The sequence below is a fragment of the Gallintestinimicrobium propionicum genome (genome assembly GCF_025567525.1).
GTDB lineage: Bacteria > Bacillota > Clostridia > Lachnospirales > Lachnospiraceae > Gallintestinimicrobium > Gallintestinimicrobium propionicum.
In genome coordinates, this window is the sequence record NZ_JAOQJY010000006.1 from 126862 (window position 1) to 184532 (window position 57671).

At 48.8% G+C, this 57671-nt stretch carries 54 protein-coding genes (2 of these 54 only partly in view); 5 read left to right on the plus strand and 49 right to left on the minus strand.

Annotated features, from left to right (window positions below):
• The 8 genes from rlmD to OCV62_RS06540 all read right to left on the minus strand — a co-directional run.
• Positions 1 to 1176, minus strand: the 5' portion of a protein-coding gene (rlmD, locus tag OCV62_RS06505; RefSeq protein WP_262585657.1) for a 23S rRNA (uracil(1939)-C(5))-methyltransferase RlmD. Its footprint begins 249 nt before the window's first position; the window shows 1176 of its 1425 coding nt (coding positions 1-1176); it begins with the start codon at positions 1174 to 1176; the stop codon falls past the left edge of the window.
• 256 nt (positions 1177 to 1432) lie between these two features.
• Positions 1433 to 1789: a 50S ribosomal protein L20 gene (rplT, locus tag OCV62_RS06510; RefSeq protein ID WP_021914722.1), complete on the minus strand. Its 357-nt coding sequence runs from the start codon at positions 1787 to 1789 to the stop codon at positions 1433 to 1435.
• 22 nt (positions 1790 to 1811) lie between these two features.
• Positions 1812 to 2009, minus strand: coding sequence for a 50S ribosomal protein L35 (gene rpmI / locus OCV62_RS06515; protein WP_021914723.1), 198 nt, complete (start codon positions 2007 to 2009; stop codon positions 1812 to 1814).
• A gap of 60 nt (positions 2010 to 2069) precedes the next feature.
• A complete protein-coding gene (gene infC, locus OCV62_RS06520; protein ID WP_412270054.1) occupies positions 2070 to 2576 on the minus strand; it encodes a translation initiation factor IF-3 in 507 nt (168 codons plus the stop codon).
• Positions 2577 to 2974: 398 nt separating this feature from the next.
• Positions 2975 to 3289, minus strand: coding sequence for a DUF1540 domain-containing protein (locus tag OCV62_RS06525; RefSeq protein WP_117959662.1), 315 nt, complete (start codon positions 3287 to 3289; stop codon positions 2975 to 2977).
• A gap of 183 nt (positions 3290 to 3472) precedes the next feature.
• Positions 3473 to 5395, minus strand: coding sequence for a threonine--tRNA ligase (gene thrS, locus OCV62_RS06530; protein WP_118496262.1), 1923 nt, complete (start codon positions 5393 to 5395; stop codon positions 3473 to 3475).
• Positions 5396 to 5940: 545 nt separating this feature from the next.
• Positions 5941 to 6447: an SEC-C metal-binding domain-containing protein gene (locus OCV62_RS06535; RefSeq protein WP_117959500.1), complete on the minus strand. Its 507-nt coding sequence runs from the start codon at positions 6445 to 6447 to the stop codon at positions 5941 to 5943.
• Positions 6448 to 6591: 144 nt separating this feature from the next.
• On the minus strand, positions 6592 to 7275 hold the full coding sequence (locus OCV62_RS06540) for an SGNH/GDSL hydrolase family protein (protein ID WP_262585658.1): 684 nt from the start codon (positions 7273 to 7275) through the stop codon (positions 6592 to 6594).
• Between the two features lie 138 nt (positions 7276 to 7413).
• Here OCV62_RS06540 and OCV62_RS06545 point away from each other — a divergent pair, with 138 nt between their 5' ends.
• The gene (locus OCV62_RS06545; protein ID WP_262585659.1) at positions 7414 to 7701 is read left to right on the plus strand and encodes a hypothetical protein; all 288 of its coding nucleotides are present in this window, start codon (positions 7414 to 7416) and stop codon (positions 7699 to 7701) included.
• Positions 7702 to 7783: 82 nt separating this feature from the next.
• Here OCV62_RS06545 and OCV62_RS06550 read toward each other — a convergent pair whose 3' ends face one another.
• From OCV62_RS06550 to purB, 5 genes are all read right to left on the minus strand, one after another.
• A complete protein-coding gene (locus tag OCV62_RS06550) occupies positions 7784 to 8725 on the minus strand; it encodes a magnesium transporter CorA family protein (RefSeq protein ID WP_021914729.1) in 942 nt (313 codons plus the stop codon).
• A 1-nt stretch (position 8726) separates the two neighbouring features.
• Positions 8727 to 9329 carry an HAD family hydrolase gene (locus OCV62_RS06555; RefSeq protein ID WP_262585660.1) on the minus strand — a complete coding sequence of 201 codons (603 nt, stop codon included), beginning with the start codon at positions 9327 to 9329 and terminating at the stop codon, positions 8727 to 8729.
• Entirely contained in the window at positions 9326 to 10243 is a 918-nt protein-coding gene (locus OCV62_RS06560; RefSeq protein WP_262585661.1) for a LysR family transcriptional regulator, read from the minus strand. Before OCV62_RS06560 ends, OCV62_RS06555 begins: the two co-directional genes overlap by 4 nt.
• A 175-nt stretch (positions 10244 to 10418) precedes the next feature.
• Positions 10419 to 11708: an adenylosuccinate synthase gene (locus OCV62_RS06565; protein WP_262585662.1), complete on the minus strand. Its 1290-nt coding sequence runs from the start codon at positions 11706 to 11708 to the stop codon at positions 10419 to 10421.
• 141 nt (positions 11709 to 11849) lie between these two features.
• Positions 11850 to 13283, minus strand: a complete 1434-nt coding sequence (gene purB / locus OCV62_RS06570; RefSeq protein WP_117959495.1) for an adenylosuccinate lyase — start codon at positions 13281 to 13283, stop codon at positions 11850 to 11852.
• A gap of 232 nt (positions 13284 to 13515) precedes the next feature.
• On the opposite strand from purB, the gene OCV62_RS06575 reads away from it, so the two are divergent.
• Together OCV62_RS06575 and OCV62_RS06580 are read left to right on the plus strand one after the other, a co-directional pair.
• A complete protein-coding gene (locus tag OCV62_RS06575; RefSeq protein ID WP_262585663.1) occupies positions 13516 to 14841 on the plus strand; it encodes an oligosaccharide flippase family protein in 1326 nt (441 codons plus the stop codon).
• A 271-nt stretch (positions 14842 to 15112) separates the two neighbouring features.
• Entirely contained in the window at positions 15113 to 16144 is a 1032-nt protein-coding gene (locus OCV62_RS06580) for a 3-deoxy-7-phosphoheptulonate synthase (protein WP_021914735.1), read from the plus strand.
• Positions 16145 to 16235: 91 nt separating this feature from the next.
• Here the strand turns inward: OCV62_RS06580 and OCV62_RS06585 are convergent, their stop codons facing one another.
• The 9 genes from OCV62_RS06585 to OCV62_RS06625 all read right to left on the minus strand — a co-directional run bounded on the left by OCV62_RS06585 (position 16236) and on the right by OCV62_RS06625 (position 24509).
• Positions 16236 to 17114 carry a site-specific tyrosine recombinase gene (locus OCV62_RS06585; RefSeq protein ID WP_262585664.1) on the minus strand — a complete coding sequence of 293 codons (879 nt, stop codon included), beginning with the start codon at positions 17112 to 17114 and terminating at the stop codon, positions 16236 to 16238.
• A gap of 186 nt (positions 17115 to 17300) precedes the next feature.
• The gene (locus OCV62_RS06590) at positions 17301 to 17849 is read right to left on the minus strand and encodes a stage II sporulation protein M (RefSeq protein ID WP_262585665.1); all 549 of its coding nucleotides are present in this window, start codon (positions 17847 to 17849) and stop codon (positions 17301 to 17303) included.
• Between the two features lie 213 nt (positions 17850 to 18062).
• Positions 18063 to 18602, minus strand: coding sequence for an NUDIX hydrolase (locus OCV62_RS06595; protein WP_021914738.1), 540 nt, complete (start codon positions 18600 to 18602; stop codon positions 18063 to 18065).
• Between the two features lie 152 nt (positions 18603 to 18754).
• Positions 18755 to 19411 (minus strand): hypothetical protein, encoded by a 657-nt coding sequence (locus OCV62_RS06600; RefSeq protein ID WP_262585666.1) that lies wholly within the window; start codon positions 19409 to 19411, stop codon positions 18755 to 18757.
• Between the two features lie 38 nt (positions 19412 to 19449).
• Entirely contained in the window at positions 19450 to 21066 is a 1617-nt protein-coding gene (locus OCV62_RS06605; protein ID WP_262585667.1) for a clostripain-related cysteine peptidase, read from the minus strand.
• 241 nt (positions 21067 to 21307) lie between these two features.
• Positions 21308 to 21763: an IS200/IS605 family transposase gene (gene tnpA, locus OCV62_RS06610; protein WP_262585668.1), complete on the minus strand. Its 456-nt coding sequence runs from the start codon at positions 21761 to 21763 to the stop codon at positions 21308 to 21310.
• 18 nt (positions 21764 to 21781) lie between these two features.
• Positions 21782 to 22033: a hypothetical protein gene (locus tag OCV62_RS06615; protein WP_262585669.1), complete on the minus strand. Its 252-nt coding sequence runs from the start codon at positions 22031 to 22033 to the stop codon at positions 21782 to 21784.
• Positions 22034 to 22057: 24 nt separating this feature from the next.
• A complete protein-coding gene (locus tag OCV62_RS06620) occupies positions 22058 to 23242 on the minus strand; it encodes a MalY/PatB family protein (RefSeq protein WP_262585670.1) in 1185 nt (394 codons plus the stop codon).
• Between the two features lie 118 nt (positions 23243 to 23360).
• Positions 23361 to 24509, minus strand: coding sequence for a trans-sulfuration enzyme family protein (locus OCV62_RS06625; protein ID WP_262585671.1), 1149 nt, complete (start codon positions 24507 to 24509; stop codon positions 23361 to 23363).
• Between the two features lie 554 nt (positions 24510 to 25063).
• Here OCV62_RS06625 and OCV62_RS06630 point away from each other — a divergent pair.
• Together OCV62_RS06630 and carB are read left to right on the plus strand one after the other, a co-directional pair.
• Positions 25064 to 26146, plus strand: coding sequence for a carbamoyl phosphate synthase small subunit (locus OCV62_RS06630; RefSeq protein WP_021916238.1), 1083 nt, complete (start codon positions 25064 to 25066; stop codon positions 26144 to 26146).
• A 3-nt stretch (positions 26147 to 26149) separates the two neighbouring features.
• Entirely contained in the window at positions 26150 to 29347 is a 3198-nt protein-coding gene (carB, locus tag OCV62_RS06635; protein WP_262585672.1) for a carbamoyl-phosphate synthase large subunit, read from the plus strand.
• 133 nt (positions 29348 to 29480) lie between these two features.
• Here the strand turns inward: carB and OCV62_RS06640 are convergent, their stop codons facing one another.
• The 27 genes from OCV62_RS06640 to OCV62_RS06770 all read right to left on the minus strand — a co-directional run.
• Entirely contained in the window at positions 29481 to 31364 is a 1884-nt protein-coding gene (locus OCV62_RS06640; RefSeq protein ID WP_262585673.1) for an ABC transporter ATP-binding protein, read from the minus strand.
• A complete protein-coding gene (locus tag OCV62_RS06645; protein ID WP_262585674.1) occupies positions 31357 to 33231 on the minus strand; it encodes an ABC transporter ATP-binding protein in 1875 nt (624 codons plus the stop codon). Before OCV62_RS06645 ends, OCV62_RS06640 begins: the two co-directional genes overlap by 8 nt.
• 171 nt (positions 33232 to 33402) lie before the next feature.
• Positions 33403 to 34149: a metallophosphoesterase family protein gene (locus tag OCV62_RS06650; RefSeq protein WP_262585675.1), complete on the minus strand. Its 747-nt coding sequence runs from the start codon at positions 34147 to 34149 to the stop codon at positions 33403 to 33405.
• Between the two features lie 290 nt (positions 34150 to 34439).
• Entirely contained in the window at positions 34440 to 35774 is a 1335-nt protein-coding gene (locus OCV62_RS06655) for a D-serine ammonia-lyase (RefSeq protein ID WP_021916233.1), read from the minus strand.
• 286 nt (positions 35775 to 36060) lie between these two features.
• Positions 36061 to 37608 carry an autotransporter outer membrane beta-barrel domain-containing protein gene (locus OCV62_RS06660; RefSeq protein ID WP_262585676.1) on the minus strand — a complete coding sequence of 516 codons (1548 nt, stop codon included), beginning with the start codon at positions 37606 to 37608 and terminating at the stop codon, positions 36061 to 36063.
• A gap of 31 nt (positions 37609 to 37639) precedes the next feature.
• Positions 37640 to 38329, minus strand: a complete 690-nt coding sequence (locus tag OCV62_RS06665; RefSeq protein ID WP_262585677.1) for a TetR/AcrR family transcriptional regulator — start codon at positions 38327 to 38329, stop codon at positions 37640 to 37642.
• A gap of 385 nt (positions 38330 to 38714) precedes the next feature.
• Positions 38715 to 39365 (minus strand): DNA alkylation repair protein, encoded by a 651-nt coding sequence (locus OCV62_RS06670; protein WP_262585678.1) that lies wholly within the window; start codon positions 39363 to 39365, stop codon positions 38715 to 38717.
• Between the two features lie 15 nt (positions 39366 to 39380).
• Complete coding sequence (locus OCV62_RS06675) at positions 39381 to 39896, minus strand: GNAT family N-acetyltransferase (RefSeq protein WP_262585679.1); 516 nt, start codon at positions 39894 to 39896, stop codon at positions 39381 to 39383.
• Positions 39897 to 39918: 22 nt separating this feature from the next.
• Entirely contained in the window at positions 39919 to 40353 is a 435-nt protein-coding gene (locus tag OCV62_RS06680) for a pyridoxamine 5'-phosphate oxidase family protein (RefSeq protein WP_262585680.1), read from the minus strand.
• 17 nt (positions 40354 to 40370) lie between these two features.
• Entirely contained in the window at positions 40371 to 40778 is a 408-nt protein-coding gene (locus OCV62_RS06685) for an SdpI family protein (RefSeq protein WP_330667278.1), read from the minus strand.
• 9 nt (positions 40779 to 40787) lie between these two features.
• The gene (locus tag OCV62_RS06690; protein WP_262585681.1) at positions 40788 to 41570 is read right to left on the minus strand and encodes a retropepsin-like aspartic protease; all 783 of its coding nucleotides are present in this window, start codon (positions 41568 to 41570) and stop codon (positions 40788 to 40790) included.
• Positions 41571 to 41715: 145 nt separating this feature from the next.
• A complete protein-coding gene (locus OCV62_RS06695) occupies positions 41716 to 43305 on the minus strand; it encodes a hypothetical protein (RefSeq protein ID WP_262585682.1) in 1590 nt (529 codons plus the stop codon).
• Positions 43302 to 44012, minus strand: coding sequence for an ABC transporter ATP-binding protein (locus tag OCV62_RS06700; RefSeq protein ID WP_262585683.1), 711 nt, complete (start codon positions 44010 to 44012; stop codon positions 43302 to 43304). Before OCV62_RS06700 ends, OCV62_RS06695 begins: the two co-directional genes overlap by 4 nt.
• The gene (locus OCV62_RS06705) at positions 44006 to 44182 is read right to left on the minus strand and encodes a cysteine-rich KTR domain-containing protein (RefSeq protein WP_262585684.1); all 177 of its coding nucleotides are present in this window, start codon (positions 44180 to 44182) and stop codon (positions 44006 to 44008) included. Before OCV62_RS06705 ends, OCV62_RS06700 begins: the two co-directional genes overlap by 7 nt.
• 13 nt (positions 44183 to 44195) lie before the next feature.
• Positions 44196 to 44633 carry a hypothetical protein gene (locus OCV62_RS06710; protein ID WP_262585685.1) on the minus strand — a complete coding sequence of 146 codons (438 nt, stop codon included), beginning with the start codon at positions 44631 to 44633 and terminating at the stop codon, positions 44196 to 44198.
• 9 nt (positions 44634 to 44642) lie between these two features.
• Positions 44643 to 45080 (minus strand): LytTR family DNA-binding domain-containing protein, encoded by a 438-nt coding sequence (locus OCV62_RS06715; RefSeq protein ID WP_262585686.1) that lies wholly within the window; start codon positions 45078 to 45080, stop codon positions 44643 to 44645.
• 266 nt (positions 45081 to 45346) lie between these two features.
• Entirely contained in the window at positions 45347 to 45772 is a 426-nt protein-coding gene (locus OCV62_RS06720; RefSeq protein WP_262585687.1) for a GNAT family N-acetyltransferase, read from the minus strand.
• A gap of 120 nt (positions 45773 to 45892) precedes the next feature.
• Positions 45893 to 46240 carry a DUF3592 domain-containing protein gene (locus OCV62_RS06725; protein WP_262585688.1) on the minus strand — a complete coding sequence of 116 codons (348 nt, stop codon included), beginning with the start codon at positions 46238 to 46240 and terminating at the stop codon, positions 45893 to 45895.
• A 257-nt stretch (positions 46241 to 46497) separates the two neighbouring features.
• The gene (locus OCV62_RS06730; protein WP_262585689.1) at positions 46498 to 47868 is read right to left on the minus strand and encodes an MATE family efflux transporter; all 1371 of its coding nucleotides are present in this window, start codon (positions 47866 to 47868) and stop codon (positions 46498 to 46500) included.
• A 168-nt stretch (positions 47869 to 48036) separates the two neighbouring features.
• Complete coding sequence (locus OCV62_RS06735; protein WP_262585690.1) at positions 48037 to 49077, minus strand: C40 family peptidase; 1041 nt, start codon at positions 49075 to 49077, stop codon at positions 48037 to 48039.
• A gap of 228 nt (positions 49078 to 49305) precedes the next feature.
• Positions 49306 to 52026, minus strand: coding sequence for an alpha-mannosidase (locus tag OCV62_RS06740; protein WP_262585691.1), 2721 nt, complete (start codon positions 52024 to 52026; stop codon positions 49306 to 49308).
• Between the two features lie 341 nt (positions 52027 to 52367).
• Entirely contained in the window at positions 52368 to 53393 is a 1026-nt protein-coding gene (locus tag OCV62_RS06745) for a branched-chain amino acid aminotransferase (RefSeq protein WP_262585692.1), read from the minus strand.
• A 181-nt stretch (positions 53394 to 53574) separates the two neighbouring features.
• Positions 53575 to 54354: a tryptophan synthase subunit alpha gene (gene trpA, locus OCV62_RS06750; RefSeq protein ID WP_262585693.1), complete on the minus strand. Its 780-nt coding sequence runs from the start codon at positions 54352 to 54354 to the stop codon at positions 53575 to 53577.
• Between the two features lie 84 nt (positions 54355 to 54438).
• On the minus strand, positions 54439 to 55623 hold the full coding sequence (gene trpB, locus OCV62_RS06755) for a tryptophan synthase subunit beta (RefSeq protein WP_262585694.1): 1185 nt from the start codon (positions 55621 to 55623) through the stop codon (positions 54439 to 54441).
• The gene (locus OCV62_RS06760; protein ID WP_262585695.1) at positions 55623 to 56294 is read right to left on the minus strand and encodes a phosphoribosylanthranilate isomerase; all 672 of its coding nucleotides are present in this window, start codon (positions 56292 to 56294) and stop codon (positions 55623 to 55625) included. The genes trpB and OCV62_RS06760 overlap by 1 nt, the downstream gene beginning before the upstream one ends.
• Positions 56287 to 57087, minus strand: a complete 801-nt coding sequence (gene trpC, locus OCV62_RS06765; RefSeq protein ID WP_262585696.1) for an indole-3-glycerol phosphate synthase TrpC — start codon at positions 57085 to 57087, stop codon at positions 56287 to 56289. The genes OCV62_RS06760 and trpC overlap by 8 nt, the downstream gene beginning before the upstream one ends.
• Positions 57088 to 57186: 99 nt before the next feature.
• Positions 57187 to 57671, minus strand: the 3' portion of a protein-coding gene (locus OCV62_RS06770; protein WP_262585697.1) for a bifunctional anthranilate synthase component II/anthranilate phosphoribosyltransferase. The gene runs 1114 nt beyond the window's last position; the window shows 485 of its 1599 coding nt (coding positions 1115-1599); its start codon lies beyond the right edge, outside the window; the stop codon is at positions 57187 to 57189.

The window sequence follows — 57671 nt, forward strand, 5'->3', positions numbered from 1 at the left end:
ATCGACCGGCATGTTGTCAGCTGCACAGCTCTGCAAAAAATGCCCTGCATCCTCTCTGTAAAACCGGATGTTTTTCACATCGTTTGCTTTCGCATTGCCGACCGCGTCCCGCACTGCATCCGGGTTGGATTCCACACCGAATACCTTTCCCGCTTTTTTTGCTGCGATCATGCCGATCGTTCCGGTTCCGCAGTATGCGTCCACAACCGTCTCCTTTCCGGTCAGATCCGCCAGCTCGATCGCTTTTTCATAAAGCTTCTGAGCCTGAATGGGATTGACCTGATAAAAGGAGCCGGGCGAAATCTTAAAGCTGCAGCCGCAGAGCCTGTCCACAATGTAGCCTTTGCCCCAGAGCACCTGATACTTGCTGCCCAGCACAAGGCTGTCCGTCCGGTCGTTGACATTCTGGACAACCGTTGTGATTTCCGGATGCTCTCTACGCAGGGCTTCCACAAAGTTTCTCTTGGACGGAAAAACAGGGGATGCTGTTACCAGAACAACCATGATTTCATCCGTAAATTCTGCCTTTCGGATCAGGACGTACCGCAGCAGACCATAACCGGTATCTTCATCATAAACCTTGATTTTAAACGATTTGAGCAGGCTGCGCACTGTCGCAATAATTGCATCTGCTTTCTGATCTTCAATCAGGCAGGTCTCCACCGGCAGGATCCGATGGGTTTTTTCTTCATAAACCCCGGAAATCTGCTGCTTCTTTCGATCCAGCCCGAACACCGCCTGTACCTTATGGCGATAATGCCACGGATTTTCGTCCATTCCAATAATCGGACGCACCTTGCAGTGCTTTTCCATCAGTTCCTTTACCTGATGCTTCTTTGCAGCGAGCTGTTCCTCGTAGGACAGGTGCAGATACTGACAGCCGCCGCACTTGCCAAAGTGGGGACATTTTGCAGCTGAAGCCTGGCGGCTCGGTTTTTGCTTCGCAGCAGCATTTCCGACAGGCGCTTTCGACTTTGCGGCACGCCAGTCAGTTGCAGCACTTTTCGCGGGTGCAGCACTTTTACCTGCTGCAGGCGCTTTCGACTTTGCGGCATTCCTGCCCGGTGCAGAATTTCTGTTTCCCGAAAAAGCTCCCGCCTCTCTCGCTTTCTTCGATCCCGGATTTTCTTTCTTCGATCCCGGATTTTCTTTCTTCCATCCTGTTGTTTCTTTCATATTTTTCGCTCATTTCTGCGCACGCTTTTTGCGCATGTCGAGTTTGTGTCAAGTGCGCGCAGACACAAATCTCGCGATTGAAAAATTTTATTTTTCAATCTTCCCTCACATCCGATCTGAAACGGGCTTATCCCTGGTCACCTTTTCTACAGGATATCCCGATATATTCTCTCTCATTTTTTCAGTCTTTCTAACAAAAAACCTTCTGAAAGGAATGCTTTCAGAAGGTCTTCGTTTCTTTTATCAAGCCTGTAATTTACGCGATTTTGGACTTAGCCAGCTCAGCCAGGGTAGCAAAGCCTGCCGCATCGTTTACTGCCATCTCTGCCAGCATCTTTCTGTTCATATCTACGCCAGCCTGCTTTAAGCCGAACATAAATTTGGAATAGGATAAGCCGTTCAGTCTTGCAGCTGCATTGATACGAGCGATCCACAGCTGTCTCATCTGACGCTTTCTCTCCTTACGTCCAGCATAGGAAGAGGTCAGAGCTCTCATAACGGACTGTTTTGCAACTCTGTACTGTTTGCTTCTTGCGCCTCTGTATCCTTTTGCAAGCTTCAATACTTTATTATGTTTTCTTCTGGCACTCATGCCGCCTTTTACTCTTGCCATCTTACTGATTCCTCCTTACGATTTATAAATACGGTAAAATCTTCTTCATATTCTTAACATTGGTAGCATCGGTCATTGCTGCCTGACGAAGATTTCTCTTTCTCTTGGTGGACTTCTTTGTTAAGATATGGCTCTTGTAAGCTTTTGCTCTTTTCAGCTTACCGGTTCCTGTTAATTTAAAACGTTTTGCAGCAGCTCTGCTGGTTTTCATTTTAGGCATATCTGATTTCCTCCTGTTACTTCATTTTCCTAAACGTATATTTTAACTGTAGCCGTGCAATCAGCGTTTTACAGTTAAAAACATGATCATGCTTCTGCCTTCCACCTTCGGCATCTTCTCTACAACAGCGATGTCAGAAAGCATCTGTGCAAAGTCATCCAGAATATGTTTGCTGGTAGACATGTGCGCCATTTCACGGCCGCGGAATCTCAATGTTACCTTTACGCGGTTCCCTTTTTCAAGGAACTTTCTTGCCGCGCCGACCTTGGTATTTAAGTCATTGGTATCGATGTTGGGAGACATTCTGATCTCTTTTACTTCGATGACCTTCTGTTTTCTTTTGGCATCCTTTTCCTTACGGGCAAGCTCATATCTGTACTTACCGTAATCCACGATCTTGCACACCGGCGGCTTTGCCGTAGGGGCGATCTTTACCAGATCCAAACCTGCCTCTTCAGCCAGCTTCAGTGCTTCTCTGGAAGACATGATGCCGAGCTGTTCTCCGCTCTCCCCAATCAGACGGATCTCTTTGTCTCTGATCTGTTCGTTGATAAATAATTCGCTAATGGCTGGTTCCCTCCATAAGAAATAAAATAAAAAAAGTGGATAGCTTCTATCCACTCACAACCTCTGCTCTTCCTCTGAGAAGCAAAGGAAACTGTAAACGCCTATGAGCCCGATCGCTATAGGGTGAGAGTGGATACTCTGCTTGTTTGTTCCTTACGCACCTGCGTACTAATAGAGATTAGCACGACGAACATCATTTGTCAATGCCCGTCGTGCATTTTTTTTTAATTTTTTTAATCACAGTTCCCTCGTACTTTTCGTGAGCGGCTTTTGTGCTTGCACAAAAATCTGCTTGCGAAAATGTACGAAGGGAGCGCCGCTCTATGAGCAAAAATGGACTGCGAAGCAGCGGAGAGCGTCGAAGACGCGGTATTGCGAATGGCGCGGGTGAACTTCCATCACCGTTCCACAAATGTCGCGCAGGCGGTTTCCCTGCGGTCCCCGGCACGGCTTCCGCGCATGTCCACATGCTCTGCCTGACATTTATAATTGGTATTGTAGCGGCATTTTACCGCTTCGCAGTCGATCTGCGTCATCCGGTCAGGATATCCGTCTGCGTTTCTTGCGCTGCCTTCCTTCTGCTGTTCAAAATTCTCACAGCAGGTTTCATCACAGCTGCAGGCCTTTGCGCCGCCTACCATAATGTCGTTTCTGCAGCAGCAGTCTCCGTCATGAAAGCAGCAGGTTTCCACACTACACTTTAAATCTGTCATCGTCCATACCTCCTTTTCTGGAAGAGCTGCGCGATGCGTCCGCATTTTCTCTGCGCACAGGACAGGCTGATCTGTGATGCGCCACCTTACAGCCACATAGCGTAGTGCGTTGCGCATTCTGCGCAGCTCCTGGCAGTCAGTATGCCCGATGACAGGTTATTTTATGCAGTTTTTTTTGCCGGATCAGTCTTTCTTTACGCGATTTTCCTTGGTTTCGATCTCTTTTAAGATATCTGCGATGAACGTATCCAGGCTTCTTGCACCTTCATCACCGGCTGCACGGCTTCTGACAGAAACGGTGTTTTCTTCCTCTTCCTTCTGACCAACAACCAGCATGTAAGGGATCTTGGCAGTCTGTGCCTCTCTGATCTTGTAGCCGATCTTTTCTGCTCTGGTATCCACTTCTGCGCGGATGCCTGCTTCTGTCAGCTTGTTCAGGACGTTCTGTGCATAATCCATGTATTTATCGGAAATCGGAAGCACCTTAACCTGTACCGGAGCCAGCCAGGTCGGGAATGCGCCTGCAAAATGCTCGATCAGGATACCGATGAAACGCTCGATAGAGCCAAATACTACGCGGTGGATCATGATCGGGCGATGCTTCTCGCCGTCAGCTCCAACGTACTCCAGTTCAAAACGCTGAGGCAGCTGGAAGTCGAGCTGGATCGTACCGCACTGCCAGGTACGTCCGATACAATCTACCAGATGGAAATCGATCTTCGGTCCGTAGAACGCACCGTCGCCTTCGTTTACTACATAAGGAAGCTGCAGCTCGTCCAGAGCGCTGCGCAGCGCGTCTGTTGCCATCTCCCAGTCTTCGTCGCTGCCCATGGAATCCTCCGGACGGGTGGACAGCTCTACATGATACTGGAAGCCGAACAGGGAATAAACTTCATTGATCAATCCTGCAACGCCTTTGATTTCGTCCTTGATCTGCTCAGGTGTCATGAAGATATGGGCATCATCCTGTGTGAAGCAGCGCACACGCATCAGACCATGCAGCTGACCGGATTTTTCATGACGGTGTACCAGACCAAGCTCGCCCATACGCAGCGGCAGATCTCTGTAAGAACGGGGTTCAGATGCATAAACCAAAACGCCGCCGGGGCAGTTCATCGGCTTGATCGCATAATCTTCGCCGTCGATTACAGTGGTGTACATGTTATTTTTATAATGATCCCAGTGACCTGAGGTCTCCCAGAGGCTTCTGTTTAAGATCACAGGAGTGGAAATTTCCACATAACCTGCTTTTCTGTGGATTTCACGCCAGTAGTCCAGCAGGGTGTTCTTTAATACCATACCCTTAGGCAGGAAGAAGGGGAAACCAGGACCTGCTTCATGCATCATAAACAGTCCCAGCTCTTTGCCCAGCTTTCTGTGGTCGCGCTTTTTCGCCTCTTCCATCATGGTAATGTAAGCTTCCAGCTCGTCCTTCTTTGCAAAAGCGGTTGCATACAGTCTGGTCAGCATCTGGTTATGTTCGTCGCCTCTCCAGTATGCACCTGCAAGGCTCATGATCTTGAATGCCTTACCAACTTCTTTGGTGCTCATCAGGTGAGGACCTGCGCACAGGTCTACAAATTCGCCCTGCTGATAGAAGCTGATTTCTTCGCCCTCCGGCAGATCTTCAATCAGTTCTACTTTATAAGGCTCTTCTTTCTCCTTCATAAATTCGATTGCTTTCTCTCTGGGCAGAGTAAAGCGCTCGATCTTTAAATCCTCTTTGACAATCTTCTTCATCTCTGCTTCGATCTTTTCAAAATCGTCGCTGGTCAGGGGAGTTTCGAACTCCATATCGTAATAGAAGCCGTCTGCGATAGAGGGACCGATCGCCAGCTTTGTGTTGGGATACAGGCGCTTTACAGCCTGCGCCATTACATGGCTGGTGGTGTGGCGCAGTGCAGCCAGACCTTTTTCATCCTTTGCAGTCAGAATGTTGACTGCAGCGTCGTGATCGACAACGGTACGCAGGTCTACAACCTCTCCGTCTACTTCTCCGGCACATGCCGCTCTCGCAAGTCCTTCGCTCAAATCCTTCGCAATATCAATCACAGACATTGCCTGTGCGTACTCTTTTACAGAGCCGTCTTTTAATGTAACCTTCATGGTATCTCCTTCCGGCTTTCGCCTTTTTCTATCTTAAAAATTTTGAAAATAACCTGTTTATTCGATCTTCACATAGTTTTGTGAATCTCGTCCTCTCTATAGATAAAAAAGAATGTGCCCTGGAACATTCTCGCGCCGAGGCGCGGTTGCTTCGGCAACCATCTACCCTTGCGCCGAGTGCGCATCCTCGCGGAGCGTTTTTATCGTATAGAAACGAAGTTTCCTATACGATAAAAAAGTCCCATGCACACCTTACGATGTACATGGGACGCTTCAGCGCGGTTCCACCCATTTTGCAGATCTGCAACAGCAGTCTGCCGCTCTTTTGATGATAACGGAATCACCGTGTCCGATTAAGGACCGCTCCGAGATGGTTTTCATACGAGACCTCTGTCAAAACGCTTCCAGCACAGCTCTGCAATGCAGATACCGGCGTTTCTCTCTGATACAGATTCCGGGATTACTCTTCTCTTCCACGCGTTGTCTTTTTATCAAATGCTGCCCTTATCTTAATCGATCTGTTTCGATTTGTAAAGAGCCTTTGATCATTTATTTTTGCCGCAGCACTTTTTGTACTTCTTGCCGCTGCCGCAGGGACAGGGATCATTGGGATAAATCTTTGCTTCCTTTACGATGGTGGTAGAACTCTTCTGCTCTTTGTAGAGTTTCTTTCTGGTCTCTTCATCGAAGATGTCGTTCCACTCTTCCAGCTCGTACAGCCAGTCTGCGTCTGCAGCTACCATGTTCTTATAAAGCAGTGCTTTATCAAAGCCGAGGTTTACAACGGTATCCTCCTCCATCTCCTCGATCGGGTTGGGAGCCTTTAAGCTGTCGTTGATGCCGTCCAGGAAACCGGTCATAGTCATAATATCCACGCCGAATTTCTCAGCCAGTTCTTTAACCGTGCCTCTTACCAGCTCGTCCGGGTTCTTTAACAGTTCTGCGTAAATATCCTTTTCTTTTGTAAAATAAATTGCCCAGAACTGCTGCAGCTTAGCCTTGTCAGCCTGCTGGTCGTATGCCATATCTCTCCACTGCTGTAATAATGCCATATTTCTTCACCTCAATTAAATTTCTGACGGGATTGCTCCCTTTGCATTTCGCACGCCTATTTTTGCACGGGCATCCATACTTTGCATTATTATAGCCCAGACCCCCGATTTGTGCAAGCAAAAAATCTGTGAACACTTTGCCGCTTAACAGGTCTGCGTTTCTTTTTTTGCAGGCTGATGGTCGTATTCAAAACCGCAGTGGGATAAAACTGCTTTTGCGATTACAGTTGCGCCGATCAGGTTCGGATGCACTCTGTCCCATGCAATATAGGAAGAATGACGATACTCAAAATACCGGTTGAATACCTCCTGCAGATCAACCAGACAGCAGCCGTGCTTTGCAGCCAGCTTTTTGCAGATCGCACCGTATTCGTCCATTCTCTTTCGCATCCAGTCCTGCGGATTAGGCTCCATATAATAAGGCGTCAAAATAAAGATGCCCTTTACTTTTCCTTTTACCGACAGAATCATTTTTTCCAGATTTGCTTCGTATTCTTCGGGCATCACCTGTCCGTCCGGAATCGCCGGACTGTCAAACTGTCTCCATACGTCGTTGATGCCGATGCAGATCGAAACCCAATCCGGATTTAAGGAAACAACATCCGAATCAAAACGCTGCAGCAGATCTCTGCTCGTGTTGCCGGAAACACCGGAATTGGTCACACGCAGATACACTTCCGGATACCAAGTGCTCAGCATGTTTTCGATGATACGCACATAGCTCTGACCTACATTATCAAACAGACCTTCCCCCACAGGCTGTGCACTTCCCATATCTGTTACCGAATCTCCTGCAAATACAATTCTGTCCATTGGTTCAAATATCATCTTTTGTTCCCTCCTGCGCTTGCAAAGCGCTCCTCTTTGATGTATGCTATCAAGCATATTGTAGCATTATCATCGGCAATGTAAAGTACTGAATCGAATTTGTTTCAGCCGTCCTGCGACGGCAGAATGGAGACTCTTATGAAGAAGAAAAAAACGGCAAAGCAAATCGCTGCCATCGTTTGTATCGTCCTTTTAGTAGCGCTCTATCTCATCACGCTCCTCAGCGCAATTTTTGCGTTTCCCGGTTGGCAGCGGCTCTTTTCCGGCTGTCTGATCTGCACAGTTGCAGTCCCGATCCTGCTCTGGATTTTCATCTGGCTTTACGGGCAGTTTGAACAGAAGCACACGATCGCATCCTTCGATATCGGACAGACCGACGCAGGCCGCACGCAGAACGAGGACGAGGCAAATGCTGCGCAGAACTAAAACGCAAAAAGTGCTGTTGCACCGGCAACTATTTCCCGGGCAGCAGCACTTTTTCAGCTTTCGTACACACTTTTTTACGCTTCTACAGCATCTTTCTCTTTTTCAGCACTTTCATCGTAATCACGCATGCAACTAAAATCAGCACGCAGATAATCCCGAAACCGTAAGGCGTATGGGCCAGCGGCATCCATTTTTCGGAAACGTTCATTCCGTAAATGCCGGAAATGATCGTCGGGATCGCCATGACGATCGTGATCGACGCAAGGTATTTCATTGCGCTGTTTAAGCGGTTGTCCATCAGGGAGGAAAGCAGCTCTCTCGTTCCCTGGATAATGTCCCGGTAGATCCGCGTCATTTCGATCGCCTGCTGGTTTTCGACCACAACGTCGTCCAAAAGGTCCTGATCCTCCGGGTATTTCTTGATGCGGCTATAGCGCATCAGACGATCCAGTACGACCTTGTTGGCACGCAGCGACGTATCAAAATATACGAGGTTGGATTCCAGCTCATGTAAGTCGATCAGCTCCATTTCCTCCGTATCGTCCCCGATATGCGCCTCGATCTCCTTCCGCTTGCGGTCGATAATACGCAGATAGGACTGATACAGCATGCAGGAACGCAAAAAAATCTGGTAGATAAAGCGCATCTGTTTTTTAGTGCTGAACTCCTTGACCGTATTTTCCAGAAAATTTTTCAGAACCGGCGTTGCTTCCGCACATACAGTCAGCAGCACATCGTTCACCAAGATCAGACCGAGCGGTATGGTCGTATACGCTTCCCGCTGATGACGGTATTCCACAGACGGAACGTCGAATAAAATCAGGGAATATTCGTTGCTGACGTCCACACGGGAGCTTTCCTCATCATCCAGCGCGGCGCGGACATCCGCAAGGTCAATCTGAAATTCCTGTGCAATCTGCACACATTCTTCCAGGGTCGGCGCAACCAGATTCACCCAGCAGCCGCCATCCGCCCGATTGACCTCCATCAGCAGATTTCCCTGAGTTATATATCGTTTCACCATGTTACTCTACTCCAAACGTCCGAAGCATCTGCTTTGCCTGCTCCTGATTTTCAAATACAAAGGCATTGATCCCGGCTCTGCGGGCTGCTTCCACATTTTCCAAAATGTCGTCCATAAAGACGCATTCCTCCGGTTTTAAATGATATCGGCTTAAAATCAGCGAATAAATTTCCGGCATCGGCTTAATTAGCTTATCCTGACACGAAAGGATGCCGCCATCCACATACGGCAGAAAATCCAGATCACTCCAGCACTCCCGCAGCACCTTTCTGGAAAAATTCGACAGCACAAGGAACTGATAGCCCTTCGCCTTTAACTCTTCAATCCACGGAATCGCATAATCATAACGCTCCATGATGCCGCGGACGTTTGCCAGCGTTTTGTGAAGGTCTTCTTCCAGCTCCGGATCGTTTGCAATAAACCGGTTCAAAATTTCCTCTTCGGAAAGGACGCCGCGGTCATATTCTTTCCAGATATCACTCCCTACCGTCGCCTTTGCCAGACGCTCCACCATTTCTTCCGAATATCCCTTGCTTTTATAAAAATCGTACCAGGTAAAACCGGATAATACGTTTCCGATATCGCTGATAATTGTTCTGATCATATCCGATCGCCTCCCTCATTTTCTTCTGCTGTTTCTGACAGCATCCGCAAAAGCTCCTGCGCCGCAAGACTGCTGCCGCCCTTTTCCTCCGTCACGACGAAAAACTCCCGCTGCGGCAGCTGCTCTTCCAATTTTAACTCTATCAGCTCTCTGCTGTCCAGCTCCTTTTTGGCAAAATCGCGCACAACGCTTCCGACACCGAGGTTTCTCAAGGCAAACTGCACGATGATATCGCTTGTTGCAAGCTCGAACTCCGGGTGGACGAACACCTTTCTCTGCTCCAAAAAACGCTGGACATAACGTCTTGTGCTTGTATCCTGATCCAACATGATAAGTGGCACTTTTTCCAAAACGGAAAGCGGTTGCTTCTGACGGGTATATTCCAGAAAGTTTCGTCCTGCCACAAAAATATCTTCAATTTTACGCACCGGCATCAGGCGGACACCCTCCTGCTTTTCCAGCGGACCGGATACAACTCCGAAATCGATTTTTTTCTCTTTTAAAAGTCCCATCGTCGCAGGCGTCGGACCATTCGTGATCTGAAACCGCACCCCCGGATATTTTTCATGGAACCGTTCCAGATACGGTAACAGAAAAAAACGCAGCGTCATGTCGGACGCCCCGATCGTAATTTCACCGCATTCCAGGTTCTGCATCTGCAACAGCCGCTTTTCCCCGGCAAGAAATGCGCTATACCCTTTTTCCACATATTCGTACAGGATTTTTCCTTCCGCCGTCAGGCTGATTCCACGCGCACTGCGCACAAACAGGCTGCTGCCGAGCGCCTTTTCCAGCTGCCGGATGCTCTGGCTGACCGCCGGCTGAGACAAGGAAAGCGCTGCCGCCGCCTTTGTCACTGAGCTGCAGCGTGCCACATAATAAAAAACACGATAATATTCCAGATTTGCTGTCATCAAAAAAAATCCCCTATCACAGAGTCGATGGCTGCCGCCCGAAAATGAGGCAATGAGCCATGACTCTATTATAAGGGATTTTAGAATTTCTGTCATCCAGGAAGTTCACTTGTCGCTTTCGCGCTTGCAGGCAAACCTGCCTGTGGAAAATTATCCAGGGTTCTTAGGAACTGTCTTATGCCAGCGGGCTGTTTCTGTAGATGATGTCATCTCTGCCAGGACCGTTGGATACCATTGTAATCGGATAGCCGATCTGGTTTTCGATGAACTCAATGTACTTGCGGCAGTTTTCCGGCAGCTCTTCATAGGTCCGGATGCCACGGATATCGCATTTCCAGCCGGGCAGAACCTCGTATACAGGCTTCGCTTTTTCCAGCTTGCAGGTAACCGGGAACTCCTTTGTCACCTGACCGTCGATTTCATAGCCGACGCAAACCGGGATTTCATCCAGATAACCCAGAACGTCCAGAACGGTCAGCGCAACGTCGGTCGCGCCCTGCAGTCTGCATCCGTAGTGGGAAGCAACGCAGTCGTACCAGCCCATTCTTCTCGGACGACCGGTTGTCGCGCCGAATTCGCCGCCGTCGCCGCCTCTTCTTCTCAGCTCATCCGCTTCGTCACCGAAGATTTCAGAAACAAATGCGCCTGCACCGACTGCGGAGGAATATGCCTTGGTAACAGCGACAATCTTTTTGATTTCATAAGGCGGAATGCCTGCGCCGATTGCGCCGTATGCTGCCAGTGTGGAAGAAGACGTTACCATCGGGTAAATGCCGTGGTCAGGGTCTTTCATCGTACCCAGCTGACCTTCCAGCAGGATGTTTTTGCCTTCTTTGACCGCCTGATATAAGAACTCGGACACGTTGCCCACATAAGGAGCTACCATGTCGCGGTATTCATGCAGGGTATTTAACAGCTCTTTGGGATCGAGCGGTTCCTGATGATACAAATTCACGAACAGGACATTTTTGAGTGCGCAGACCTTCTGCAACTTTTCTTCCAGCACCTCGTCGTCAAACAGCTCGCTGACCTGGAAACCGATCTTTGCAAACTTGTCGGAATAAAACGGCGCAATACCGGACTTGGTGGAGCCATAGGACTTGCCTGCCAGACGTGCTTCTTCATAGGTATCCTGTAAAATATGATAGGGCATTACCACCTGTGCTCTGTCGGAAATCATCAGATGCGGTGCCGGTACGCCCCGCTCTACCAGCTGGTTGACCTCGTTAAATACTTTTGGAATATCCAGTGCAACACCGTTGCCGATAATGTTGGTAATATGGCTGTAGAACACGCCAGACGGCAGTGTATGAAGCGCAAATTTGCCGTAATCGTTGACAATCGTATGTCCGGCATTTGCACCGCCCTGAAAACGGATGACAATATCCGCTTCTTTCGCAAGCATATCTGTAATCTTGCCTTTTCCTTCATCGCCCCAGTTTGCACCTACTACTGCTTTAACCATTTTTCCTCTCATTCTGCCGCAAAAAGCGGCATCCCTTTATGTGCGCTGTTCCATCAGCGCATATGTCATCTTACTGATTTAGTATAGCAGATTTTTTATATAAGTAAAATCAATAAATTTTATATTTCTCATAAGTATAACTTATACGTTAATTTCCGCCTTCATACCAAGGTCCGCTTCATTTTCTTTTAACACCGGACGGATCACGTCGTTCAAGAAGCGCTCTACCTGATGTGCGCTGCAGCCGACATATTTGGAGGGCTCAAGGGATGCTTCCAGGGCAGCCTCGTCGAGATGGAACATTTCGTCCTGTGCGATCAGCGCCATCAGCTGGTTGTCTGCACCCTCTTCCTTTACTCTGCGTCCTGCTTCCATGGAAAGCTCGCGGATTCTCTCATGCAGCTCCTGTCTGTCACCGCCTGCCTTTACTGCGTCCATCATGATATTTTCGGTCGCCATAAACGGCAGCTCGCTGCGCAGACGCTTCTCAATTACTTTCGGATATACAACCAGACCGTCTACGACGTTCATGCAAAGATCCAGAATGCCGTCAATCGCAAGGAAGCCTTCCGCAATGGAAATTCTCTTGTTCGCGGAATCGTCCAGCGTGCGCTCAAACCACTGGGAAGCAGATGTGATCGCAGGATTTAACGCGTCCACCATCACATATCTGGACAGAGATGCAATTCTTTCGCTGCGCATCGGGTTTCTCTTATATGCCATCGCGGAAGAGCCGATCTGATTTTTTTCGAAGGGTTCTTCCACTTCTTTCAGATGCTGTAACAGACGGATATCGTTGGACATCTTGTGTGCACTGGCTGCAATGCCGGCCAACACATTCATCACTCTGGTATCAACTTTACGGGAATAGGTCTGTCCGGATACCGGATAGCAACCGGGGAAGCCTAATTTTTCAGCGATCATGGGATCGAGGCGGTCCACCTTTTCCTGATCTCCCGCAAACAATTCCAGGAAAGATGCCTGTGTACCGGTCGTACCCTTGGAACCAAGCAGACGCAGGGAATCCTTTACATAGTCCAGATCGCACAGATCCATGTAAAACTCCTGCAGCCACAGAGAGGCGCGTTTACCGACTGTCGTAGGCTGCGCGGGCTGGAAATGGGTAAATGCCAGTGTCGGCAGGTCCTTCTGCTTGTCTGCAAAATCTGCCAGCTCGCGGATGACATTTAACAGCTTTTTGCGAACCAGCTCGAGGGCCTTTGCCATAATAATAATATCGGTATTATCCCCTACATAGCAAGAGGTTGCTCCCAGATGGATAATGCCCTTCGCCTTCGGGCACTGTACACCGTAGGCATACACATGGCTCATAACGTCATGGCGCACTTCCTTCTCGCGCGCTTTTGCCACATCGTAGTTGATATCAGTCGCATGGCTTTTCAGCTCATCGATCTGCTCCTGTGTGATCGGAAGTCCGAGTTCCTTTTCTGTCTCTGCCAGCGCAATCCAGAGTCTTCTCCAGGTCTGGAACTTCATATCCTGAGAAAAAATGAACTGCATTTCGCGGCTTGCATACCGTTCCGATAACGGGCTTGTATATCTGTCTGTGCTCATCAAAAACAACCATCCTCTCCTGTGTATTGGGTTATTGAAAACAATTTCGACACCGAAAGTATACCGTAAAACCACAGGCGGTGCAACTGTTTTATGCATACTGCAGCTTTTCGCACCGACACGCGTGGTGATGCTTTTTTGATCCACACATATGCGGCACTGCAGGGGGCAGTTCTGTCACCTTGTTCCTGCGCGTATACTTTCAGTAAGGATTCCCGGGACGTTTTTTGCCATGTATAAAAATCATCTGTTGAAGGGCGCTCTTTTGCTGACTGCCGCCGGAGTTTTCAGCCGCATTATCGGCTTTTTTTACCGGATTTTCCTCTCCCGCACCTTCGGTGCGGAGCAAATGGGCATCTATGAGCTGATCAGTCCGGTGCTCGCTCTTTCCTTTGCGCTGTGTACCTCTGCCATCCAGAGTTCGATCTCCAAATTTACCGCCGCAGAACCGGAAGCAGCAATCTACGCCAAGCGCAGGATATTGCTTACCGGTCTGTCCGTCTCGTTCGTCCTTTCGTGCCTCTGCACGCTCTTTGTCTGGCGGGAGGCTGATTTTATTTCCGACTTTTTATTAAAAGAAACGCGCTGCGCGCCGCTTTTAAAAATCGCCGCGCTCTCCTTTCCCGCCGCCTGTATCCATTCGTGTATCAACGGCTATTATTACGGCATCCGAAAATCCTTCCTTCCGGCGTTCTGTCAGGTTTTTGAGCAGTGCTTCCGCGTCGGCAGTGTCCTGCTTTTTGGGCAGTATGCGGCGGCCCGCGGACTCTCCTGCACGATTCAGCTCGCTGCAGTCGGACTTGTCATCGGGGAATGCGCTTCCATGGCGGTTTCCGTTTTTGCCGCAAGAATCCATTTTTCCAAAAAACTCCCCGAAAGCCTTCCGCTAAAGCTTTCTCGGCCGGAGCTATTTTCCAGACTGTTTTCCTTTGCTGCACCCCTGTGCGCCACGCGGGTCTGCCTGCATCTGCTCGGAACAATCGAATCCTCCCGCATCCCGGTCAGCCTGCAGCTGTTTGGCTACTCCTCCCGTCAGGCGCTTTCTGCTTATGGCGTATACACCGGCATGGCGATGACCTGCATCCTGTTTCCCGGCGCGCTGACCAATTCGATTGCTGTCCTGCTCATGCCAACCATCTCCCGCGCAGACGCTTCGAATAACCAAAGCGCCATCTACAGTGCCATTTTCCAGTGCACCCGCTTCTGTCTTTCCATCGGCGTCGGCTGTACTGCCACCTTTTCTCTGTGTGGAAACTTTATCGGCTCTGCGCTGTTTGGAAACGTACTTGCCGGGCAGTTGATTCGGATGTTTTGTTTTCTCTGCCCGTTTCTGTACCTGAATACGACGCTGCTTTCGATTTTAAACGGGCTTGGAAAAACAGGCTGTACTTTTCTGTTCCAAATCCTGTCCCTCGCCGTGCGTCTGTTCTTCGTTTTTTTCATCCTGCCGCTCTCCGGCATTCCCGGACTGTTCCAGGGCATGCTCTTCGGGCAGATGCTCCTGACGATACTCTGCGCAGCAGCGCTGTTTTTTGTTTTGTCGCGGCGGCGTGGGTGAATTGACTGTTTTTGCGCGTCAGTAACCAGTTTCCCTCGCCATTTGCAATACAATAGAATGCACACTCCCTCTGTAGCTTTCTGTGGGCAGATTTTCATGCAAGCATGAAATCTGCCCATAAAAAGCTACATGGAAACTGGTACGAAATCATAAAATTGGCTTGCGCCTGCGTTTTTCCTATACTATAATGAAAAACGCTTCCGTTCTGCATAAATATGCAGTCGGAAAGAGAATGGTGCTTCATCAGCACCGTCTGCGAAGGAGAAAAGTCATGAGTTTCGATTATATCAGAAAACTTCCTACTCCCGATGAAATCCGGGAGCAGTATCCGGTTCCGGATTCTCTGGTTCCGATCAAGCAGAAACGCGATGCCGAGATCCGCGATGTCCTCACCGGCAAAAGCGACAAGCTGTTAGTCATCATCGGTCCCTGCTCTGCAGATAACGAGGATGCGGTCTGCGATTATATCAACCGTCTTGCAAAGGTCAACGACAAGGTATCCGACCGCCTGATCCTGATTCCGAGAATCTACACCAATAAGCCCCGCACCACCGGCGACGGCTACAAGGGTATTGTCCATCAGCCCGACCCCGAAAAAAAAGAGGATTTCCTGCACGGTCTGATCGCAATGCGCCATATGCACATCCGCGCGCTGTCCGAAACCGGTCTCAGCGCTGCCGATGAAATGCTCTATCCCGAAAACTGGGGCTATGTATCCGATATTCTGTCCTATGTGGCAATCGGCGCCCGCAGCGTAGAGGATCAGCAGCACCGTCTGACGGTTAGCGGCTTTGATCTTCCGTCTGGCATGAAGAACCCCACCAGCGGTGACTTCTCCGTTATGCTGAACTCCGTTTATGCCGCACAGCATCCACACAGATTCATCTACCGCGGCTATGAAGTGCAGACAAACGGCAACGATCTCGCCCACACCGTCCTGCGCGGCGCGACGAGCAAGCACGGACGCAACATTCCCAACTATCATTACGAGGATCTGCAGATCCTGCTCGGTCTTTACAACGAGCGTGATTTAAAGAACCCCGCCTGCATTATCGATTCCAACCACTCCAACTCCAACAAGCAGTTTGACCAGCAGGTTCGAATCGTCAAAGAGGTGATGCACAGCCGTCATTTAAGCCCCGACATCCACAACTTCGTCAAGGGCGTTATGATCGAGAGCTATATCGAAGAAGGCAACCAGAAGGTTGGCGGCGGCGTTTATGGAAAGTCCATCACAGACGCCTGCCTCGGCTGGGAAGCTTCCGAGCGTCTCATCTACGATCTGGCGGAGCTGAATTACTAAATATCACCTGTCTCCAAAACAGCGGCTTGCAGGCTCACCAGATATTCTGTCCGCAGAAGCAAAAATATACGGTCGTCTAAAAAGGCTCACCCTAACGGATGAGCCTTTTTTCTTCCCGGATTTGTTCCTGATTCACATTGATATAAATCTGCGTCGTGGAGATGTCGGCATGTCCGAGCATTTCCTGCACGCTCTGCAGGTTTGTGCCGTTTGCAACCAGATGTGCCGCAAAGCAGTGGCGCAGGGTATGCGGTGTGATCTCTTCCGTAATTCCCGCGCGCTGCGCATAGCCTTTTAGCAGCTTCCAGAAGCCCTGACGGCTCATCGGCTTTCCTGCGCAGTTGACAAACAGCGCCTGCTGCGTTTCCTCCGCTACCAGAGCCTGTCTGCCATGCTGCAGATACGCTTCCAGCGCTGCTTTCGCTTTATTTCCAAACGAAACCGTACGCTGGCGGTTTTGTTCCGTACAGAACAAAAAGGACAGTTTTAAATTTACATCCGAAAGCTTCAGACCGATCAGCTCCGATACCCGGATACCGGTTGCATACAAAAGCTCCAGCATCGCTTTGTCCCGAAGCTCCTTCGGACTCGTTCCCTGCACCGCATCCATCAGTCGTTCCACCTCTTCCGGACTCAGCACGCCGGGCAGCTTCTTTTCCACCCGAGGGGCTTTGAGCGTCTCCGACACATCCATCATCAGCACGCCCTCCCGCACCAGATAATGGCAAAACGCCCGAATCGATGCGATATTGCGGGAAATCGTCGCAGCTTTTCTCTGCTTTTCTTCCAGAAAACGGATATAACCATATAATGCCGTCGCAGTCAGATCCTCTACCCTGGTCATCTGATACCGGGCACGCAGAAAACCCGCCAGCTGATACAGATCTCGCCGATAGGAAAGCTCCGTATTCTGGGAGGTTCCTTTTACCTTATGACAATATTCAATAAATGACTCAATCTGTGCTTCCATCCCTCTGCGTTCCCTTCTTTTGACCGTATCGGTCGTGTGGAATCATTATATACAATGAAATTCAGAAAAGCAATGTTGAAACTTCCGCATTTTCAGGCGATTTTTCGGCATGTTTTCAGGTAACACCAGATAGTGGTACGGGAAATACCAGTTCCACCATATCTTGATTTGGCATTCCGCATCTTCCTATCCCCAAAACAGACGCATCACGGCTTTTAAAATAAATGGATTGACATACCCTTCTACCGCACAGCCGATTCCAATCACCGCCAGGGAAATCCACACGCCCGACGCAGCTTTTTTGTGCAGGCACCATTCCAGCAGCATACAGTAGCCCGGAACCAGCACCGCCTGTTGTGGAACCAGCGCCGCCAGGAAAAAGAAGCTCCCCCGGATTCCATAGCGCAGCGACAGCGCCGTCAGGATCATCCCTGCCGCCAGTCCGCTCCCCGCTGCAAGCACAATCAGACAGATCATCCCTGCCCCTGAAAGTGCAAGCAGCACGAGCAGCAGCGCCGTTCCAAGCCTTTTTTGCAGGCAGTATAAAAACAATCCCGTCCGGTTCATGTTCCATTCTGAAATTCCCGACAGCGTATCCGTATCCAGAAAGCCCGGATTTTGCACAAACAGCCCCGGAAAAAAGCACACGCAGGCGATTCCAGCCAGAAATCCCGTCAGAAGAAGCACCGCCCCTAATCTCTTTTCCTGCTGCCCGAACCGTTTCCAAAAAGACATCGCATTCCCCGTTTTTATATTTTTAACAGCGCCGGCATAAGCCGACAGATAACAACAGCGTTACGGCATGAACTGCTGCACCTACCGTGACGCTGTCTGCGCATCCGCTCGTTGTAATCTATGCGGCTGCTGGGGGAATTTTGCATTTTTTTCAATTGGTACTGTGAAAGGTATCACGCACCTCTTGGCGCTTCTATGCAGTACCGTGCTGCGCTATTTTTCGTATTTCGCCTTATAGCTCATGATCGCTGCGATTGTCTTGCCGTCCTCGATTTTTCCGGAATAGATCATTTCACACAGCTCATCGACCGAATATGCATAGACATCGATAAATTCATCCTCGTCCAAATGCTGATGGGTCGGCTTCAAATCCTGTGCAACATAAATTTCGATCTTTTCATTGCAGAACGCAACGGTCGTCCGCAGACTTAAAAGATGCGTCAGATTTTCAGAATGATATCCCGTCTCCTCTTCCAGCTCGCGCGCGGCAGCCAGCATCGGCGGCTCGTCTGCGCCGTTTAACCCGCCCGCCGGGATTTCCAGCGTATAGCGGTCGAGAGCATTGCGCCACTGACGCACCATCAGAAGCTTTCCATCCTCTCGCACAGGAACGACCGCAGCCGCGCCCTTATGCCCGATAAAATCCCATTCTGCGATGTTCCCGTTCGGAACCTGAATGGTGTCCCTGTAATAATCGATGATCGTTCCGTGATAGACCAGCTTTCGATCCAGCCGTTTAAATTCCTCTGCCATGTTGACTTCTCCTCTGCATAGAAATAAGCATCCCACCCGTCCAAGGTACAAGATGCTCATTTCTTAAAATACTTTCTACCGGGGCAAATCAGCCTTTACATCTGATTTCCTGATGCTTTGATTATACGCCGTGATATTTTAGAAATCAACCTTCATAGCTTCCCGATCGTATTGTCCCAGATCGCGTCGAATACCTTATCATAGGTGGTATTTCCAGCGCCGCCCTTGGGTGCCAGCTTGCGTTTTTCCGTGCTCTCTCCGTAACAGATAAAGTTTTCCAGCAGCCGTTTTCCCAGCATCGCTGTGATGTCCCCATTCTTTGGAGCAAATGCGTAATAATAGTTGGACTTCTTTTTTCGTCCCCACAGGATTTTTCCTTCGTGCTGCCCGTTTTTCAACAGCTCCTCCACCCTGTCATACTGACCAGCCGACGTCTCGCAGTCTCTGTCGCACGGGGCAAGCTCCGGGGTAGAAAACTGTACATAGTACGAATACTCGCTCTTACCTTCGTCATCGTCGGAACGGTCAAATTCTTCCTCATATACCGCGTCAAAATGAATATCTGCGATAAAAAGATCCCCGTTTATGATCATTTCCTTTACGGTGTACAAAGGATTCCCGAACAGCTGCTTTTTTTGCTCCCCGAGAGCATCTGCCACTTCCATCGGCACCTTCTGCCAGTTCAGGGAAGAAAGTGAAACCACCTCTTTTGCTTCCCGCCCACAGGCTGTGCATTTTCCATCCGCCAGCTCCTTTCCACAGAACACGCAATATCTTTTTTTATTGTCCCTGTTTGCAAAAATTCCCATGATAGCTCCTCCTTTTTATTTTTTAGCTGTTTATTCTTTTAGCATGCAATCTGCTTTCTCATGCAATCTGACCTGCCGTTTCCAGATCCTGCCCAGGACTGATCGCTTCCCCATTCGTCCCAGCTGTCATCCTCCCAATAGTCGTCATCCTCAAAGAACAGCCAGTCAATCCAGTTCCAGTCGTCTTCATAGTCGTCCCAGCCTTCCCAGTCGTCCTCATACCACGATTCATAATCATAGTAATCGTTATAACCCTCGGCATAGACGAATTTTTCCAGCCAGCCGACATAGTCGGCGTCCATCCCCACACCGGTAAAAACCGGATAGAGATATCCATAAAACTCAGAATCCCCATAAGGCAGCGTGACAGACAGTCCAGTCATTCCAACCTCGTCGTCCGTACAATTAAAATAGCAGATGGAAAGGTTTACCGCAGCCGCCAGTGCCTCTGTCTCTTTGGATTCGATATTCTGCGCTACTGCCATGATATCCGTTATATAATAGTCTGACATGGAATAATCTCCATCCTCGTCAAACAGAAAATCAAACAGCCCTTTTTCCCGCAAAACAGGATGAGCGCGCCTGCCGCCCCGGACGTGCATACTGTAATTTTCCCCCAACAGCGCAGGCTCGTTTGTATAGGCAAAATCAGCCCACGCGGTATAGAGCACCTTCATGTAGGATTCGTCGATCAGCGCCAGCGTGGAAGCCCCCTCGCCGTTTTCTTCATTATCTGCGATCATGTCATCCACGATGATTTTCCCAAGCTCCTCAGAGGAAATGCTGGTGTTCTCCGACAGGGCGTTCAGCCATCCCGTGTACGACCAGCCGTAGCCGGATTCAAAATCCTCCGACAGAATCATGTAATCGCAATAATTGTACATGGCACAGCAAAGCTCTAACGAAGACATAATGCAGCTGTCCATGCCGATGATATCAAAGTAAATCCCGCTCTGGCGGATTGCCGTCTGGATCTCATCGATCGTAAGCACCGAATCCTCCGACTGGTGTTCGTCATATCCAAAGCCGTATACCGGTCCTGCACCGTGATCCCAGAAAATCAAGATATAACGGTTTGCCGGATAATTTTCTGCGCCCCAGGAAATAAAATCAGCAAGCGTATCCGGCGATGTACAATCCAGCTGGCCGAGGCTGTCATCCACAAGCACCAGGTTCCCGGCTTCCGCCTTATAACGCTGCGTGTGATCGGAGGCAATTCCAAGCCTTTTTGACCAGCTTTTTGTGCCGATCGTCTCCACGAGGACATTGACCTGGCTGCTGATGTTCGCCGCAAGCATCTCACAAAGATCCTCCGTTGCCTCTCCGTCCTCCGATTCCAGATCCGAACCGTTCATATAGACAAATACGGTCGCTTGGTCCTTTCCATCGCCTTTTATCTCTGTCTGTTTCTCCTTTACCATATCTTCCGGAAAGGGATTTTCCGCTGCACCCGCCGCATGCTCTGCACCCGCCAGCGTTTCTGCACCTGACGCAGTCTCAGTGCCTGTCTGTGTCCCTATACCTGACGCCGTCTCTACGCTCGTCTGTTCCTGATCTGCAGGCTTTTCTTCTTCATCCGGCAAAAACAGAGCAATGATAAACAGCACGCCGCAGATAATCAATAGATTTCGGAGAAGCTTTCCCAGTTTTTTCATAACACATCATCCTTTTTGATCCTATGAGGTCGGGCAAAAGCTCCGACTTTGATGCCTGGCATTATCCTATATCAATATAATAAGTCGCCGCCACCCCTTCAAGGGGTGGCTCGGCTCGCTGGGTATAACCCCTTGACACCGGACAGCGTCTCAAGGCGCCCAGACTTTCTCTTCGTTCAAGTCACTATTGCACTTGACGCGTTGCTTATGCCCCTTGAAGGGGCGTTTGTACTACTTCGACTTAACCCTTAAAAGGGTTTTCATATTCTTTTACACCTAATTTATCTTGCATAACATCGTTCTTTTCCTGATCTTGGATATACTTTTTGATGGTCGCTTCGTTTAACCCTACTGTGCTGACATAATATCCTTCTGACCAAAAATGTCGATTTCCAAACTTGTACTTTAGATTTGCATGTCTATCGAATATCATAAGTGCGGACTTGCCCTTCAAATATCCCATAAAACTTGACACACTCATCTTCGGCGGAATGCTTACCAGCATATGAATGTGATCTGGCATTAAATGCCCTTCGATGATTTCTACTCCTTTGTAAGAACATAACTGTTTCAAAATATCTCTTATATCAGCTTTTAATTGATTATAAATAACTTTTCGTCTATACTTTGGAGTGAATACGATGTGATACTTACACATCCATTTTGTGTGAGCTAAATCATAATTCTTATTCGCCATAAAATCACCTTTCCTTTCTTACAATAGTGCCTGAACAACTCTATTGTAACGGAAAGGTGATTTTTTTGTACAACGCTTTGTCTCCACCCGCAAAGCAGGTGGTTTTTTGTTTCGGGCATCTCCATTTTTCGGAACACGAAAAACTCCAATACCCTCAACAGGATAAATCCCATAAATAAAATGCACGCTCTGCGAGCATTCTATTGTCATGAATAAAATATTCCATGGTTTTTCCGGCGTCAGCACAGAGGTTTCATTGAATAAAAGCACTGCCTCCCGGCAGTTGTTTTTGCGTTATGAATTTCTTTCCCGGCAGGCTGCTTCCAGCTGTGTAAGCGCCTGCAAAAGCGTTTTTTTCGTGCACGCCAGTACGATGCGTTCAAACTGTCCCGACTTTTTGTCAAAGACAGAGCCGCCATCCAGCCAGAGCTTTGCCTGATGTGCAATGAGATTTTCCAGTGCTGTGTCCGACAGTCCCAGTCCCGAGCAGTCCAACCATGCAAAGTAAGTGCCTTCCGGTTCGATCAGACGGATCTTAGGCAGTCTTTCTTTTAAGAAGCTGCGCAGGACCTTCAAATTTTCCCGCAAATATGTCCGGCACTGCTCAAGCCACTCGCCGCCATTTTCGTACGCTGCCTGGCACGCGATTAAACCGAGGGCGTTCAACTGGGAATATCCCGCCGCGTTGATCTCGGCTTTGAATCTGTCCCGGACCTCTTTTCCAGGAACCCAGATATTGGAAACCTGCAGCCCCGCCAGATTAAAGGTTTTACTCGGCGCAGTGCAAAGAATCATCTTTTCTTCCAGCTGCGGACATGCCTTTGCAAATATCGTATGCGGATGCTCCGGAAAGGCAAAATCACAATGAATCTCGTCTGCCACAACGAACACATGGTAGCGGTCGCAAAGCTCTCCCAGTTTTTGAAGCTCTTCCTTTGTCCAGACTCTGCCGACAGGATTGTGGGGACTGCACAGCAAAAACAGCTTTACATTCTGGGATGCGATCTTTTCTTCCAGATCGTCGAAGTCAATTTCATAATGTCCGTCTGTTAAAAGGAGCGGGCTTTCTACGATCTTTCTATTGTTATCGCGAATCACCTCAAAGAACGGGTAATAAACCGGCGGCTGAATCAGTACACTGTCGCCCTCTTTTGTCAGAGCGCGTACCGCCATCGCAAGGGCGAATACCACACCGGGGGTTTTTACAAGCCATTCAGACTTTGGCTGCCAGTCAAACCGACTGTCAAACCAGCGATACAGCGCGTCAAAATATTCTCCTTTTACCTCGCTATAACCGAAAATCCCATGGGAAACCGCATTCTGCAGTGCATCCAACACAGGCTTCGGCGCCTGAAAATCCATATCCGCCACCCACAATGGCAACACATCTACGTCACGTCCGCGTTCCACGGCGAAATCATATTTCAGGCTGTTTGTCTTTTTCCGGTCAATTTCCCGGTCAAAATTATAGGTTGTCATTTCTAATCTCCCTCTCAACAAAAATCCTGCCCTGCAGGATTCTTATGCCTGCAACGGGTCGCAAACGCGACTTTTTTCTGCTCCGCCGCAATGCCGTCCCTACAGCGTGGATTTTTTCTCAGGAAACAAACGCCTGCTCCAGATCTGCAATCAGCTCGTCCACATGCTCCAGTCCAACGGACAGGCGCAGCAGAGTGTCGGTGATGCCGAGCTTTTCTCTCCACTCCTTCGGAACATCCGGATGGGTCTGCTTCATCGGATAGGTGATCAAAGATTCTGTACCCCCAAGGCTCTCCGCAAAGGTGATGACGCGCACCTTTTCCAGCACGCGCTGTGCCGTTTCCACGCTGTCGACGTCGAAGGAAATCATCGCACCCGCACCTCTCGCCTGCTTTGCATTGATCTCATAACCAGGATGCGTTTCCAGTCCGGCATAATATACTTTTCTGACTTTCTTCTGCTCCGTCAGCCAGCGCGCGATGTTGCCCGCATTTTCCTGCTGCCGCTCCATGCGCACCGCCAGTGTCTTGATGCCGCGCATTACCAGCCAGCTGTCGAAGGGGGACAAACAACCGCCGGTCGTCTTTGCAATCAGGCGGATTTTTGCTGCGAGCTCTTCCTTTGCAGAGCAGACAAAACCGGCGATCGTGTCGTTATGTCCGCACAGGAACTTGCTCGCGCTGTGAATGACGATATCTGCACCGAGCGCAATCGGGTTCTGCAAATATGGAGATAAAAAGGTATTGTCTGTGATCATCAGAAGGTTGTGTTCTTTTGCAAGCTCTGCGCATGCCGAAAGGTCAGTGATCTCCATCATCGGGTTGCTGGGCGTCTCGATATAAAGTGCCTTTGTTTCCGGACGCAGCACCCGTTTGATCTCATCCAAATCACCGGTATTGACAAAATCAACCATCAGTCCGTTCTTTTTGCCGATGGTATTGACCAGACGGGTTACACCGCCGTAAAGGTCTTCAGAACAGATCACATGGTCGCCGGGTGCAAACAGATCAAATACTGCTGTCACCGCCGCCATGCCGGAAGAAAATGCCGTCGTGTCATAAGCGCCCTCCAGCGCGGTAAGGATTTCCTCCAGATGCTGTCTGGTCGGATTTTTCTCTCTCGTGTAGTCAAAGCCGGTCGAATGTCCCAGACCGATATGTCCGAACGTCGCCGTCTGATAGATTGGAAAGCTCACCGCCTTTGTCGGCTCGTCCCAGGAAAAATCCAGATTTCCGTGAATACACTTTGTTTCTATATGATTGCCCATTTTTCTGCTCTCCTTTGCAGTTATTTTTCGGATATTTTCTATCATTCTAATTGGATGCTTCCCATTTGTCAACACCAACATAGTTGGTATATATGTTTATAATCGGTTCCACAGTGGCCTTCTCCCGGACGTTCCCCCGCGCCATTCGCAATATAATAGAATGCACGCTCCGTGAACATTCTATTGTCATGAATCGCGCCCTTCTCGCCGCGCGGCAACACGGACGTTCCCCCGCGCCATTCGCAAAATCGCGCCTGCGGCGCTTTCCGCAGTGGCTGCGCCACCGCTTCTTTTGCTCATGAAGTGGCGCTTCCTCCGTGACTTCATGTGCACAGATTCTCATGCGAGCATGGAATCTGTACCCACGAAGTCACGGGGGAACTGGTAAACAAAATAAAATTTATTCTTGACCGCCCCCTTTCCCAATGCTATAATGCATCAGATGAACAAAGGCGTTCATGAGTGAAATACTTTTCTATTTAGAAAAGTGTTTGATTCATGGACGCCTTTCAGTATTTGTACAGCAAACACGAGAGAATGAGCGAGGTGTACTTATGGAACAAACTGTGTACTTACAGCTGGAGGACGGGACCTGTCTGACCGGAAAACATTTCGGCGCTCCTTTGAAAGAGGACGTCATCGCGGAAGTCGTTTTTACGACGGCTATGACCGGATATACAGAAACACTGACCGACCCCAGTTATTACGGACAGATGGTCGTTCAGACATTTCCCCTGATCGGCAACTACGGCGTCAATCCAAAAGACTTTGAAAGCAAAGGAATTCACATGAGCGCATACATCACCAGAGAATGGTGCCCATGTCCTTCCAATTTCAGATGTCAGATGGATCTTGACGCTTTTTTAAAGCAGCAAAATATCCCTGGCATCTATGATCTGGATACCCGCTACCTGACCAAGCTCATCCGCGAGCGCGGCGTCATGAACGGACGGCTCACATCCCTCCGCCCGGACTCTGCAGCTGTTGAAGACTTAAAGAGCTGGGCAATCACGGACGCGGTAGCACACGTTACCTGCAGGGAGCCTTACCAGATTCCGTCCCCGCTTCCCCGCCATCACGTCGTTTTGTGGGACTTCGGTGCAAAACAGAATATCATCCGAAAGCTGCACGCATTAAACTGCGACCTGACCATCGTTCCCGCTTCCACGACAGCAGCACGCATCCTCTCCTATTCGCCGGACGGTATCATGTTGAGCAACGGTCCCGGCAACCCGAAGGATAACCCGGCTATCATTTCCGAGCTGTCTCACCTCTGCAAATCCGGCATACCGATTTTTGGCATCTGCCTGGGGCATCAGCTTCTCGCCCTTGCAAACGGTGCGGACACTGAAAAATTAAAATACGGACACCGCGGTGCAAACCAGCCGGTGAAGGATCTGCTCACCGGCAGGGATTATATCACCAGTCAGAATCACGGCTATGCCGTCAAAAACGATTCCCTCCCGGATAATGCAGTACTTCGTTTTATCAACCTAAACGACGGAACCTGTGAGGGCGTTTCTTATCAGGATTTTCCCGGCTTCTCAGTGCAGTTCCATCCGGAAGCCTGCGGCGGTCCTCATGACTCCGAGTTTTTGTTCCGCGAATTTGTCGCACTGATGGAAAGGAGGGCATAAAGCATGCCGTTAAATCCCAATCTGAAAAAAGTAATGGTAATCGGCTCCGGTCCCATCGTCATCGGTCAGGCTGCCGAATTTGACTATGCAGGTACCCAGGCGTGCCGCGCTTTAAAAGAGGAAGGTCTGGAGGTTGTGTTAGTTAATTCTAACCCCGCAACAATCATGACCGATGCCGCCATGGCAGATCATGTCTACGTGGAGCCTCTGACTCTGGATTTTCTAAAAAAAATCATCAAAAAAGAACACCCCGACAGCATTCTTTCCACCCTCGGCGGTCAGACCGGCCTGACGCTTTCGATGCAGCTGGCAAAGGAAGGATTTCTGGCACAGGAGGGCGTAACACTTCTTGGTGCAAACCCGGAAACCATTGCCAAAGCCGAAGACCGTCAGGTTTTTAAAAGCACCATGGAAGCGATCCGGGAGCCTATCATCCCCTCTGTCGTTACGACGACGCTTGAGGGTGCTCTCTCCTTCGCGCACTCTGCAGGCTATCCGGTTATCGTGCGCCCCGCCTTTACCCTCGGTGGCACCGGCGGCGGCATCGCTGTTGACGAAGCACAACTGCGCCAAATTGCTTCCGCAGGGCTCCGTCTTTCCCCGATCACGCAGATTCTGGTGGAAAAATGTATCTCCGGCTGGAAAGAGATCGAATTTGAGGTCATGCGCGACGGCGATGGAAACGTCATCACGATCTGCTCTATGGAAAATCTTGATCCGGTGGGTGTCCACACCGGCGACTCCATCGTTATCGCCCCTGCGGTCACCCTTGCGGATAAAGAATACCAGATGCTTCGAAGTGCTGCACTCCACATCATCGAAGCTATGGGCATTGAGGGCGGCTGCAACGTACAGTTTGCTCTAAATCCCGAGAGCTTCGAGTACGCTGTTATTGAGGTAAACCCCAGGGTTTCCCGTTCCTCCGCCCTTGCCAGCAAAGCGACTGGCTATCCGATCGCCAGAGTCGCTGCCAAAATCGCCATCGGCTACCGGATGGACGAAATCAAAAACGAAATCACCGGCAAGACGAAAGCATGCTTCGAACCGGCATTGGACTATGTTGTCGTCAAATTTCCGAAATGGCCCTTTGACAAATTCGTGTATGCGACAAGAAAGCTCGGAACCCAGATGAAAGCCACCGGTGAAGTCATGGCCATTGGCAGAAACTTCGAGCAGGCGCTGATGAAAGCCGTTCGCGGAGCAGAAATCTCCCATGACTGCCTGGCAGACGTGCATATGCGCGCACTCGACGACGAAGCCCTAACCGCCAAAATCCTGGCGCAAGACGACGAACGCATCTTCGCTGTTTACGAAGCGCTCTTCCGCGGTTTTTCCATCGAAAAAATCCATCAGCTGACTTTGATCGACGAATGGTTTTTAGCAAAGCTTTTGCATCTGTGCGACCTCGAAAAACGGCTGGAGACAGAGCCGCTCACACATGATTTTCTGCGGGAATTAAAGAGAAACGGTTTTCCTGATAAAACGATTGCACGCCTGTCCGGCAACTCTACTTTCCCCCACCTTCCGTATTCCTATAAGATGGTCGATACCTGCGGCGCGGAGTTTGCGGCAGAAACCCCCTACTTCTACTCCACCACTGACGAGGAGGACGAGGCTTCCGCTTTTATCGCGGAACACAGCTCCAAAAAGCCCGTCGTCATCGTCTTTGGCTCCGGTCCGATCCGGATCGGTCAGGGAATCGAATTCGACTACGCCTCCGTTCACTGTGTCTGGGCATTAAAGGATGCCGGGTATGAGGTTGTTATCGTCAATAACAACCCGGAAACCGTTTCCACCGATTTCAACACAGCAGATCGCCTGTACTTTGAGCCCCTGACTCCGGAAGATGTCGGAGACATCATCCGTGTGGAAAATCCGGTCGGTGCAGTTGTTGCCTTCGGCGGACAGACCGCAATCCGCTTGACCAAATGGCTTTCAGAAAACAACGTTCCGATTCTGGGCACACCTGCAGACAGTATTGACGCTGCCGAAGACCGGGGTCGGTTTGAAGCTCTCTTAAAACAGCTCCATATCAAGCAGCCCGTCGGAGATACCGTCCACACTGCAGAGGAAGCGATCGAAACAGCGAACCGTCTCGGCTATCCGGTTCTGCTGCGCCCCAGTTATGTCCTTGGCGGTCAGAACATGATTATCGCCTTTTCCGATGCGGACGTAAAAGAATATATGGATATTATTCTTTCCCATATGGAAGGGAACCTCGTTCTGATCGATAAATATATGATGGGCACGGAGCTTGAAGTCGACGCAATCTGCGATGGCGAGGATGTCCTGCTGCCCGGCATTATGGAGCACATCGACCGTGCAGGCATCCACTCCGGCGACTCCATCGCAGTTTACCCTGCCTGGAATTTAAGCCCCGCCAAAACCGCAAAGCTCGTGGACTACTCCACCCGCCTTGCCCTCTCTTTAAACACGAAGGGCTTGATCAACATCCAGTACGTCATCTGCCAGGATCAGGTTTATGTCATTGAGGTAAACCCCCGTTCCTCCAGAACCGTGCCTTATCTGAGCAAAGTCACCGGCATCCCGATGGTCGATATCGCCACCCGCGTCATGCTCGGGGAAAAATTAAAGGATATGCCTTACGGCACCGGTCTTGCCCCGATTTCCTCCTACACCGCGATCAAAGTGCCTGTCTTCTCCTTTGAAAAGCTGTCTGGACTGGACACGCAGCTCGGACCTGAAATGAAATCTACCGGTGAAGTGCTCGGCATCGCACCCACCATGCGGGAAGCGCTCTACAAAGGATTGGTCGGCGCAGGCTACCAGCTGACCGACAAGGGCGGCATCTTCATCACCGTGCGCGACACCGATAAGGATGAAATCCCTGATATTGCACAGCGGTTTGCTGATCTTGGCTTCCACCTGTATGCAACCGCAGGTACGGCAGCTGTACTGCGTGACCACGGCATGCAGGTTACACTTGTCCATAAGATCAGCGAATCCGAACACAACACCATCGCACTTCTGGAAAGCGGAAAGGTCAATTACATCATTTCGACCTCCAAAAAGGGGCGTACCCCTGCCCGGGACAGCGTAAAGGTTCGCCGCAAATCTGTGGAGCTTGGCATTCCCTGCCTGACCAGCCTGGATACGGCAGTTGCCCTGGCGGATATCTTAAAGAGCGGCTTTACGCCGGATACGGCAGAGCTGGTCGATATCTGCACGCTGCAAAAGTAAAGGGAGCGTTTTTATCGTATGGAAACAAAGTTTCCTATACGATGAAAAAAGCTCGGAGCACAGCATCTATTCCTTTGCTGTGCTCCGGGCTTTTCTTTTCAATCTTTTCTACATCCGCGATGGCTCTCCGCCGTCACTCTTCCATCTGTTCCTTATGATATTGCAGCGTATACAGCTGATAATATCGTCCATGCTTTGCAAGCAGCTCCTGATGCGTGCCCTGCTCCAGGATCTTTCCGTGGGATAGCACAATGATGTTGTCCGCATGCTGAATCGTGGAAAGTCTGTGGGCTACCATCAGCATCGTGCCGACGCTGCGCATTTTTTCCAGGGAATCCTGAATCAAAAGCTCCGTCTCGGTGTCAATATTCGCAGTCGCCTCATCCAGGATCATAACACTTGGTTTGTGGATGATGGTTCGCGCAAAGCTCAGCAGCTGACGCTGTCCGGCAGAGAAGTTATTTCCTCGCTCCCGCACCTCCTCATCCAGACCATGCTCCAGCTTGTCAATAAAATGATCGGCATTCACATACTGGCAGACGCGCCGGATTTCTTCATCCGAAATGCCCTCTTCCCGCAGAACGATGTTGCTGCGGATCGTGCCGGAGAACAGAAATACATCCTGCAGCATCTGGCCAAAATGCCTGCGCAGGGAAGCGATCTTGATCTTGCGAATGTCGATACCGTCGATCAAAATCTCGCCCTTCTGGAACTCGTAGTTGCGGCAGATCAGGGACAAGATTGTGCTCTTTCCGGAACCGGTCGATCCGACAAACGCCACCGTTTCTCGCGGATTTACATGGAAAGACACACCCTGCAGCACCCATTCCCCGGGAATATAGGAAAACCACACATTGCGAAACTCGATTTCGCCGTGCACCTCTTCCAGCTCTATGGCATCGGGCGCATCTACCAGCTTCGGCTCCAGATCCATGATCGAGAACACCTTTTCCGCAGACGCCAAAGCCGACTGCAGCCAGTTAAACTGCTCCGCCAGGTTCTGGATCGGGGTGAAAAATTTCGAAATATACATATAAAAGGTAACGATCGTTCCGCCTGTGATCGTCTGTCCTAAAAACGCCACGCCGTTTAAATGTCCCATGCCGCCCAGATAAAACAAGCATAGGATGGAACAGATGTAAAGCATATACACCAACGGACGAAATACACTGAACACGAAAATCTGACTCAGGTTTGCCTTTGCCTGCGTCTGGCTTTTCTCACGAAATTCCGCCATCTTTTCCTCTTCGCGTCCGAAAATCTGCGTAACCTTGATGCCGGAAAGGTTTTCCGAAAGATAAGTATTGATATCCGTCGTCGCATCCTTTACCCTGCGGTATGCCCGGCGGGAAAACTTCCGGAAGATCACTGTAAAGATCACAATGAATGGAACAAAGCACAGCACCATCAGCGTAAGCTCATAGTTTAAGCAGATCATTGCAATTAATATGCCTACAATAACAAAGGCATTCTTTGTCAGGCTGACCAGCAGGTTCGTAAACATCATCGAAATCGCGTTGGTATCGTTGGTCACACGGGTCACCAGCTTGCCCACCGGAATCTCATTGAGCTGCTCATGGGAAAGGGACTCGATATGGGTAAACAGATCCTCACGCAGATCGGACACAATCCGCTGTCCAACCCGCTGCAAAATCACCGCCTGCAAATAGGTACTTCCCATTGAAAACAGCAGCACCACCACATAACCGCCTACTCGGGCATACAGGGCAGGCAGAACAAAATCACCTGCAACCAGCTCTTCGATATTACCGATGATCAGCGGCGAAATAATATCATAGGCGATTGAAAACATCATCAGGAACAATACCAGTACAAACTGCTTCCAGTACGGCTTTGCATAAGCTACCAGACGGTGCATAATTTCGCCGTCCTTCATCGTGCGTTCAAATCCCATCTGGGACTTTTTGTCCTTTACCAGCACATAAGCGGCGGTCAGAAGCGCCGTGATCGTACCGATGACCGCGCCGGTCAAAAGCAACGGATTTACTTCAATCATGGCTGGCACCTCCTTCGCACTTTTCTACAGACTCCGACGCATGCTCTGGGGCATCAACGGAATCCGCTATGTCAGACGTTCCTACCGCATCGGACGAATCTGCCGTTTCGTCCTCCAGACGCTGTAAATCTACCATCCGCCGATATTCGGGACAGCTGTGATACAGCGCATCATGCGTACCGACCGCTTCTACTCTTCCATCCTCCAGAAATACGATCTTATCCATCCCCTCCACTGTCGAAATGCGATGTGCGATCAACAGGGTGGTCTTGCCTGCACGGGTGGTCTTTAAGTTATCGAGAATAATTTTTTCAGTACGAGTATCCACTGCAGAAACCGAATCATCCAAAATCAGAATCGGCGCATTTTTTAACAGCGCACGAGCAATGGAAATTCGCTGCTTCTGACCGCCGGAAACAGTCACACCCCGTTCTCCCAGGATGGTTTCATAGCCTTCCTTGAAATCTACAATATTGTCCCGCACGTCCGCCAGCGACGCCGCACCGTTGATCTGATCGAAAGTTGCATCGTCCACGCCAAAGCCGATATTGTGTGCAATGGTATCTGAAAACAGGAAATTATCCTGGGGCACATAGGCACAGGCATTGCGTACGGAATGAATGGACACGCTGTTCACATCCTTTCCGTCCACAAACAGCGTTCCGTCCGGCACGTTATAGGTACGAAGCAGCAGATCTACTACCGTAGTCTTACCCGCGCCGGTTTTGCCTACAATACCGACACTTTCACCGGCAGCTACCTGAAAGCTGACGTCCTGCAGTACATTATAATCGCCGTCCGGATAGCGGAACGTCAAATGCCGGAATTCAATACTGCCTTTTGGATTTTCAAGATTTCCTACACCATCCCGGTCCGTCACATCTACAGGGGCATCCATCAGCTCCGTAATACGATTCAGGGAAGCCTTACCACGGGAAGTCTTTTCAATCAGCATCGAAATCGCCATGATCGGCCAGACGATGGATTCAAAGTAGCCGATGTATTCCACCAGCTGTCCGGCGTTGAATTTTCCACCAAACACCAGCCAGCCGCCGTAGCCTAAGATGACGCAGATGACAGATTCCACAAACAGCGTCACCAGCACCTCCAGCAGGGTTGCGATCTTTGTATAGGTAACGTTGATCTCTTCATTTTCACGGTTTAGCTTACGGAATGCTGTCAGCTCCTTAAATTCCTTGACAAATGCCTTGATCACCGCGATGCCGGAAAAGTTCTCCTGTGCAAAATCCGAAAGATCAGAGAAAGCCTTCTGCCGTTCCTCCCAGCGTTTTGTCATCGTCGTACCCATAATAGTGCCGATGCCAAACATGATCGCCGCAGGAATCAGGGCCAGCAGCGTAAGCTTGAAATCCATCCGCCACATTTTGTACAGCGCCAGCAGACCAAGCACCAGAGCGTCGAAAAACATCAGAATGCCGTCGCCGAAGCACTCCTGAATCGTATCCAGGTCATTTGTATACAGGCTCATCAGGCTTCCTACCTTGTTGACCTGATAATACTGCTGCGACAAACGACGGCTGTGATCAAACATTCGCTCCCGCAGATCTGCCTGTACACACACTGCGGAACCGAAAAAGCATACCCGCCATAAAAAGCGCCCGATCACCATCATCAAAACAATCCAGATCATGGGCAGACAGATATTCTGAAACAGTACCTCCCTGGTAAAGGTCAGCGTCTGACCATCCACCACCACTTTTCCTAAGTTCACACCATTAATGACCAGACGATACAGCTCCGGAATCATCAGCTGGGCAATATCGACGATCAAAAGTGAGAGCAGTCCAAGCAGCAGCGCCGGTGCATTTTTCAGATAGTAACGATTGATATACTTGCCGAAAATCACGACTTTCCCCTCCTTTTTCTTTTGTTTTCCCCTATAATATTTTTCCAAAAAGTAAAATAGTCGTACTTTTTAGTATAAAGGATGTAAGAGGGGAAGTCAACGCAATGGGAGAAAAAGAGACTGCCGGATCCGCCTTTTGCGGAAGAAACGGCAGTCTCCTGATATGAAATTTTACAGCGGATCCCTTGAGGTTTTTGCATCACCAAAAAAGAACATAAAATCCTGCAGCTCTGTTCGCATCATCCGGTCATTTTTCAAAAGTCTCTTCGCCTCTGCAAGCTGCAGCGTTCTGTCATAGGCAATGCTTTTGAGCTGTATGTTTCCATCCAAGATTACCGCGTAGTGCGCAGTCTTGTCGGGATCATCCGGTCTTCTGTAGGAAATGCTTCCGGGATTTATCCATTCCATCCCCTCCCCAAGGGTATGAATGCATTGTCTGTGGGTATGCCCAAAAATCAATCGTCGCTTTCCGTCACACTCTGCTCCATAGCTGGCATTCCAATACTGATCAAAGGCATAGCGGCTTTCGACCGTCCCGTAGCCATTGTCGTATTGATGCGCGATTCCATAGCTCCATCCATCTGCCTCAAAATATGCCTTTTCCGGGAGCTGCTTCATCCAATCGATATCTTTTTCACTCAGTCTTTCACAGTTATAATGCACCCATTTGTATTTTCCATCCGCTACATTTGTCCATTCTCCGCTCTCGTAAATATTTATGACATGGCGGTCATGGTTTCCATATACGAGGACTGTATTTTCCAACTGGCGAAACCGCTCCAGGACCTCCCGAGGTGAGATCCCGTAGTCCGTAAAATCCCCTGCGCAGCATAACAGATCATAGTCTGCTTCCTCCCGCAAAATTGTATCCAACGCCCGAATATTTGCATGAATGTCTGAAATTACAAGTACTTTCATAAATCTATATTCCCTTCTGTGTCAGTTACATAAAGTCAATAGGCATAGTCGGTCAATCCGAATAGGACACCGACCATTTGATTCTCCCTGTTTCTTGCAACAAGACTGATTGATACATGGTCAACCAGCTTTGCTATCCTTTCCTCGAACCGTTCCTTCGGATACTGCGAACCCTAAATCCATATGTTTTAGAAATTCGATATATTCTTTCGAGGATATTGACTCCTTATCTGTAACAATTTTATAAAATAATACGGTTTCAACCTGCTAACAGATCAAAACCGTTTATTTTATTTATCCAGATAAGTGTTTCGATATTCTTCGCGAATTGCCTCTGGCACAAGGCTTCCACCCGTTGCCCATGCAATATGTGTTGTATTTTTCATTTTATCTTTGAGATGATTTTCCAACAGATATTTCTGTGAGATTTCACTTTTTTCCATATATACAGGTCCCTGAAAAGCAGCACATGCACTTGGCTCAAGAAAAATATTCTCTGTTTCAAGAAGATCTCTCATATAATCATACAATTTTCCATCCCTAATGGTAAATTCACCACTGAGCAAATACTTCATAACTCCCCCAACGAATCCTGATGGACGTCCTACGGCAAGTCCATCTGCATGGGTTAACCCGGTAAGCCCAATATCCTGTACAGAAATTTCATGATTTAACCCAGTTGTCATTCCAACCAGCATACAAGGTGCCTGTGTCGGCTCTACAAAGAAACAATGTACACAATCTCCAAATATCAGTTTTAATCCGAAACTCACACCGCCCGGTGCTCCACCTACTCCGCATGGGATATAAGTAAACAAAGGATGGTTGTCGTCTACTGTGATTTTTTGTTCTTCCAATTGTTTTTTCAGACGTTTCGCAGCTACTGCATAACCCAGAAAAAGTGTTCTGGAGTTTTCATCATCTACAAAATAGCTTTTCGGATTCTGATCAGATAATGCTCTTCCGTTCTTTACTGCTTCGCTATAATCAGATTCATACTCTTTTACTGTTACACCATGACTTCTCAGTAAGTCTTTTTTCCACTGTTTTGCATCTGCTGACATATGAACAATGACCTGATATCCTACTGCCGCACTCATAATCCCGATACTCATTCCCAGATTTCCAGTAGAGCCGACCTGAATCGTATAATTTCTAAAAAATTGTCTACATTCTTCACTTGCCAGTTTTTCATAATTATCTTCTTTTTTTAAAAAACCATGCTCTAAGGCAAGCTCTTCTGTATGCTTTAGAACTTCATAAATGCCACCACGTGCTTTTATTGAACCTGCTATAGCTAAATGACTATCTTGTTTCAGTAACAATGTACCTTCCAAATTACTGTTATATTTTTCGTTCAGTAACTCTTTCATTCCAGGAATTGGAGTAAGCACAGATTCAATCATACCATTTCTGTCTTTCGTTTCCGGAAAACATTTCATGATAAATGGTGCGAAACGCTTCAGTCTTTGTTCTGCATCATCTACATCTGCCATTGTTAATTCTATATGCTTCATTGCTTCTTCGCAGTTAGTTTTATCTGGATTTATCCAGAATACTTCTTTTTCATTCTGTATATCCTTTAAAATTGGTACTTTTTTTTCCAGTTCTGCTACATCAATCATTAGCTTATTGCCTCCTTTGTTCCATATCAATGGGTTTTGAAAGTATATCACTTGCACCAAGCCGTAAAACTTTTTGTGCATATTCGAACGAATCATACAGTAACCCGGCAGCGTCAGGACTGCTGTCTGACCACTGCCGGGTTCCCTCTGATATCCTTCTATAAAATTTACCGGAAAATCATCTGTGCAAAGTCTGCAAAGCATGGTCTCCACACATTCCAGTCATGTCCTCTTCCCGGTTTCTGTCATGTCGGTTTCCAAATACCGGTACCTGTTATATCCGGTTTTATTTCGTTTGTAACCGGGTAAGAATACTGCTTATATCCATCATCTTTTCAACTGCAGTAAACGCAACGTTCTCTCCATCGTGGATGAGACTCCAGGTTTCTCCGTATGCCTTCTTTTCAAGAAGCTCCGAAAGAAGGAAGGTGGAGGTTGCTCTCTTTGTAGCGAAGATAATCCTTCTCACGCCCTGTTTTCTGAGCGCTTCGATGTCCTCCATTTTTCCCGTCAGCATGGCAAAATCGGAATCCGTCGCAATTGCCAGCACGTCTTTCTTCTGCGCGGTAGCAAAAATCATGGCTTTTCCGTCCTGACCTACTACCTGATAAAAATGTCCTTGTACGGGAGCCTTGTATCCTGTGCTTTTTCCATTTCCCTGTACCGGCTCTGATGCAGATGTCTGCATTCTGTATTCCACAGGTGCTGCGGTTTCACCGGGAGATGTCGGCTCAGGCTGTCCGGAACCCAACGTAGTGCTTGTTGGCTCATCCTTTGTCATATCCGCACCGGGTGCGTAATACTCGATTTTACCTGTCGTCAGGTTGGAGGTATCCGGCTCTGTCTCCGCACCGTTTACAGGAATGCATGGTTCGGGATAGTCTCCATTATGGCTGCCGCCGTTACCGATTCCTGCGCCTGCTCCATCCCCTTCATCTGCTGGGCCGCCTTGTACCTTCAGCGTTGCATCTCCTGAAACAGTGATCTTTTCTCCATTTTTTCGTAAGCCGCCGCCGATGCCTGCTCCATTGGTGCCGCCGGCCGCTGTGACCTCGCCGTCGGTGATGGTGATGTTTTTGCCTTCGCCGTGGTCACCTCCACCAATGCCTGCCCCATAATCGCCGCCGGTAGCTGTGACCTTGCCGCCGGCGATCGTGATGTCATTGCCATCTCCAAAGAAACCTCCGCCGATGCCTGCTCCATTGGTGCCGCCGATAGCTGTAACCTTTCCGCCTGCGATGGTGATGTTTTTGCCGCCTGCACTGAAGCCTCCACCAATGCCAGCCCCGCAATCGCCGCCAGTAGCTGTGATATCGCCGCCGGTGATGGTGATGTTACTGCCATTGTCTGAGTCGCCGCCGCCAATACCAGCCCCGTAATTGCCGCCGGTAGCGATCAGCTTGCCGTTTTCATTTTCATCCGTAATGGTCATTTTACCGTCATTGCTCTTTTCCAGACCGGCATAATTCCTACCACTCTGAAGGGTATTTGTGCCATCCAGCTCGATGTTTACATTGCCCTTTCCATTTGTAGAAACAGCAGCGTCGCTTGTATTGATGTTTACATCGGAGATGGTCACGTTTGCCGTCGCATTCTCAGCTGCATTGATCGTGATTGTGTTGCCTGTCTCTACAGAGCTCTTCCGCTGTGTAATCACAGGAGCCTCATCCGGCACGGCAGAGCCGCTGCCCTGCGTTACCGTCTGTTCGGAATTGTCTGCGTTTACCGTAACGCTGCCATCCTCCAGATACCAGTTGGCGGCATAGGTTGTCATGGGCAGGCTTACACTCATGACCAGGGCGATCATACTTGCTGTCAGCTTTTTTTTCTTCATTGGGTTTCCTCCCTCTTTTCCTTTTCCATTTTTACATTATCCCCTGTAATGAAAATTCATAGTGCATGGCAAGTGCTTTGAACAGCTTCTGCATCACCTGTTCAGAGATCGTGCGGATATCGAGTCCCTCCATGAATCGAATCACCCGCCCGATTTCTTCCTCTGGAACGTTATAGGCCCGAAGGCTCATCATGAAAAATAAGCGAAGCTTCTTCTCCAATGTCAGCTCTGCATCACACGGATGCGCCATGTAACCTCGCATGATGCCTGCAGATCCGATCTCCAGCTCGTAAAAGTCACGCTCTGTCAGCTCCGGCTGATAGGGCCCGAAAATCTGATACAGCTCTTTGGCTGTTTCGCGCTGAATATACTCACAGGCTTCCTTCTGGGTATAGGCTTCCATATAGATTTCCCGCAGGTTTTCATTCAGCTCTGTAAGCGTCATCTGGATCGCTGTTTCCACTGCATAAACATAGACCGGAGGGAGCTTTGTGCTCGCTGCGCTTCTTGCCATCGAAAACTGATTTTCAAACATGAACTGCACAAGCTCTGTCAGTACGCCGTCCTTTGCGCGGAAAATGTTCTGGAAGCTGCTGCTGGACACGCTGGACTTCCCGATGATTTCCGCCATGGTTGTCTTTTTGTACCCCTGCTCCAGGAAAAGTTTTACGCATACCTGCAGGATGCGTTTCTTTGTTGGTTCGCTTAAACTTGTTGCCATTTGTCCTCGTCCTCATCCTATGTACTATCTTTGTTTTTTATATGGTCTATACACCAAATATAGCATGAAATAGATGTTCTCGTCAAGAAGTTTCTGGCTCGTGTACCAGCGCATCGACTGCAGTAAACGCAACGTTCTCTCCATCGTGGATGAGGCTCCAATCTGGCTTGTCTGTGGGTGAATTATCTCTTATCGTAATATACTTCTGATCAGCTCAATGTAGTTCACTTTTACAGTTTCATAGAAAATATTGTCAGAAATCAATTTCATAGTTGAATCAACATAATCGTCAGCATAAAAATCTTCTCGTATGAGTTCTTCTGCTGCAGCCAGCAGCTTCGGCATGGGAATCCCCAGCTTCCGAAAAGTTTCGTAATCCCGCAGTTCAGATTGGAGCTTGTTTCAGTTCCGTCCGCAAGGCTTTGAATTTCACTTTCCACTCGTCGGAAACCCGGTAGGAATCACAGATTTTCTGAATGGCCTTGCCGCAGATGGAATAAGGAAGCCCACAGCTTTTCATCCACCGATGAACAACCTCCGGCTCAAAAATAGTCAGCTCTGCGATCAACCAGGCTTGCGCCATCTGCACATAATAGTGATCATCTGCTTTCATCAGCGGCAGCAACCGCTCTGCATGACCATGCCCCAGCCGGGAAATGAACATTACATAGCCCCAGCGACGAATAAATGGATCATCGGAATGAATATATTCCTGAGCATACCCTATCGCCATTTCAAAATCCAGCGCCGCCACATACCGAATGATCTGATCCGTGTGCCACCAATCCGTAAACAGTAAATTCTCATGGATGAAAGCCATCCGTGCAGCCACATCCTTAATTTGCTGTAAATTTACATAATAGTAGATTCGATGAAACTGCTGCTCCGTCAAAATATGTTCCCGAAGGGGTGCCGCATCCGCCTGTTCCTTGACATAGCGGCGGATCAGCCTGTCCACGTCTGCTGTTTTGTATTGCCCCAAAGCGTCCAGATCCTGCTGAACGGACTGTGGGGTTAAACGTTTTCTTTCTTCCATAATCTTTTCTCCATATTATTCTTCCAAACTCAAATTCATTAGGTCAAAGTCGATATCCTGCCCGTTGATTCTGAAAAATGCCGGGAAGGTGCACAGCTTGCGAAAACCGTATTTTTCATAAAGGTGGATGGCACGAAAATTGTCGCTTCGCACTTCCAGATTCAACTGACGGAAGTCATTTTCCTTTGCGAAAGAAAGGATTGCTTCCGTCAGCGCAGAGGCCGCACCGCAGCCCCACCATGCTTTTTTCAGGCTGATCCCGAACTCTCCACGATGGCACATTCGATTGTTCTTGCGGTTCAGGCTTGCTGTTCCGATGATCTCACCGTTCACTTTGGCAAGATACTGAACATTGTCCGTCGATTGAGCTTGCAGACGCAGATAGGATTGCTCTGCTTCCAAGTCCAGGAGCACACCCTCCGGTCCAAAGCTGAGGTTATCTGTTTCTCCACCGATGATTTTCAGGTAGTTCAGCAAGGCAGCCGCATCCTCTGCTTGTGCACGGACAATTTCAAACATTGTATGTTTCATCGTTTCCTCCATAAACAATAATTTACGGTTGCCTTAAAAAATCAATCTCGTATCGTATTCCATGCGAAAGCAATAATCCGTCTGTTAGGTCAATACGCAAAATACAAGTGTTTACATCATCAAAATTATTATGTCCATTATCGATCCATGCAGAAAATACCTCTCGCATCTTATTTGCAATCTCTTTGTTTTCTTCTTTTCCAAAATACCCCAAATTAACACCTTTTCCATGTGCGGTAAACCACTCGCCGGTAAGTGCAACCGTTGGATTTACTTCGATCTGCTTCATTTTGTTTGATAACCCATATGTAAGCACATAAAATGCACCATCCACATAAAAGGTATTTACATTACGAACATAAGGAATTTCATTTACTGCAGTTGCCAAAGCAATAATACTGTCTTTTCCAAAGCGCTCCATTAGTATTTTTTCAGCTTCTTTTGTTAATTTTTCCATTATTTACCTCTACAAATTTATCTACGTGTTCCGTTATCATTAAAATGTTTTTGCAAAGCTTTCTCTGTCGGATAAATTGATACAATCAAAATAATACTTTGAATTGTTATTAGAATTCCCCCTGCAGCCCCAATCGTATTTTCATCACGATGGTATAACGGAATATGTATCAAAGCAGATGGTATCATCATTAACCATCCTATTTTCCACCAAAGTTTTCCACAATAGTCGTGAGCAAATTTCCATGTATCTATATTTTTCATTGAACGAGTTGTTCTGTAACCTAACATACCATTTATATGTTTTGGACAATGTTTCCACATCATTCTTCCAAGAACCACCATAACAATTGGAATTAATAAATCACTTATTAACATAAACCACCAAAACCACAAAAAATCCACCTCCCAAAATTTCGATTGCATCGGTTCACCTCATGGCAGAAGCCTGAACGCCTGCTCCAGCAGCCAGTCTCGGCTTTCCAGAAAATCGTATCCCAGCAGCGCCTCTATCTCCTCCGATTGACCGTATAGCTTGTCGCAAATATCGACATCCTGTAAAGTAATCGTCTGGTTTTGAAACCGAAGCTGCAGTTCCCGCACATAGGGAATCCGTTTATATTGTGAAGTCCCGACACCAGCAATTTCGGTTTCGTGATAGTGAATGTCAGGAAGCCGAGAATACCAAGAGGCGCTGAGGATGGAGCCGGTATGCCCGGTGTCAACTCTGGCCGAAAAGCACCGCCCAGCATACTCCGGGGAAACGACTGGGCCGTGCTTGATTTCAGGACTTAGATGTTCAGCCGTCCTTTCCGGTAAGCTGACCGATAAGGATTCGTCTTTTGTGGAATAACTCCAACGATATCGGGAAATCACGTCCCATCCGAGCAGCATTTCAGCCGGGAAAATCCTGCCGCTTTCATCGCTGTGTGCAAAATCTGCATCATCCGTTACGAGCACCTTGCATTTTTCAACACAAATATCTCCGATCCGGATGCCGGGAATAGCAGCAGTCTGAAACTCACGAACCATACCATTATTGTTTCCGGCGCGGAGAGTCTCTTTTTCGGGTACGGCACAAAACCGGTGCAGAAGGCTTTTTGAGATAACCGTCATACCCGCGCCGGTGTCAAACAATGCGATGGCATTCACATTTTCAATTTGGACGTTTACAAACAGAAGGTTTGCAAATTTGCTGCTCGACAGGCAATTTATCATTGGATCATCCCCTCCCAATACAAATGATACACTGCATACTTGCCGCCGTCAAAGGTCTGCATAATAATGGAAGGATCTGCAACAATAGAATGCACGCTCTGCGAGCATTCTATTGTCATGAATCAAGGCAAGATGTCCAGTCCTCTTATAAAACTTCAAATATCTTTGCACCCCTGGTCATCAGCCAATGATGAAGCCAGCCAGCGGCCACGAAAAGTGCCGCGCAGACCAGCACGAAATAAGTGCTGATACTTACAACATTTCTTAACATCACATAGATTCCTGCAAGCGCTATTACCATCAACCAGCCGCCAAACAAGGTTACCGCAACCGGAACGCTTTGCTTGATGGGTACAATCTCGCTCATCCAGTTCAAATTCGGCATTTTCAGGTTCAAGGCCAGACCGATTTCTGCCATCAGGAGTGCAAACAATGCAGAGACCACGGGAATCAAAATGCCATATACCAATCCCGGTTTTGTCAGCCACTCCAAAACAGCCACCAGCGGAATGGCCGGAAGGAACGTCAGAAGCAAGTGCAGGTGCAGTTTTGCCCGAAGCACCTGACTGCCGGACACAGGCATAGACTGGGCGATCCACAGATTTTTGCCCTCCAAAGAAATGGATGGAGCAGTCATAATATTCATCGTCGCAAACAGACAAACGATTGCGACAGCCAGCAGTGGGAGGCAGGATTCCAGCCCCGGTATGGAGAAAAAATCCCGAACAGAGGCCGATTTTAAAACCAAAGCCGCTGCGGAAAACGGCATCAGTACAATGCCAAGCCCACAATTCAGCATATAATTAGTGCTGCCCACAAAGCGGCGCAGTTCTTTTTGCAGCAATGCTCCGCTGACCGAGCCGGTTTTGACCGTCTGCTCCTTGTAAACCGTTTTTGTCTCGCCATGGTTGGTGGTTGCCAGTTTTAAGAAGCTGTGGGACAAAACCAAATAGGTAGTCACTCCCGCCGCCAGCACAATTCCCGTAAAAATCAGCATGGAAAGAGCATTTCCCTCTGCTGCCATACCCATGTGATACAGAGGATAGAGGAAAATCCTCAGCTTTTCTCCAAAGGCTTCGAGATTGAGAAGTATCATTTGAAAGATGGAATATGCCATCCCGCAAACATAATAGTATGCCCCAATAAACGCCAGTGAAATCACAACGGTAATGATCTTCTTGTGCTTAACCTTCGTTGCCACCAGTGCAACCACCCAGCCGAGGATAGCCGACAGCACCAGAATCAGCACCGGCAGCACCAACGGAATCAGCAGCACATGAATGGTTCCCATAATGGAAACGGGTGCGTTCACAAACCAGATCAGCAGTGTCGGGAGCATCACGATCAGCTCATACATCAGCCCCATGGCATAGACGCCAGACAGCCGAGCCAGCAAAATTTGTGACGCAGGAATCGGCATCGCCAGCAGCAAGTCATTGTCCTTGGCCTGATAAAGGGAGCTATAGGTATTGAATACGCTGCCGAACACGCCAAGAAAAACAGCCAGCAGTCCCATGATGCACCAATACATCCATCCCATATTGGCAGAAAGCAGCGACTCGCAAAGCGCATTGGCGGCACCCCCAAAGATCACTCCAAGAAAGCCAAACAGGAGCAGATACAAAACTGCCGTGCCGACAACTCCTTTTGCACTGCGGTGCTTTCCCGTCTTTTTCTCCTGATACAGCCAGGAAAAAACCTCCATCATTTGCCGTTTGAATAGTGCTTTTGTCATCCTTCACCCTCCAGTTCCAGAAATACATCTTCCAAAGAAGTATCTCCCTTAACCTCCTCCATGGTTCCGGATCTCACCAGCTTACCGCCCTTGATGATGGCGACCTTGTCGCAGAGCTTTTCCGCAACCTCCAACACATGAGTAGAAAAGAAAATTGCCGATCCCTTGCCGCACAGATCACGCATGATGGATTTCAGCAAATGGGAGGCTTTGGGATCAAGTCCCACAAAAGGCTCGTCCATGATAATGAGCTTCGGCTGGTGGATCAATGCGGAAATGATCGCCAGCTTTTGCTTCATGCCGTGAGAGTAAGCGGAAATTGGCTGCGCCAGATCTGCCGTCAACTCAAAGGCATCTGCGTAGCGGCGAATCCGATATTTGCGGTCAGCAGCACCGACCCCAAAAATATCCGCCACAAAATTCAAATACTGAATTCCCGTCATAAATTCATACAGGTCTGGATTGTCGGGAATATAGGCAAGCTTCCGTTTGCAGTCAATCGGGTTTTCCTTCACCGAAATTCCATCAATGAAAATATCGCCGCTCTCAAACTGCAAAATGCCGCAGCAGGATTTCAGGGTCGTGGTCTTGCCTGCTCCGTTATGTCCAATGAAGCCGTAGATCTCACCGGGCTTGATCTGCAAAGACAGGTCATCCACTGCCTTTTTCTCTCCGTATTTTTTTGTCAAATGCTCGATTTTCAACATTTTTTCTGTTCCTCCATTTTCCCATCGTGACAGGAAACCACACATTCATAGCGGCACTTGGGGCAAAAGAGGGGAAAGTCCTCCAGCACCGTATGCGTCCGAATCTGCGTCCGTGTCTTGCTGCCACATTTTGGGCATAATATCCAATCTATTTTCTCTTTATTCTCCATTCAACATCACCCCTTACTGTAAATCCTGTTCTTGAGCTTTCCTGCGACGGAGAAGCTGCCTGTTTACCTCGGTAGCTGTTCGGGCGGTCTGACCAAAATCAATCAAATGCCAGACAATTTTGGCAGCCAGAATAAAGCTGGCGTAAATCATCCCATCCAAGGAGTTGTACCAAAACTCCCAATGATGTGCAAGAGGGAGCAAAACTGCTTCCAGGAGCACTGTGTGTAATGCAGTACGGAACCACCAGTCCCCTAAGGTCAGCTCCCTTTTTGAATAATAAACTGCCAACGATGCCATACACACCAGTGTGAAAATGATACATCTGCCGAAAAAAGTAACTACCGGCAATTCGGAAGTAGGATTAAACAGCAGACACATGAAAAAGGTGCTGAGCATGATGATCCCATAAGCCACTACAAAGCGGTGGAGCCAAAACACGATTTTTTTCATAAGCACCTCCTATACCCCCAGCAGTCGTTTGAGCTCGCCGACATACTGCCGGGAAATGATCACTTTTTCGCTGTTTTCCAACGTGGCCTCGAACCGTCCCGATACAGATGGGTGGACATATTGAATCTTGTCTGCGTTCAGGATCATGGATTTACTGCATCGAAAAAACATAGAGCCTCGACATGTTTCTTCAAATTCATACAGCTTTTGCTTGCACTTAAATACTGTTTTTTCACAATACAGGAAAGAACACCCCTCTACGACCTCAAAATAGTAAACATCGCTGAGCTTCAGCCGATAAACTTTTTCGTCAGCAAAAGCGCTGATTGAAATTTCTCCGGTCGTAACCGCTCGGATCGCTTCCACCCATTTCTCCTGCGTGTCATAGCAGCGAACGATCACTTCTTCTTCCTTTTCACCGGGAATCAACTCCACAGACAGCTTCATGTCCCCACCTCCCTTCAGTTCTACGATACTATATCACAGCTTGTTTCTCATATCTACATTGGGGACTGTAAGTTGTAAAAATCAGAGGATAAGTTGCATCATACATCCACAAGAGAGGAAACAATAGAATGCACGCTCTGCGAGCATTCTATTGTCATGAATCAAAGTAAACTGCCGTGTCTTGCTTTCAGCAGACACGGCAGTTTGTCAGGAGCATCCTATCTTTTTCGGGGTTTGGATTTTCGTAATTCTGCAAACGGGATTTTCTATTTCTTTTTCCACACCATTACATAATCTCTTTCTCCAGTAGCTTCATCCAATCCATCGCTCTGGATCTCAAAACCTTCCCTCTTGTAAAAAGAGATTGCCCGTGTATTTTTCCGATACACATTTAAGCGTAATTCGTTTCTTTTGTCTTTTGTATCATTCAGCAGAATTTTACCGATACCCTGAGACTGCATTTTATCAGAAACAAAAATTCCCTCGATATAATCGTTGTTCAGCCCTATAAACCCCTGGATTTTCTGATCACTTTCATAGACATAGACTTCCGCCTGTAACAGCATTTCTTTTACCAATTCAAAATTACGTTTCCAATATTGAGCAGAAATAAAATCATGTGCTTTTAAATTCGTATCTAACCATATATCGGCAACCCTGTCTATATCTGCTTTTTGTAATTTTCTGACCATAATCTATATTCCTCTCAAACGCAACTTCGTCAAACCAAAGTTCACAATACCTGCAAGCTTGTTCCACCCTATCTTATCCCCAGCTCGTCCAGTGCTTTCTCCCAATAGGAGTCCGCAATATTATACCAGGGGTCCTGATACAAACCAAAGGATTCCTACCATAATGACTGCAAGGCACAGACACACTGCTCCCACTCCGATAAACACCTTTTGAATACACGACGTTTTTTCAGTCGGGCAATAAAATTCCTCAATGTGGTCAGGATTGACAAAAAGCTCCACCGCCTGTCCTACTTCCACTTCCAGTTTCGCGGTTCCGATAAATGCTTTTGCTCTCTGTGTCACACCTCCAACGGTGTATTCATAAATCGGAAACCACGATTTTAACGCCGCCTCTCCACTGGCAGAAAAATCATCCACACCCACTCTTTCTCTTCGCAGATCCACTACGGTTGCAGTGATCGGCAAAGTGCAGATATTTCTTTTTTTCCGTCCTCTTACATGCAATCCGATGCCGATGCAAAGAAACGTAACTCCGAGTATACCCCATACCAGTATAAAAAATAAGAATATTAGTGTTGTTGTTTCCATTCTGTCACTCCCAGTTCATCGAATTGTGTAAATGCCTCTGTCCGTTCTGTTTCCACTCCACACAAAGCGCCTGAACTTAATTGTAGCATAGAAAGAAGCTTCTTCGCAAATACAAATCCGGCATTGCATTTTCCTTATTCCAAATTTTCCACCTTGTTCTTTTTGACTTTCTTTAACAGGGCATATCCCACCAGGCAGGCAGCAAGCTCTGTGATCGGAAACGCCCACCAGATCAGCGAAACGTCTGCCTGTCCGTTTCTGACAAACACGGAAAAAATACCAGCCAGCGGCAATAGGATCACAAACTGTCTGAGCAGAGAAATCACCAGGGACTCTGCACCGCTTTCCAGTGCCTGGTAGATTCCCTGATATGCCACATTGATTCCCGCAAAGAGAAAGCTGATCGAAATTATCCGCATCGCCCCAATGAAATACTCTCTCGACTGTCCGGCATTGAACAGTGAAGCAAACGCGTCCGGGAAAATTTCCGTAATTGCTGTTCCGATTACCATAAGCACAGCCGTATAAATCAGACCATATTTCATTCCGTCCTGAACCCTCTTTTTGCTTCCCATTCCATATGCAAATGCTATGATCGGCGTGATCGCGTCCCTCAGTCCGAAAGCCAGAAACAGCACAAACTGCTGGACTTTATAAAACAGTCCGTATGCGGTCTGGGCGGAAGGATTGAATTTTAAAATCAGGTTCATCACATAAACCATGACAGACATCAGTGCCTGTGCAAGGATTGCCGGAAGCCCGATTGCATAGATCTCTTTTATAATTCCAATGTCCGGTTTCAGATATTTTACGCCATGCTCGAATTCTTTATTGAATTTTATGTGGAAGAAGAACAGCAATGCCGCAGATGCCACCTGTCCGATCACCGTCGCGTATGCAGCGCCCTGTACTCCCATTTCCGGAACGGGTCCGATTCCGTAAATCATAATCGGATCGAGGATGATATTTATTACCGCACCCACAACCTGACCGATGGTGGAATAGAGTGAACGTCCCGTCGCCTGCAGCAGTTTTTCAAAGATGGAAAAGAAAATAATTCCAAACGAAATCACGCAGCAGATGCTCAGATAATCCGTTCCCATCGAAATAACTTCCGGGTCAATGGTCTGGGAAGAAATATACGTTTTTCCCCCAAATATCCCAAACAACAGGCACACCGCATAGATCACCGCGCCCAAAAACAGACTGTTCCCGGCGACCTTCGCCGCCTTTTTGGAGTTTCCTTGCCCAAGGGTCAATGCGAGAAGGGCATTGGTTCCAACACCGGTACCGATTCCGACTGCCACCATCAGCATCTGAACCGGAAATACGAGTGTCAGCGCATTTAACGCCGCTTCGCTCCCGGATTTCATATTTCCGACAAAAGCGCTGTCCACAATGTTGTAAACCGCCTGCAATGCCATCGATAAAATCATCGGAATTCCCATCTGAATCATGAGCTTATTGACCGGCATTTCTTTCATTTTGTTGCTTTCCGCTTTCATAAGTTTCCTCCTTTTTTCGCACAAAAAAACGAGCAGCAAAACTGGATTTACGCAATTTTGCTACTCGTTCGTAAGTTATTATATTTCTGATTTTTGAAAAAGTCAAACAAAAATCTTTTACCAGACACCTTCAGGAAATCTTTTTGCGGTAATACAGATTTCTCCATTTTAAAAAATGCTTCCAGCTGCACACAGACTGTTTTTCAAATCTTCCCGATATCCCGGCTCGCCCTCCCACAGGGAATTGACGGTCACACAGCTGCTTTCGGGATGTCCGGTCGCATGGATGATCTTTCCATTTCCCAGATAAATCGCCACATGTCCCGGAAAAAAGAGCAAATCACCCGGTTTGGCCTGTTCTATCGGGATTTCATGAACCGGATAGCCTTCTTTGATCGCTGCATCCCGCCAGATCAGGATCCCATTTCGGAAATAGCTCATAAACGCAAGACCGGAGCAGTCAATTCCACATGCTGTTTTCCCGCCCCAGCGGTACTGCGTCCCGAGATAGGAATACGCAGTCTGCACGATGCTTTCCCGGAAAGCTTCTTCCAACCTGAGTGCGTCTGCATCCTCTTGTTCTTTCGGCTCCGACTGTGATACTGCGTCTATACGCTCCGTCAGAACCGTCGGCCGCTGCGTCACCCATTTTCTCCACTGCTCCTGTCCCTGGCACGGCTCCAGAAAACGGCTCCGCATATATCCATCCCTAAGACCGCCCATTCCATCCGGTAAAAAGACGCGTCGCCAGCCCGGCTGCAGCAGGCGGGCTGCAGCGCTACTATCGCCTAAAGCCGAATCCTTCTCTGCCCAAATCAGACTCCCGGCATACAGTGTCGTGATACGCCTTGCCTGTACCCGTTCCGCTTCCAGCACGTCTGCAATATTCTGGCAAACCTGAAAAAGCTGCATGGCACAACCGGAGTTTTGTGCATCATAGCATACACCTGCACCTCCTACACTTTCCAGGGGCACATACTCTTCTGCCGCAATCCATCCCTCATATCCATAATGCGTCCGGATTTTATAAAAAGCGTTATTCTCTTCCAAAACCTCGTACTGCCATCCAAAGAGAATTTCATCTGCAACACCGCCATTTTCCGGCACGCCCGTAGGCTCTATGCCAACAGCCGTACCACACGCTGCATATGCAGGCGTTTCATACAACGTTATTACCGGTTTCTGGCAAATTCCAGGCTTTCGCAACATTTCCTTTTCCCTCTTCTTTCTGCTTCATCGAAAAAACAAATACGATAATACAATACAAAATTTATGCAATTCAGGCTTCCGGTATACGGAAAGTCTGTATGCATCCGTCAACCTATCTGTGCGCATGCGGACGATGGCTGCACAGCATCGCTTTCTGCGCAATGCATCAAAAGAAGCTGCTGCACATTCGCACAACAGCTTCTCCCATTTTTTGCAATAGAATATTTTTTATCTCATTCCAACTGTTACGATTTCAAAGCCTCTGACAGGAATTTCATACCAGCCGTCTGCATTTGCAGTTTCGGGACGAACCTCTTCCTCCAGAATATTGGAGAAGTACAGGGTTTCAAAAGAAGCGTCCTTCTTGATACGCAGAACGGTGGGTTCGCCGGAGCAGTTGACAAAACGTGCCATCCGGTCAGTGCCTTCTGCTTTCTCCTTGAGGTTGGAGAACATCATGCGCTCGCCTTCCCAGGTCAGCCAGGATTTCTCAGCCGGCAGGGTTCCTGCATGAACCTTGGTCTGTGCAACTGTATAAGGTACCTGGAACTGATATGCGCTTCTGAAGCTGTTGCTTTCAACCAGATCTCCTGCAAAGAAGGTCATCTCGTACTCTGCAGTGATATGACGCAGCTGCTGGGACAGCTCGGTGGGGAATACGCCCCAGTCACCCAGCTCACCGACACTACGCAGGATGGTAACTGCCAGTGCATTCTTTTCCTCCGGAAGGATTTCATACTCATACAGACCGATGTTTGCAATGAGCATGCCGCCCTTTTCATCGTTTAAGCCCACAAAGCTCTGCTGATGCTCGCACTTGCAGGGATTCTCCCACAGCTTGCTATGCTCGTTGGGACGGTTCACCACTTCAAATACGCTGTCTGCATAGTGGTGTGTGCAGGAGATTCCGGTCGGTGCTACCACGCGAATTCTGTGATCCTTTGCAGTGTTATCGAACTCGGTTACAAACCTCACGCTGCGGCTGTCTTTTTCCAGAGTAATTGTGGTGTGCAGAACGATCTGTGTCGTCTCACTGCTTCTTTTGCAGGTACGCTTCATGAATTCTACAAGACCTTCCTGCTCTTCCTTTAACTGATCGTCTGCGGAAACCGGAACGGTCAGCACATTGGTCACTTCCACGCTTGCCGCAAAATCGGTATTTTCCACCAGCTTGATTTCTGCCTTTGTGCCCTTTGTCACAATTTCAGGATTTCCCTTCGGGCAGAAGTAGATGTATTCGTTGCCCGCATCCAGGGTATCTTCAAAATATCCAAGACCTTCGTAGGTCTTTCCGGTCTGCTTGTCCAGAACATTCAACGTACCGTCGTCGTTGATCGCAACCTTCAGGAATTCATTTTCCAGATGACGGTCATCGCTTGCGATGTTGCTGCCCTTTCCAGCTGTCCCAGCGGCTTCTGCAGGAACCAGCGCGTAGGTACGGTATCCCAGTGCAGGCAGTTTTTCTGCAAAAAGGGAAACCTTCACCTGTCTTGCCATGTAAGGCTGACGGAACTTGTCATCCGGCAGGTCATAGCCGAATTTTACGTCTGCATCTTCTACCGTTGCTTTCTGTACATTGCCTTCACTGTCCACAACAACGTACTCCGGCAGCTCCCATGCCTTCATATCGCGGCGTCCGTCCCAGAGCCACTTGTTGTAGTCACGCTTTGCATCCAATACGACTGTCACCTTACCGGTGCGCTCGTCGCCAGTGGTGTTGAACACAACAAACGGAACTGCGTTTTCGCCATATTTTTCAAATACAGAAGTATCTGTCAGGTCTGCAACATAAGCGGAAGCATCCTCGGAAAGGGTATGGGCGATCTCTGTGGAACGGTCGAAACGGACTTCGATTTCTTTGTTGACCTGATCCACGCTGCAGCCGCAAATGCTGTCGTGGGGATGGTTCTGCATCAGGATCTTCCATGCATAGTTGAAACGGTCATGGGGATATTCCTTACCGTTTTCTGCTGCAAATACAGCCAGAGGCTCGGATACGCGCTCCAGTGCAACCTCGTTTCTGCGGTTCTGGCGCTTTAAGGTTACATGGGAGGAACAGGTATTGACCAGCGTATACCAGCCGTCTGTCTCCTGGCTGGTCAGCTCGCCTTTTACGGTAGAAAGCTTTTCACCTGCCTCTGCCTGAACCTTCTTGACATAATCTTCGAAGTTAGAATGAACAAACTCGATATCGGGATACAATCTGCGCGCGGTTTCAATTGCTGCAGAAAGATCCTTCTGAACCGGCTGATGGTCGCAGCCGTTCATGAACAGCAGCTCGTCTGTAGATGCGAACATCTCAGCCTTTGCAAGACGTTCCTCCCAGTATGCCTTTGCTTCTTTTTCATCCACCGGGATTTCCATACCGTTGCAGTACCAGTTTGCAAACAGGATACCAAGAAGCTTTGTGCCGTCGGGAGACTGCCACTGCATTTCAGAATAAGCGGATTCGTACTCGCCGCCTTCTTTTAATTCATTGTTAAAACCAACCGGCTTTACGCCGCGGCCAAACGCAACAGCTTCCATGCCAGCCTGGGTCAGCAGCTGAGGCATCTGTCCCGCATTGCCGAATGCATCCGGGAAATAGCCAACCTTTGTCAGATTGCCGTAGGCCTTTGCTTCACGAATACCGGTCTGAAGGTTTCTGACATTTGCTTCACCGCTGGTTAAAAACTCATCCTGCAGGATGTAGAAGGGACCTACACGGAAATGTCCCTCTCTGACATGTCTTAACAGCTCTTCTCTTTTTTCCGGACGGATTTCCAGATAGTCGTCCAGCACGATGGTCTGACCATCCAAGTGGAAGCTGTAAAAGCCGGGATCTTTGTCAAACAGTTCCATGTTGGTGTCGATCAGATCCAGCAGCTTCATTTTATGCCGCTCTAACGGCAGATACCATTCTCTGTCCCAATGGGAATGGGAAATAATATGTACAGTCTTTTTCTTCATAGGTTTCTCCCTCTTTCCTGTCCGGCAATTCTCCGGAATCTCTGGTTTTATCATCCCCTATTCCATGAAAAAATGCAACACCCAAAATAGTTAGGTTATCTCTAAAAAAATGTTACTGTTCACCCGCGCCATTCGCAAAACCGCGTCTTCGACGCTTTCCGCTGCTTTGCAGCTCTTTTTGCTCATAAAATGGCGCTCCCTTCGTACCCTTCTGCGTTCAGATTTTCGTGCAAGCACGGAATCTGAACGCAGAAGGGTACGAGTGAACTGTAACCCCAAAAAGCAAGAACAGCCGCAGGGTGCAGCAAATCCATGCACCCTGCGGCTGTAATATAAATCCGTTACATAATTTTATGAACCCATCCTGCAGGTCCTTCGATCTTGCCCATCTGAATACCTGTCAGAGTGTCATACAGCTTCTGGATCACCGGTCCCATGCTTTCCATACCGCTGGGGAAGCAGATCTCCCTGCCATGGTCTACCACCTTGCCGACCGGGCATACAACAGCTGCCGTACCGCAGACGCCGCATTCTGCAAAATCAGAAAGCTCCGCCAGCTTAACCGGACGCTCTTCCACCTTCATGCCCAGGATATCCTTTGCAACGACTGCGATGGAACGACGTGTTACAGAAGGAAGGATGCTGTCAGACTTGGGAATGACAAGAGTTCCTTCTTTGTCGATGAAGATAAAGTTTGCGCCGCCGGTCTCCTCTACATAGGTGCGGGTTGCGGGATCAAGGAACATGTTTTCATCGTAGCCGTTCTGATGCGCGGTTACATAGGCATGCAGGCTCATCGCATAGTTCAGACCAGCCTTGATATGTCCGGTTCCATGCGGTGCTGCACGGTCAAAATCACTGACACAGATGGTAAGCGGATGAACGCCGCCCTTAAAGTACGGTCCAACCGGAGTTACCAGAATGCGGAACTGATATTCATCCGCGGGCTTAACGCCGATAACCGGAGAGCTTGCAAACATATAAGGACGAACATATAAGCTTGCGCCACTGCCGTAAGGAGGAACCCATGCAGCATTTGCCTTAACCACTTCTTCTACTGCTTCCAGGAAACGCTCTGCCGGGAACGGAGGCATCTCCAGACGCTTTGCGCTGTCCATCATACGGACTGCATTTAAGTCCGGGCGGAACGTTACGATATGTCCATCCTCTGTTGTATATGCTTTGAGACCTTCAAAGATCTCCTGGCAATAATGAAAAATACCTGCACATTCGTTCAGGGTAACTGTCGGATCGTCTGTCAGTCCACCCTTATCCCAGGCACCATTTTTGTAGTTTGCCACATAACGGTAATCTGTTGTCATATAGCCGAATCCGAGATTTGCCCAGTCCAGATTCTTTTTTTCCATCTTGTACACACTCCTTACTTCTGGCTCCCATCCGCCGGGTTCTTCTTTTGCCGGCGTCTGTTTTGCAGTTTTCTATAGAATTCGAAAATATTATAGCACTATTCTTTCCGATAGAAAAGATTTTTTTCACGCGCCTTCCCCTGCCGTGCCCGTTTAGAAACCGCAGCGTGGATGCTTCCGCTTATTCGCTGTGGCTGACCGTCTCCTTCATCATCCGCACATAGGTGTATAAATGTCCGCCCGCATGAGAGCCGTATTTTGCGATCAGCTTTACAACTGCACTTCCGACAATAACACCATCCGCCGTTTTGGAAATCTCTGCCGCCTGATCCGGTGTGTGGATACCGAAGCCAACCGCTGCCGGAACGCTGCTGACACTGCGGATTTCTTTTAACATCCCACCGATATCGGTGGTGATATTGGTTCTCTCTCCGGTTACGCCCATCGACGATACCACATACAAAAATCCTTTCGCTCCTTTGGCAATCTTACGGATTCTCTCTTTGGAGGTCGGTGCAATCATCGAGATCAGGTCTATGCCATAGCGGCTTGCAACAACATCAACCTCTTCTTTTTCCTCAAAGGGCAGATCGGGGATGATGATGCCGTCGATCCCTACATCCTGGCAGCGTTCAAAAAACGCCTCGTAGCCGTAATGGAACACCGGATTCAAATATGTCATAAATACCAGCGGAATTTCTGTTTTCTCCCGCAGTTTCTTTACCATGTCAAAAATATCGTCGGTCGTCACACCGCCGGAAAGCGCCCGGATATCCGCCTCCTGAATGACCGGTCCCTCCGCGATCGGATCGGAAAACGGAATGCCGATCTCGATCAGATCTGCGCCTGCCCGCTCCATTTCCAGAATGTATTCCTCTGTCTTATCCAGGGACGGATCTCCCGCTGTCAAAAATGCAATAAATGCCTTTTTATTTTCAAATGCCTTTTGGATTCTGCTCATCTTTTTCCTTCTGTCTTTCGGACAGCCTTTCCTGCAGGTTTTTTGCGCCTGCCAAAGTTTTCTTTTGTCCTCTGTTTTTCGGGTTTACTCTGAAATATCTTCGCCGCGGTATCTTGCAATCGCTGCAACGTCCTTGTCGCCGCGCCCGGATAGACAAATGATGATCGACTGATCCGAAGACAATGTCGGCGCAAGCTTTCTCGCATGCGCAACCGCATGGGCGCTCTCTATCGCGCAGATGATGCCCTCCGTACGCGCCAGATACTCAAACGCTTCTACCGCTTCCTCATCCGTTACCGGTACATAGCTTGCGCGTCCGGTATCGTGCAGCCATGCGTGCTCCGGTCCAATGCCGGGATAATCCAGTCCTGCAGAAATCGAGTACACCGGTGCAATCTGTCCGTACTGATCCTGACAGAAATAGGATTTCATACCGTGGAACACACCTGGCGTTCCCTTTGCCATTGTTGCTGCATGCTTATCCGTATCGATTCCTTTTCCTGCGGCCTCGCAGCCGATCAATGCAACTTTCTTTTCCGGAATAAACTCATAGAACATACCCATTGCATTGCTGCCGCCGCCGACACACGCCAAAACAGCTGCCGGAAGCTTTCCTTCCTTTTCCAGAATCTGTGCCTTTGCCTCCCGTCCGATGACAGACTGGAAATCCCGCACGATCGTCGGAAACGGATGCGGTCCCATGACAGAGCCCAGTACATAGTGGGTGTCCGATACGCGGTTTGTCCACTCACGCATCGTCTCGTTTACTGCATCCTTTAAGGTCTGGGTTCCGCTTGTTACCGGATGCACCTTTGCGCCTAAAAGCTTCATTCTGTAAACATTCAGCGCCTGCCGGTCTGTGTCCTCTTTTCCCATAAAAATCTCACATTCCAGTCCGAGCAGTGCCGCAGCTGTTGCACAGGCAACCCCATGCTGTCCGGCACCAGTTTCTGCGATGACGCGGGTTTTACCCATCTTTTTTGCCATCAGCACCTGGCCGAGTACGTTGTTGATCTTGTGAGAGCCGGTGTGGTTTAAGTCCTCCCGCTTTAAATAGATCTTCGCACCGCCCAGATCCTTTGTCATTTTCTCCGCATAATATAACAGCGACGGTCTTCCTGCATAATTTTTTAACAGATCATCAAGCTCCGCACAAAACTCCAGGTCATTTTTATAAAATTCGTACTGCTCCTCCAGATGAATGATCTCATTCATCAGCGTCTCCGGGATGTACTGTCCTCCGTGTATTCCAAATCTGCCTTTTTCCATCAGTTGTATTCCTCCTTCTGCCGTGCTGCCGCTACGCACGCGAAAATTTTCTCCCGATCCTTAAAACCGTCGGTTTCTGCGCCGCTGCTGACGTCGAACGCCCAGGCTCCCGTTCGCACAGCCTCTTTTATATTCTCTGCATTCAGCCCGCCCGCCAGGAAAAATGGGCGGCCGATAGATTCTATTAAAGTCCAGTCAAAGACTCTTCCGGTTCCGCCGCTGCCCTGATCCAGCAAAATGTAATCTGCGCAGCTTTCCCTGGCACGCAGCACATCTTCCTTCGTCCGGACGGAAAACGCCTGGATCACCGGACAGCTGACTTTGCTTTTCAGTTCATTTATATATGCCTCGTCTTCCTGCCCGTGCAGCTGCACCCAGTCAATGACGCCATCCTCTACCAGACCGACGATGGTTTCTATTGTTTCGTTGACAAAAACACCAACTGCCGGGATTTCTTTTTTTAACATGCTGTGCAGCTGTTTTGCCTGCTCGGGTGAGACCTGCCGCCTGCTCCTTGCAAAGACGAAACCCGCAAAATCAACTCCGGCGTCGTTGACCCATTCGATATCGCAAGGGCGGGACAGCCCACAGATCTTGAGGCGTTGGCGTGCAGATTCTGCGATGTTTGCAGTTCGAATGATATCTTTGCTGCGCTGCTTTTGCTCACTCATGGCAGTCCCTCTTCAACTCCTGCAGCATCGCCGCTTTATCGCTGCTTCTCATCAGCGTTTCGCCAATCAGCACCGCGTCCGTTCCATTTTTATATAAAACGGCAACGTCCTCTGCACCCCTGATGCCGCTTTCGGAGACGTAGAGTACCTCGGGCGGAATCAGCGCCCGCAGACGCACACTGTTTTTGACATCCACAGTAAAATCCTTCAGGTTCCGATTGTTGACGCCGATGATCCGCGCTCCGGCACGCAGCGCCCGCGCAACCTCTTCTTCGTCGTGTGCCTCAACTAACGCCGATAAACCAAGACTATGCGCCATTTTTAAAAACTGACCAAGCTCTTTCTCGGACAAAATCGCACAAATCAGAAGCACCGCAGAAGCACCTAAAAGCTTTGCTTCATAAATCTGATATTCATCCACCGTAAAATCCTTGCGCAGCACCGGAATGCTCACCTCACGTGCAATCTCCCGAAGGTAGTCATCGCTTCCGAGGAAGTATTCCGGCTCCGTCAGCACGGAAATCGCAGATGCGCCCGCGCGCTCATACTGCCGCGCGATTTCCAGATACGGAAAGTCTACTGCAATCAGTCCTTTGGATGGAGATGCCTTTTTGACCTCGCAGATAACCGAAATCCCCGGCGCCGCCAGTGCTTTTTCAAATGGAAACCCGGTATCTGCAGCCAGGCTCTTTGCTTCTTTTTTCAGAACCTCCATCGGCTTTTTCTTTTTATTTTCCTCCACACGCGCCCGCGCAGCGTCCGCGAGAGTATCCAGAATCGTCTTTTCTTTCATGCTTTCCACTCATTTCTGCGCACGCTTTTTGCGCATGTCGAGTTTGTGTCAAGTGCGCGCAGACACAAATCCCGCGATTGAAAAATTTTTTCAATCTTCTTACTCCTGATTCGTCAGCGCTGCAAACTGCTCCAGCTGTGCAAGCGCCTTACCGCTGTCGATGACTTCCTGCGCTTCTCTGATCGCATCTTCGATTGAAATGCCCTTTGCGATATGGATTGCCGCTGCGGAGTTCAGAACGACCGCATCCCGTCTGGGTCCTTTTTCCCCTTTTAAAATCGCCAGTGCAATCTGCGCGTTGTCCTGGGGGCTTCCGCCGATCAGCTCGTCTTTGCTGCAGCGGGTAAAGCCGAACTGCTCCGGAGTGATCACATAGGATAAAAATTCCCCATCCTTTACTTCGCAGACTGTCGTCGGTGCACTCATGGAAATCTCATCCAGACCGTCCTGTCCATATACGACCATCGCCTTTTTTACGCCGAGGTTTGCAAGCACCCGTGCTAACGGCTCCACCAGTGCCTCGTCATAAACACCCATCAGCTCCATGTTTGCACCTGCCGGATTGGTCAGCGGTCCAAGAATAT

Excerpts from the sequence above, each read along its gene's own strand:
- OCV62_RS06545 (WP_262585659.1), top strand. The coding sequence starts at position 7,414 with ATGAAGAAGAAAAAAACGGCAAAGCAAATCGCTGCCATCGTTTGTATC.
- OCV62_RS06700 (WP_262585683.1), bottom strand. The coding sequence starts at position 44,012 with ATGTTGAAAATCGAGCATTTGACAAAAAAATACGGAGAGAAAAAGGCA.
- OCV62_RS06730 (WP_262585689.1), bottom strand. The coding sequence starts at position 47,868 with ATGAAAGCGGAAAGCAACAAAATGAAAGAAATGCCGGTCAATAAGCTC.
- carB (WP_262585672.1), top strand. The coding sequence starts at position 26,150 with ATGCCGTTAAATCCCAATCTGAAAAAAGTAATGGTAATCGGCTCCGGT.
- OCV62_RS06655 (WP_021916233.1), bottom strand. The coding sequence starts at position 35,774 with ATGATTGATGTAGCAGAACTGGAAAAAAAAGTACCAATTTTAAAGGAT.
- OCV62_RS06560 (WP_262585661.1), bottom strand. The coding sequence starts at position 10,243 with ATGACAGCAAATCTGGAATATTATCGTGTTTTTTATTATGTGGCACGC.
- OCV62_RS06550 (WP_021914729.1), bottom strand. The coding sequence starts at position 8,725 with ATGGTGAAACGATATATAACTCAGGGAAATCTGCTGATGGAGGTCAAT.
- OCV62_RS06625 (WP_262585671.1), bottom strand. The coding sequence starts at position 24,509 with ATGGGCAATCATATAGAAACAAAGTGTATTCACGGAAATCTGGATTTT.
- OCV62_RS06690 (WP_262585681.1), bottom strand. The coding sequence starts at position 41,570 with ATGATAAATTGCCTGTCGAGCAGCAAATTTGCAAACCTTCTGTTTGTA.
- OCV62_RS06535 (WP_117959500.1), bottom strand. The coding sequence starts at position 6,447 with ATGGCATTATTACAGCAGTGGAGAGATATGGCATACGACCAGCAGGCT.
- rpmI (WP_021914723.1), bottom strand. The coding sequence starts at position 2,009 with ATGCCTAAAATGAAAACCAGCAGAGCTGCTGCAAAACGTTTTAAATTA.
- OCV62_RS06665 (WP_262585677.1), bottom strand. The coding sequence starts at position 38,329 with ATGGCAACAAGTTTAAGCGAACCAACAAAGAAACGCATCCTGCAGGTA.
- OCV62_RS06590 (WP_262585665.1), bottom strand. The coding sequence starts at position 17,849 with ATGTCTTTTTGGAAACGGTTCGGGCAGCAGGAAAAGAGATTAGGGGCG.
- OCV62_RS06575 (WP_262585663.1), top strand. The coding sequence starts at position 13,516 with ATGTATAAAAATCATCTGTTGAAGGGCGCTCTTTTGCTGACTGCCGCC.
- purB (WP_117959495.1), bottom strand. The coding sequence starts at position 13,283 with ATGAGCACAGACAGATATACAAGCCCGTTATCGGAACGGTATGCAAGC.
- OCV62_RS06740 (WP_262585691.1), bottom strand. The coding sequence starts at position 52,026 with ATGAAGAAAAAGACTGTACATATTATTTCCCATTCCCATTGGGACAGA.
- tnpA (WP_262585668.1), bottom strand. The coding sequence starts at position 21,763 with ATGGCGAATAAGAATTATGATTTAGCTCACACAAAATGGATGTGTAAG.
- OCV62_RS06715 (WP_262585686.1), bottom strand. The coding sequence starts at position 45,080 with ATGAAGCTGTCTGTGGAGTTGATTCCCGGTGAAAAGGAAGAAGAAGTG.
- OCV62_RS06605 (WP_262585667.1), bottom strand. The coding sequence starts at position 21,066 with ATGAAAAAACTGGGAAAGCTTCTCCGAAATCTATTGATTATCTGCGGC.
- OCV62_RS06705 (WP_262585684.1), bottom strand. The coding sequence starts at position 44,182 with ATGGAGAATAAAGAGAAAATAGATTGGATATTATGCCCAAAATGTGGC.
- OCV62_RS06540 (WP_262585658.1), bottom strand. The coding sequence starts at position 7,275 with ATGATATTTGAACCAATGGACAGAATTGTATTTGCAGGAGATTCGGTA.
- OCV62_RS06620 (WP_262585670.1), bottom strand. The coding sequence starts at position 23,242 with ATGACAACCTATAATTTTGACCGGGAAATTGACCGGAAAAAGACAAAC.
- OCV62_RS06600 (WP_262585666.1), bottom strand. The coding sequence starts at position 19,411 with ATGGGAATTTTTGCAAACAGGGACAATAAAAAAAGATATTGCGTGTTC.
- OCV62_RS06695 (WP_262585682.1), bottom strand. The coding sequence starts at position 43,305 with ATGACAAAAGCACTATTCAAACGGCAAATGATGGAGGTTTTTTCCTGG.
- OCV62_RS06585 (WP_262585664.1), bottom strand. The coding sequence starts at position 17,114 with ATGGAAGCACAGATTGAGTCATTTATTGAATATTGTCATAAGGTAAAA.
- OCV62_RS06685 (WP_330667278.1), bottom strand. The coding sequence starts at position 40,778 with ATGCAATCGAAATTTTGGGAGGTGGATTTTTTGTGGTTTTGGTGGTTT.
- OCV62_RS06675 (WP_262585679.1), bottom strand. The coding sequence starts at position 39,896 with ATGAAACATACAATGTTTGAAATTGTCCGTGCACAAGCAGAGGATGCG.
- OCV62_RS06555 (WP_262585660.1), bottom strand. The coding sequence starts at position 9,329 with ATGATCAGAACAATTATCAGCGATATCGGAAACGTATTATCCGGTTTT.
- trpC (WP_262585696.1), bottom strand. The coding sequence starts at position 57,087 with ATGAAAGAAAAGACGATTCTGGATACTCTCGCGGACGCTGCGCGGGCG.
- OCV62_RS06640 (WP_262585673.1), bottom strand. The coding sequence starts at position 31,364 with ATGATTGAAGTAAATCCGTTGCTTTTGACCGGCGCGGTCATCGGTACG.
- OCV62_RS06650 (WP_262585675.1), bottom strand. The coding sequence starts at position 34,149 with ATGAAAGTACTTGTAATTTCAGACATTCATGCAAATATTCGGGCGTTG.
- trpB (WP_262585694.1), bottom strand. The coding sequence starts at position 55,623 with ATGGAAAAAGGCAGATTTGGAATACACGGAGGACAGTACATCCCGGAG.
- OCV62_RS06760 (WP_262585695.1), bottom strand. The coding sequence starts at position 56,294 with ATGAGTGAGCAAAAGCAGCGCAGCAAAGATATCATTCGAACTGCAAAC.
- OCV62_RS06735 (WP_262585690.1), bottom strand. The coding sequence starts at position 49,077 with ATGTTGCGAAAGCCTGGAATTTGCCAGAAACCGGTAATAACGTTGTAT.
- OCV62_RS06660 (WP_262585676.1), bottom strand. The coding sequence starts at position 37,608 with ATGAAGAAAAAAAAGCTGACAGCAAGTATGATCGCCCTGGTCATGAGT.
- OCV62_RS06580 (WP_021914735.1), top strand. The coding sequence starts at position 15,113 with ATGAGTTTCGATTATATCAGAAAACTTCCTACTCCCGATGAAATCCGG.
- OCV62_RS06670 (WP_262585678.1), bottom strand. The coding sequence starts at position 39,365 with ATGGAAGAAAGAAAACGTTTAACCCCACAGTCCGTTCAGCAGGATCTG.
- OCV62_RS06595 (WP_021914738.1), bottom strand. The coding sequence starts at position 18,602 with ATGGCAGAGGAATTTAAACGGCTGGATCGAAAGCTGGTCTATCACGGA.
- rplT (WP_021914722.1), bottom strand. The coding sequence starts at position 1,789 with ATGGCAAGAGTAAAAGGCGGCATGAGTGCCAGAAGAAAACATAATAAA.
- OCV62_RS06680 (WP_262585680.1), bottom strand. The coding sequence starts at position 40,353 with ATGGAAAAATTAACAAAAGAAGCTGAAAAAATACTAATGGAGCGCTTT.
- OCV62_RS06630 (WP_021916238.1), top strand. The coding sequence starts at position 25,064 with ATGGAACAAACTGTGTACTTACAGCTGGAGGACGGGACCTGTCTGACC.
- OCV62_RS06710 (WP_262585685.1), bottom strand. The coding sequence starts at position 44,633 with ATGAAAAAAATCGTGTTTTGGCTCCACCGCTTTGTAGTGGCTTATGGG.
- OCV62_RS06525 (WP_117959662.1), bottom strand. The coding sequence starts at position 3,289 with ATGACAGATTTAAAGTGTAGTGTGGAAACCTGCTGCTTTCATGACGGA.
- trpA (WP_262585693.1), bottom strand. The coding sequence starts at position 54,354 with ATGAGCAGAATCCAAAAGGCATTTGAAAATAAAAAGGCATTTATTGCA.
- thrS (WP_118496262.1), bottom strand. The coding sequence starts at position 5,395 with ATGAAGGTTACATTAAAAGACGGCTCTGTAAAAGAGTACGCACAGGCA.
- OCV62_RS06745 (WP_262585692.1), bottom strand. The coding sequence starts at position 53,393 with ATGGAAAAAAAGAATCTGGACTGGGCAAATCTCGGATTCGGCTATATG.
- OCV62_RS06565 (WP_262585662.1), bottom strand. The coding sequence starts at position 11,708 with ATGGTTAAAGCAGTAGTAGGTGCAAACTGGGGCGATGAAGGAAAAGGC.
- OCV62_RS06720 (WP_262585687.1), bottom strand. The coding sequence starts at position 45,772 with ATGGTCAGAAAATTACAAAAAGCAGATATAGACAGGGTTGCCGATATA.